Annotated in this window: 54 protein-coding genes (2 of these 54 only partly in view); 29 read left to right on the forward strand and 25 right to left on the reverse strand. The window is 56.8% G+C overall.

Going from position 1 to position 57228, the window contains the following annotated elements; all coding sequences use genetic code 11:
• Positions 1-706 carry the 3' portion of an alpha-hydroxy acid oxidase gene (locus tag AC2FIM_RS13790; protein WP_271949942.1) on the forward strand. Its footprint begins 386 nt before the window's first position, so only the last 706 of its 1092 coding nucleotides appear in the window; its start codon lies beyond the left edge, outside the window; it ends in the stop codon at positions 704-706.
• 228 nt (positions 707-934) lie between these two features.
• Here the strand turns inward: AC2FIM_RS13790 and AC2FIM_RS13795 are convergent, their stop codons facing one another.
• Positions 935-1813: a LysR substrate-binding domain-containing protein gene (locus AC2FIM_RS13795; RefSeq protein WP_271949944.1), complete on the reverse strand. Its 879-nt coding sequence runs from the start codon at positions 1811-1813 to the stop codon at positions 935-937.
• Between the two features lie 98 nt (positions 1814-1911).
• Here AC2FIM_RS13795 and AC2FIM_RS13800 point away from each other — a divergent pair, with 98 nt between their 5' ends.
• Complete coding sequence (locus tag AC2FIM_RS13800; RefSeq protein ID WP_142637939.1) at positions 1912-2616, forward strand: SDR family oxidoreductase; 705 nt, start codon at positions 1912-1914, stop codon at positions 2614-2616.
• Between the two features lie 24 nt (positions 2617-2640).
• Here the strand turns inward: AC2FIM_RS13800 and AC2FIM_RS13805 are convergent, their stop codons facing one another.
• From AC2FIM_RS13805 to AC2FIM_RS13820, 4 genes are read right to left on the reverse strand one after another with little or no spacing between them, the layout of a single operon-like run.
• Positions 2641-3429: a heme ABC transporter ATP-binding protein gene (locus AC2FIM_RS13805; RefSeq protein ID WP_271949949.1), complete on the reverse strand. Its 789-nt coding sequence runs from the start codon at positions 3427-3429 to the stop codon at positions 2641-2643.
• 3 nt (positions 3430-3432) lie between these two features.
• Positions 3433-4509, reverse strand: a complete 1077-nt coding sequence (locus AC2FIM_RS13810; RefSeq protein ID WP_271949951.1) for a FecCD family ABC transporter permease — start codon at positions 4507-4509, stop codon at positions 3433-3435.
• Positions 4506-5372, reverse strand: a complete 867-nt coding sequence (locus tag AC2FIM_RS13815; protein ID WP_496678030.1) for a heme/hemin ABC transporter substrate-binding protein — start codon at positions 5370-5372, stop codon at positions 4506-4508. The genes AC2FIM_RS13810 and AC2FIM_RS13815 overlap by 4 nt, the downstream gene beginning before the upstream one ends.
• On the reverse strand, positions 5369-6424 hold the full coding sequence (locus tag AC2FIM_RS13820; RefSeq protein ID WP_496678028.1) for a hemin-degrading factor: 1056 nt from the start codon (positions 6422-6424) through the stop codon (positions 5369-5371). Before AC2FIM_RS13820 ends, AC2FIM_RS13815 begins: the two co-directional genes overlap by 4 nt.
• Positions 6425-6662: 238 nt before the next feature.
• On the opposite strand from AC2FIM_RS13820, the gene AC2FIM_RS13825 reads away from it, so the two are divergent.
• From AC2FIM_RS13825 to AC2FIM_RS13850, 6 genes are read left to right on the forward strand one after another with little or no spacing between them, the layout of a single operon-like run.
• A complete protein-coding gene (locus AC2FIM_RS13825; RefSeq protein ID WP_496678024.1) occupies positions 6663-8693 on the forward strand; it encodes a TonB-dependent receptor domain-containing protein in 2031 nt (676 codons plus the stop codon).
• Between the two features lie 20 nt (positions 8694-8713).
• On the forward strand, positions 8714-9160 hold the full coding sequence (locus AC2FIM_RS13830; protein WP_142637733.1) for a hypothetical protein: 447 nt from the start codon (positions 8714-8716) through the stop codon (positions 9158-9160).
• A 4-nt stretch (positions 9161-9164) separates the two neighbouring features.
• Complete coding sequence (locus AC2FIM_RS13835; protein ID WP_271949958.1) at positions 9165-9833, forward strand: MotA/TolQ/ExbB proton channel family protein; 669 nt, start codon at positions 9165-9167, stop codon at positions 9831-9833.
• A gap of 31 nt (positions 9834-9864) precedes the next feature.
• Complete coding sequence (locus AC2FIM_RS13840) at positions 9865-10194, forward strand: biopolymer transporter ExbD (RefSeq protein WP_416383927.1); 330 nt, start codon at positions 9865-9867, stop codon at positions 10192-10194.
• Positions 10194-10586 (forward strand): ExbD/TolR family protein, encoded by a 393-nt coding sequence (locus AC2FIM_RS13845; protein ID WP_271949962.1) that lies wholly within the window; start codon positions 10194-10196, stop codon positions 10584-10586. The genes AC2FIM_RS13840 and AC2FIM_RS13845 overlap by 1 nt, the downstream gene beginning before the upstream one ends.
• Complete coding sequence (locus tag AC2FIM_RS13850) at positions 10583-11404, forward strand: energy transducer TonB (RefSeq protein WP_271949964.1); 822 nt, start codon at positions 10583-10585, stop codon at positions 11402-11404. The genes AC2FIM_RS13845 and AC2FIM_RS13850 overlap by 4 nt, the downstream gene beginning before the upstream one ends.
• 66 nt (positions 11405-11470) lie before the next feature.
• On the opposite strand, the gene AC2FIM_RS13855 is transcribed toward AC2FIM_RS13850, so the two are convergent.
• The 11 genes from AC2FIM_RS13855 to AC2FIM_RS13905 all read right to left on the reverse strand — a co-directional run bounded on the left by AC2FIM_RS13855 (position 11471) and on the right by AC2FIM_RS13905 (position 23971).
• The gene (locus tag AC2FIM_RS13855) at positions 11471-12205 is read right to left on the reverse strand and encodes an ATP-binding cassette domain-containing protein (protein ID WP_271949965.1); all 735 of its coding nucleotides are present in this window, start codon (positions 12203-12205) and stop codon (positions 11471-11473) included.
• A complete protein-coding gene (locus AC2FIM_RS13860) occupies positions 12202-13413 on the reverse strand; it encodes an alanine racemase (protein WP_496708171.1) in 1212 nt (403 codons plus the stop codon). Before AC2FIM_RS13860 ends, AC2FIM_RS13855 begins: the two co-directional genes overlap by 4 nt.
• A gap of 16 nt (positions 13414-13429) precedes the next feature.
• A complete protein-coding gene (locus tag AC2FIM_RS13865; protein ID WP_271949969.1) occupies positions 13430-14437 on the reverse strand; it encodes an ABC transporter permease in 1008 nt (335 codons plus the stop codon).
• Positions 14438-14444: 7 nt separating this feature from the next.
• Complete coding sequence (locus AC2FIM_RS13870; RefSeq protein ID WP_271949970.1) at positions 14445-15494, reverse strand: substrate-binding domain-containing protein; 1050 nt, start codon at positions 15492-15494, stop codon at positions 14445-14447.
• Between the two features lie 11 nt (positions 15495-15505).
• Complete coding sequence (locus tag AC2FIM_RS13875) at positions 15506-16771, reverse strand: M20 family metallopeptidase (protein WP_271949972.1); 1266 nt, start codon at positions 16769-16771, stop codon at positions 15506-15508.
• Complete coding sequence (locus AC2FIM_RS13880) at positions 16768-17952, reverse strand: ROK family transcriptional regulator (protein ID WP_271949974.1); 1185 nt, start codon at positions 17950-17952, stop codon at positions 16768-16770. The genes AC2FIM_RS13875 and AC2FIM_RS13880 overlap by 4 nt, the downstream gene beginning before the upstream one ends.
• A gap of 257 nt (positions 17953-18209) precedes the next feature.
• Complete coding sequence (locus AC2FIM_RS13885; protein WP_271949976.1) at positions 18210-19223, reverse strand: Ldh family oxidoreductase; 1014 nt, start codon at positions 19221-19223, stop codon at positions 18210-18212.
• 12 nt (positions 19224-19235) lie between these two features.
• Complete coding sequence (locus tag AC2FIM_RS13890) at positions 19236-19865, reverse strand: DUF3726 domain-containing protein (RefSeq protein WP_496678016.1); 630 nt, start codon at positions 19863-19865, stop codon at positions 19236-19238.
• Positions 19862-21550 carry a hypothetical protein gene (locus AC2FIM_RS13895; protein WP_496678014.1) on the reverse strand — a complete coding sequence of 563 codons (1689 nt, stop codon included), beginning with the start codon at positions 21548-21550 and terminating at the stop codon, positions 19862-19864. The genes AC2FIM_RS13890 and AC2FIM_RS13895 overlap by 4 nt, the downstream gene beginning before the upstream one ends.
• Positions 21551-21554: 4 nt before the next feature.
• A complete protein-coding gene (locus AC2FIM_RS13900) occupies positions 21555-22529 on the reverse strand; it encodes a membrane dipeptidase (RefSeq protein ID WP_281973181.1) in 975 nt (324 codons plus the stop codon).
• Positions 22529-23971 (reverse strand): aldehyde dehydrogenase family protein, encoded by a 1443-nt coding sequence (locus AC2FIM_RS13905; RefSeq protein WP_271949981.1) that lies wholly within the window; start codon positions 23969-23971, stop codon positions 22529-22531. The genes AC2FIM_RS13900 and AC2FIM_RS13905 overlap by 1 nt, the downstream gene beginning before the upstream one ends.
• A 98-nt stretch (positions 23972-24069) precedes the next feature.
• Here AC2FIM_RS13905 and AC2FIM_RS13910 point away from each other — a divergent pair, with 98 nt between their 5' ends.
• From AC2FIM_RS13910 to AC2FIM_RS13930, 5 genes are all read left to right on the forward strand, one after another.
• Positions 24070-24957, forward strand: a complete 888-nt coding sequence (locus tag AC2FIM_RS13910) for a LysR family transcriptional regulator (RefSeq protein ID WP_271949983.1) — start codon at positions 24070-24072, stop codon at positions 24955-24957.
• Positions 24958-25298: 341 nt separating this feature from the next.
• A complete protein-coding gene (locus AC2FIM_RS13915) occupies positions 25299-26249 on the forward strand; it encodes an ABC transporter substrate-binding protein (RefSeq protein WP_271949984.1) in 951 nt (316 codons plus the stop codon).
• A 77-nt stretch (positions 26250-26326) separates the two neighbouring features.
• Positions 26327-27364: a quaternary amine ABC transporter ATP-binding protein gene (locus AC2FIM_RS13920; protein WP_496678013.1), complete on the forward strand. Its 1038-nt coding sequence runs from the start codon at positions 26327-26329 to the stop codon at positions 27362-27364.
• Positions 27357-28946, forward strand: coding sequence for an ABC transporter permease (locus AC2FIM_RS13925; protein ID WP_271949986.1), 1590 nt, complete (start codon positions 27357-27359; stop codon positions 28944-28946). Before AC2FIM_RS13920 ends, AC2FIM_RS13925 begins: the two co-directional genes overlap by 8 nt.
• A gap of 51 nt (positions 28947-28997) precedes the next feature.
• Entirely contained in the window at positions 28998-29972 is a 975-nt protein-coding gene (locus AC2FIM_RS13930; RefSeq protein ID WP_282022029.1) for an arginase family protein, read from the forward strand.
• Here the strand turns inward: AC2FIM_RS13930 and speB are convergent.
• Together speB and AC2FIM_RS13940 are read right to left on the reverse strand one after the other, a co-directional pair.
• Positions 29969-30937 carry an agmatinase gene (gene speB / locus AC2FIM_RS13935; RefSeq protein ID WP_281973179.1) on the reverse strand — a complete coding sequence of 323 codons (969 nt, stop codon included), beginning with the start codon at positions 30935-30937 and terminating at the stop codon, positions 29969-29971. The genes AC2FIM_RS13930 and speB overlap by 4 nt on opposite strands.
• A 60-nt stretch (positions 30938-30997) precedes the next feature.
• Positions 30998-32515, reverse strand: coding sequence for a trimethylamine methyltransferase family protein (locus AC2FIM_RS13940; RefSeq protein ID WP_142637775.1), 1518 nt, complete (start codon positions 32513-32515; stop codon positions 30998-31000).
• A gap of 184 nt (positions 32516-32699) precedes the next feature.
• Here AC2FIM_RS13940 and AC2FIM_RS13945 point away from each other — a divergent pair, with 184 nt between their 5' ends.
• Together AC2FIM_RS13945 and AC2FIM_RS13950 are read left to right on the forward strand one after the other, a co-directional pair.
• A complete protein-coding gene (locus AC2FIM_RS13945) occupies positions 32700-35135 on the forward strand; it encodes a GcvT family protein (RefSeq protein ID WP_496708170.1) in 2436 nt (811 codons plus the stop codon).
• An 88-nt stretch (positions 35136-35223) separates the two neighbouring features.
• Positions 35224-36195 (forward strand): LysR family transcriptional regulator, encoded by a 972-nt coding sequence (locus AC2FIM_RS13950; RefSeq protein ID WP_271949993.1) that lies wholly within the window; start codon positions 35224-35226, stop codon positions 36193-36195.
• Between the two features lie 2 nt (positions 36196-36197).
• Here the strand turns inward: AC2FIM_RS13950 and AC2FIM_RS13955 are convergent, their stop codons facing one another.
• Positions 36198-37217 carry a LacI family DNA-binding transcriptional regulator gene (locus AC2FIM_RS13955; RefSeq protein ID WP_142637781.1) on the reverse strand — a complete coding sequence of 340 codons (1020 nt, stop codon included), beginning with the start codon at positions 37215-37217 and terminating at the stop codon, positions 36198-36200.
• Positions 37218-37479: 262 nt separating this feature from the next.
• On the opposite strand from AC2FIM_RS13955, the gene AC2FIM_RS13960 reads away from it, so the two are divergent.
• The 14 genes from AC2FIM_RS13960 to AC2FIM_RS14025 all read left to right on the forward strand — a co-directional run bounded on the left by AC2FIM_RS13960 (position 37480) and on the right by AC2FIM_RS14025 (position 50775).
• Entirely contained in the window at positions 37480-39774 is a 2295-nt protein-coding gene (locus AC2FIM_RS13960; RefSeq protein ID WP_282022032.1) for a bifunctional salicylyl-CoA 5-hydroxylase/oxidoreductase, read from the forward strand.
• The gene (locus tag AC2FIM_RS13965) at positions 39771-40502 is read left to right on the forward strand and encodes an SDR family NAD(P)-dependent oxidoreductase (RefSeq protein ID WP_142637785.1); all 732 of its coding nucleotides are present in this window, start codon (positions 39771-39773) and stop codon (positions 40500-40502) included. Before AC2FIM_RS13960 ends, AC2FIM_RS13965 begins: the two co-directional genes overlap by 4 nt.
• Positions 40499-40966, forward strand: a complete 468-nt coding sequence (locus tag AC2FIM_RS13970; RefSeq protein WP_142637787.1) for a MarR family winged helix-turn-helix transcriptional regulator — start codon at positions 40499-40501, stop codon at positions 40964-40966. The genes AC2FIM_RS13965 and AC2FIM_RS13970 overlap by 4 nt, the downstream gene beginning before the upstream one ends.
• A complete protein-coding gene (locus AC2FIM_RS13975; RefSeq protein ID WP_271949998.1) occupies positions 40956-41756 on the forward strand; it encodes an enoyl-CoA hydratase family protein in 801 nt (266 codons plus the stop codon). The genes AC2FIM_RS13970 and AC2FIM_RS13975 overlap by 11 nt, the downstream gene beginning before the upstream one ends.
• The gene (locus tag AC2FIM_RS13980) at positions 41756-42907 is read left to right on the forward strand and encodes an acyl-CoA dehydrogenase family protein (protein WP_271950000.1); all 1152 of its coding nucleotides are present in this window, start codon (positions 41756-41758) and stop codon (positions 42905-42907) included. The genes AC2FIM_RS13975 and AC2FIM_RS13980 overlap by 1 nt, the downstream gene beginning before the upstream one ends.
• Positions 42907-44517, forward strand: a complete 1611-nt coding sequence (locus AC2FIM_RS13985) for an AMP-binding protein (RefSeq protein WP_282022035.1) — start codon at positions 42907-42909, stop codon at positions 44515-44517. The genes AC2FIM_RS13980 and AC2FIM_RS13985 overlap by 1 nt, the downstream gene beginning before the upstream one ends.
• Positions 44518-44643: 126 nt before the next feature.
• Entirely contained in the window at positions 44644-45774 is a 1131-nt protein-coding gene (locus tag AC2FIM_RS13990; RefSeq protein WP_281973168.1) for an ABC transporter substrate-binding protein, read from the forward strand.
• Positions 45775-45825: 51 nt separating this feature from the next.
• Positions 45826-46746 (forward strand): branched-chain amino acid ABC transporter permease, encoded by a 921-nt coding sequence (locus AC2FIM_RS13995; RefSeq protein WP_281973167.1) that lies wholly within the window; start codon positions 45826-45828, stop codon positions 46744-46746.
• 2 nt (positions 46747-46748) lie between these two features.
• On the forward strand, positions 46749-47729 hold the full coding sequence (locus AC2FIM_RS14000) for a branched-chain amino acid ABC transporter permease (protein ID WP_271950103.1): 981 nt from the start codon (positions 46749-46751) through the stop codon (positions 47727-47729).
• On the forward strand, positions 47722-48471 hold the full coding sequence (locus AC2FIM_RS14005) for an ABC transporter ATP-binding protein (RefSeq protein ID WP_496678003.1): 750 nt from the start codon (positions 47722-47724) through the stop codon (positions 48469-48471). Before AC2FIM_RS14000 ends, AC2FIM_RS14005 begins: the two co-directional genes overlap by 8 nt.
• Positions 48468-49154 (forward strand): ABC transporter ATP-binding protein, encoded by a 687-nt coding sequence (locus AC2FIM_RS14010; RefSeq protein WP_271950007.1) that lies wholly within the window; start codon positions 48468-48470, stop codon positions 49152-49154. The genes AC2FIM_RS14005 and AC2FIM_RS14010 overlap by 4 nt, the downstream gene beginning before the upstream one ends.
• Positions 49154-49561, forward strand: coding sequence for an acyl-CoA thioesterase (locus AC2FIM_RS14015; protein WP_142637803.1), 408 nt, complete (start codon positions 49154-49156; stop codon positions 49559-49561). Before AC2FIM_RS14010 ends, AC2FIM_RS14015 begins: the two co-directional genes overlap by 1 nt.
• The gene (locus AC2FIM_RS14020) at positions 49558-49953 is read left to right on the forward strand and encodes a RidA family protein (RefSeq protein ID WP_142637805.1); all 396 of its coding nucleotides are present in this window, start codon (positions 49558-49560) and stop codon (positions 49951-49953) included. The genes AC2FIM_RS14015 and AC2FIM_RS14020 overlap by 4 nt, the downstream gene beginning before the upstream one ends.
• A 309-nt stretch (positions 49954-50262) precedes the next feature.
• Positions 50263-50775 (forward strand): hypothetical protein, encoded by a 513-nt coding sequence (locus AC2FIM_RS14025; RefSeq protein ID WP_142637807.1) that lies wholly within the window; start codon positions 50263-50265, stop codon positions 50773-50775.
• A gap of 15 nt (positions 50776-50790) precedes the next feature.
• Here AC2FIM_RS14025 and AC2FIM_RS14030 read toward each other — a convergent pair whose 3' ends face one another.
• The 6 genes in view from AC2FIM_RS14030 to AC2FIM_RS14055 are tightly spaced (at most 57 nt apart) and all read right to left on the reverse strand, a layout consistent with a single transcriptional unit that may run on beyond the window.
• Complete coding sequence (locus tag AC2FIM_RS14030) at positions 50791-52590, reverse strand: aminopeptidase P family protein (RefSeq protein WP_496678002.1); 1800 nt, start codon at positions 52588-52590, stop codon at positions 50791-50793.
• Positions 52583-53578, reverse strand: coding sequence for an ABC transporter ATP-binding protein (locus tag AC2FIM_RS14035; RefSeq protein WP_142637811.1), 996 nt, complete (start codon positions 53576-53578; stop codon positions 52583-52585). Before AC2FIM_RS14035 ends, AC2FIM_RS14030 begins: the two co-directional genes overlap by 8 nt.
• Positions 53575-54567, reverse strand: a complete 993-nt coding sequence (locus tag AC2FIM_RS14040) for an ABC transporter ATP-binding protein (protein ID WP_142637814.1) — start codon at positions 54565-54567, stop codon at positions 53575-53577. The genes AC2FIM_RS14035 and AC2FIM_RS14040 overlap by 4 nt, the downstream gene beginning before the upstream one ends.
• Before the next feature lie 2 nt (positions 54568-54569).
• Positions 54570-55427: an ABC transporter permease gene (locus tag AC2FIM_RS14045; protein WP_496732073.1), complete on the reverse strand. Its 858-nt coding sequence runs from the start codon at positions 55425-55427 to the stop codon at positions 54570-54572.
• A complete protein-coding gene (locus AC2FIM_RS14050; protein WP_142637818.1) occupies positions 55424-56365 on the reverse strand; it encodes an ABC transporter permease in 942 nt (313 codons plus the stop codon). Before AC2FIM_RS14050 ends, AC2FIM_RS14045 begins: the two co-directional genes overlap by 4 nt.
• A 57-nt stretch (positions 56366-56422) precedes the next feature.
• Positions 56423-57228, reverse strand: the 3' portion of a protein-coding gene (locus AC2FIM_RS14055) for an ABC transporter substrate-binding protein (protein WP_271950020.1). Its footprint extends 778 nt past the window's final position; only the last 806 of its 1584 coding nucleotides appear in the window; its start codon lies beyond the right edge, outside the window; it ends in the stop codon at positions 56423-56425.

Raw genomic sequence — 57228 nt, forward strand, 5'->3', positions numbered from 1 at the left:
GTTCCAGCTTTATTTCAGCGGGGACGGAACGGGGTCGTTCAAGCTGGCAAAGCGGGCGCAAGATGCCGGATACGAAACCCTGATCGTAACCGTCGACGTGCCCGAGGTTGGTCGCCGACCGCGTGAGTTGCGCCATGGTTTTACCATGCCATTCCGTATCGGACCCCGCCAATTTCTGGACTTTGCCCTGCACCCGCAATGGTCGCTTATGTCACTTGCCGCAGGTCGTCCGCAGGTGGCAAATTTCGAGATGCCGGGCTTTGAATTCGACCGCACCGAAAGCCGCGCGAGGGCGACTTGGACAACATTGAAGGCTCTGCGCGATTTGTGGCAGGGCAACCTGGTAGTAAAAGGCGTGACCAACGCCGAGGATGCGCTGCAGCTGAAATCCGAAGGCGTTGACGCCATTCAAGTGTCAAATCATGGCGCACGGCAACTTGAAAGCGCACCCGCTGCCGTTCACGCGCTGGGCCGGATACGAGACAGCGTTGGTGCGGATTTTCCGCTATTCTACGACAGTGGCTTACGATCTGGCGAAGACGTTCTGAAAGCCCTCGATCAGAGTGCAAATTACGTGTTTTTTGGCCGCGTATTGCAATTTGCCATCGCCGCGGCCGGCGAAGAAGGTTTGCATAGACTGTGGAATATCCTCAGCGAAGAGTTGTCCAGTGCACTTGCTCAGGTTGGTCGGACGAAACTGACCTGAAGCAACTGAACAAATGTGAATGCCGTCGGTAACGCCTCTAACGCAAACAATCCGGATGCCGCTACGAATTATTTTGCCCTGGACGCTGTGTTCGACTACGCCAGCGGCCCGAGGTGTTTGCCCGCAGGTTCGAGAGTGCAAAGACCCTGAATTGGGAAGCGTTGGGAAACCTAAGCAACCATCCATTTCAGACGCGCATGCGTGCGCTTTGCAGGAATCGAAAGCCGATCACGTTTCTTTTGCCGACCGCGATTTTAGCCAGTTTACGACTTGCATCACCGCGTGTTGGTTTGCGGCCGAACGCTCTATGAGGAGGTAAAAATCGCTACCACCGATGTCTCTTGCCGCACCAACCTCTACCAGGCGTCCTGCCTCAAGATCTCGGGAAACCATGAAACGGCTGACAAGGGCCACACCCTGTCGCGCGATGGCAGCGTCAACCGCAAGCGCTGTCTGGCTTAATCGAAGGCCGCGTTGCGATTTGTCACGAACCCCTAGGTCTGCAAGGTATCGCGGCCAAAGGTCATGCGTGTCATGAATTTTGGGCAGGTGTGCAAGGTCATCTGGTGTTAACGAATCGAATGCGTCGCTGATAAACTCGGGTGCGGCTACGGCAATCACCTCTTGTCTGAAAATAAGCGCCGCCCGAAGCGCGGCGCCAAACGGCGGCGATCCCTGCCGGACGGCAAGGTCGATCCCGTCGCTGTGAAAGCTGGAGACTTTTTCAGTGGCCATGATCCGCAAGTCGATTTCCGGATGGCTCTCTGCAAAGTCCGGCAGATTCGGGATCAACCATCTGGCAGCAAAAGTCGGGGTGACGCTTATTATAACCTTGTCCGGTTCCGGCTTTAGCTCGGCGGTTGCAGATCTAAGGCTCGCAAAGGCAACCGATATACGTGCGTGATAGCTACGGCCAACCGAGGTGAACTCCAATCCTTTGGGCACCCTTTCGAACAATGTGACTTCTAGGTGAGCTTCCAGCAGTCGCACCTGCTGCGCCACCGCCCCTTGTGTTACGCCCAACTCATCGGCAGCGGCGCGGAAACTGAGGCGGCGCCCAGAGACTTCGAATGCCCGTAAACCGTTGAGGGGAGGAAGATCAGCCATGAGACAATAGTATTTCTACTGTAATGAAACATCAAATCTCAATCGAATGACCCATCGAAACAGGATATTTTCGCAGAATACATAAGGGGAATCGTCAGATGGCAGTAGAAAAAGTAGCTTTGATTACCGCGGGCGGGAGTGGCATGGGGGCTGACGCGGCGCGCCGGCTTGCCAAAGATGGCTTCAAAGTCGGCATCCTCTCTTCTTCGGGTAAAGGCGAAGCACTCGGCGCCGAGCTGGGTGGTTTTGGCGTCACTGGTTCTAACCTCAGTGGTGACGATCTGACTGCTTTGGTCACGGGCGCGACGGAGCGTTGGGGCCGCGTCGATGTCTTGGTCAATTCCGCCGGTCATGGCCCGAAAGGGCCCGTATTAGAGATCGGTGACGATGACTGGCATCAAGGGATGGAGGTCTATTTGATGAATGTGATCCGCCCAACACGGCTGGTGACACCCTTGATGCAGCAACAGGGCAGGGGGGTGATTATCAACATCTCTACTTTCGCGGCGTTCGAGCCCGATCCGCTGTTTCCAACATCAGGCGTCTTCCGGGCAGGATTGGCCGCCTTTGCCAAACTCTATTCTGATAAATATGCCGCAGAGAATATTCGCATGAATAACATCCTGCCGGGTTTCATCGACAGCCTGCCCGAAACAGAAGACCGCAAAGCCCGGATTCCGATGGGGCGTTACGGTCATGCTGCGGAGGTCTCTTCGCTTGTCTCATGGCTGGCGTCTGAAGGCGGTGGCTATATGACGGGTCAAAACTTGCGCGTTGACGGGGGATTGACCCGCGCTGTCTGAGGCAACGTATCTGTTTGCACTACATCAAGCCTCAATGCATTTGTGCATTGCCTGAGGCAGTACAAAAGGAAGCGGGCCGGTCGGCACCATGCCGATCGGTAGGTTGATGCCGTAAACTTGCTGCATCAGGTCATCGGTGAGGGTATTTGAAGGTGTGCCAGAGCCCCAGACAGTGCCCTGTGACATCACGTAAACACAGTCCGCAAATAGCGCGGTGAGGTTCAGATCGTGCATCACCACCACCACACCTCCACCTTGGGCGGCAAAATCGCTTGCGATACCAAGGACCGTAAATTGATGCGCGATATCCAGGCTGGCAACCGGTTCGTCCAGTAAAAGCCAACTGGGATGATCGGCCCGTTGTGCCTGCCAGACCTGCGTCAAAACACGGGCTAACTGTATACGCTGCTGCTCACCCCCGGACAGGGTCTGGTAAGACCTCTGCTCGAACCCGGCTAAGTCGACATGTGCCAGGGCGGTAGTGACCGAACTGTCATCTTGTGCGGCCAACCCGTTTGCCAGCCCCAGTCTGACAATCTCGTGCACTTTGAAAGGAAAGGCCACGCTGGTCGATTGTGGCAGCACGCCCCGTTTTGCGGCCAGTTGCCAGGGCTTTAACTCTGAGATGTCGTGGCCATTCAGGGTGATGGTTCCGGTCGAGGCAATCTCTCCGGCCAATGCCTTTAGTAAGGTCGACTTGCCCGATCCGTTGGGCCCGATGATTGCGGTGACCTGACCGGGATCGGCCTTGAAATTCACGTCGTGCAAGATGTCCTTTCGGCCCAGGCTGACGCAGATGTTCTTACCTTGCATGATTTACATTCCCATAATGCCGTGGCGGCGCAGGAGGATCCAAAGAAAGACCGGTGCGCCGAGAATTGCCGTGACGATCCCGATTGGCAGTTCCGCCGGGGCCACCACGACCCGGCTGATCATGTCGGCGCAAAGCAGCAGACTGGCACCCAGCAGGGCGGAATTCATCAAAAGCCTGTGGTGGTCCGGCCCCGTTGCCAGACGTAGCAAATGGGGGACCACAATTCCGATGAATCCGATGCCGCCGGACACGGCAACAGCGGCCCCTGTTGCACCGGAAACTGCAAGAATGGCGATGTTCTTGCTGCGCTGAACCGGGATGCCCATGTGATGGGCCACCGCCTCTCCCATCGCCAGGCCGTTAAGCGCGCGAGCCAGAAATTGTGTGCTTGCAAGGGCAACCAAAATGATTGGCGCAGCCGAGGCGATTTTGGTCCAGGTTGCCCCAGCTAACGACCCCATTCCCCAGAACGTCAGGTCGCGTAATTGCTGATCATCGGCCATGTAGACCAGAACACCCGATGCGGCGCCGGATAAGGCACCTAATGCAATGCCGGCCAGTAGCATGGTTGCGACCGATGTCTGCCCCCCGCTGGTCGAGACACGGTATAGGATCAGAACAGACGCCCAGCCACCAAGAAAAGCAGCAATGGCCACTAACCCGTTTCCTGTCCAGACCAAAACCGACACTGGCAAGTGGCTGCCAAGGATGATGGCTGAAATTGCGCCCAGACCTGCACCCGCGCTGACGCCGACAATTCCGGGGTCCGCCAACGGGTTTCGGAAAAGCCCTTGCATGACCACCCCTGAAACAGCCAGTGCGGCACCGACCAGTATCCCCATTGCAAGCCGGGGCAAGCGAATGTCCCAAAGGACAATCCGATTCAGGTCAGACAGGGACCGCCCATTGATTATGTCAATCACCGCCATGTTTAACGACGCATCCGAAGCACCGACTGAAATGCTTGCGGCGCTGGTCAGGCCAAGCAATACCAGTAAGGCCAAGGTAACCCGCCGTGCGGTTGCTCGCCGATTGTACCCAAGTGCCTCGGCGCTCATATGATCCAACGCCAGCGTCATGAGCCACCTTCAGCCTGCAGGGCTGCTGACAGATCAGAAATGGCACTGGCGGTTCGAGGGCCAAACCCAAGCAGATATGCACCCTGCATGCGGATCAGCATCTTGTTCTGGCCCGCCGGGGTCAGCTTGACTGCGGGCAGTGAAAAGAGCGCGGCATCCTCGGTATTATTGTCACCCCGCCGATCCATCATAAGGATGACATCAGGCGCAGCCGACACCAGCGCTTCGGGCGTCATTGGCTTGTAACCTGACACTTTGGCGGCGGCATTTACACCGCCAGCCAATCGAATGATGCTGTCTGCTTGGGTATCCACACCTCCCACTGTGATCCGGTTATCCTGCACCGACAGAACAAACAGAACCCGTTTCGGGTTGGATCCTGCGGCACTACTAGCCGCCAATTCCGCCTGATTGATCTGGCGTATGGTTTGCGCTGCCAATCCCTCGGCAGCAACGTCAGTGCCCAGCACGGCCCCAACGGTTTGGATTTTTTCGACCACGCCTTCCAGAGAGAACTCATCCTTGATCGTGACGTATTGCACGCCCGCTTCCTGCAGAACCGCAATCGCCTCTGGTGGTCCTGAACCTTCAAGCGCCAGGACCAAGTCTGGTTCTACCGACAAAACGCCTTCGGGCGACAGCGCGCGTCGGTATCCGATATCGGGCAGGTTCATCGCTTCTGTCGGGTAGGTTGATGTTCGGTCGCGACCAACTAGCCTGTCTTGCTGACCCAGAGCGTAGACGATTTCAGTGATGGAACTGCCGATCGCGATGATCCGCTTTGGTTCGTCGTCCGCAGCCTGCGCGACCTGTGTACTTAGCAGCATAGCCAAGGCAGGCCAGATCACTCGCATCCTGTTCATGTCAGCGCGGCCTCGGGTTGTGGTTCAAGTTCGGCAACCAGCGCGTCCCAGACCGGGCGATGGTCGGTTTCGCCAGTGCGCAGACCGAATATCTGGAAGATCAGCCCACCTTCGGCATCGAACGCCTCGACAGAGACGGCGGGGCCGCGCTGCGTCGGTTTGGTGACAGCCCAGACCTCTGCAATATGGTCCGTCCTCAGATGCAAATTGAAACGCGGGTCTAGCACATTGAACCAGGGTCCCATCTGCTTGATCGTTCCGATACGGCCACCGTGAATTTCGATACATCCACGATTGCCAACAAAGATCATCACCTCAATCTCCTTGTCGCACACCTGTTCGAACATTGGTGATATTACCGACGGCGTCAGTTCCCTGACGAGCGGTTGGCCGGCGATGCGATAGGCCCCCAATCGGTTCATCTTGAGCTTTGAGGTCAAGCGCATGAACTGGTGGGTGTCCGTCATCTTGGCCCATTCCGCACGTAGGATTTCCGTCTTTTCGGGGTTGGACTTGGGCGCTTCGGTCGGTCGGCGCGGTTCTAAATCAAGAGTTTGCGATTGGTCCTCAGACGCAAGGGCGCTGACAAGCTTATCCCAATGGTCCAGATCCGATCCTTCGCGCAGGAATATCTTGTGCACCGCATCGCCTGCGGCATCAAAGACCTGAAGCGAGCGTTTCACACCGCTGTCGGTTTTGCGTTCGATCGCAAAGGCATGGACCCAGTGGCTGGGAAACATGCGCAAATCAATCTCATCCGTCAGAACCATCGAGGCATGCGCGCCCGAATGGTAATTGTCGTATTGTCCGACCTTTTCGATCACGCATGAGGAATTGCGCGTCAAAGCCATAACCTCTCCCAGACCGTTAAGCCTTGGAAAAAGGTCATCAAGTTTTGTCGTCAGCCGTGTAACGTCGTTCCCGGCGAAGGCAGCGACCAACTGCCCTTCGGTCAATCCAAGCGATTCTGCCAGATCGCGGTCACGTTTGCCGGTGTTTTGCGCATAGGCTGCACGAATTTGAGCCGGGGTGTTAGGCACCTGTTCCGTCATGGGTTTTCCCATCTTCGAGTTGATTTTCAGAGGTGCTGGCCCGGCAGCCGAATTGTTCGGGTGCCCGCTGGCGAGAGTCGGCGATGCGACGACGATTTATTGTTGACTGTTTTAGTAACCTTTATTAACGAGCACAAGTCGCCAAAAAAAGGCGGCTCCAAAAAACAATAAAACAGACTGACCAAAGCCAGCATGGCGCAAGCATTTCAGGTCCTCCTACTGTTTCGAAGGGACAGAGATGCGTGTGCAAATACGGAAGATAGCTTTGCTGGGAACGGCTTCGTGCCTCAGCATGATTGCGGCTGGCGCTATGGCGCAAGAACAAGACGATGGTTTCCTGGGCACCCTGATACTTGGGGAAAGCAAACGAGAGATTCAGACAGACACTGCCGTGCCGGTCACAAATATTGATCAGGAAGAGATCAACGACCGGCAGGCCAATACGGTTGCAGAGCTGATCGACTCGGTTCCGGGGGTAAGCCTGGTGAACGGCTCGACCCCTCAGGGATCGGGCATCAATATTCGCGGCTATGGTGCAAACGGCACGTTCGGAACCGACCAGAAGGTTCTGATCCTGGTCGATGGTGCCACAACGGGCGCGGAAGAGCTGTATCGGATCGGCAACCAGCTTTTTACTGACCCCCAGCTTTACAAAAGCGTCTCGGTCATTCGGGGCACTGTCGGGTCATTCGAATATGGGTCCGGGGTTGTTGGTGGTGTCGTTCAGCTGGAAACCAAGGACGCGTCAGATTTCACCGGTGGAGAGCCGGGTTTCCGTTTCCGTCAAACCTTTGAAGGGTATTCGAACGGCAACGGTTTTGCCTCGTCCTCGATCCTTGCGTGGCAGCCGAATACGCAAACGGAATTCCTGTTCAACTATACCTATCGGGATCAGGACGATCAGGAAGACGGCAATGGTGACGAGATCGGCAACAGCGCGTTCACGCTGCCGTCGCTTCTGGCTAAGGGCAAATACAGTTTCGGCAACGATCTCGAACATTCGTTCACCGCATCCTACAACCAGTCCACATCTGAAGAGCGCGACGTCCCTTATGACTCGTTTGGCACCACGTCGGATGCCTTTGGTAATGTAGACCGTGATATCGAAACAAAGATCGGTATCCTGCGGTATCAATATCAACCCACTGGAAATGATCTGGTCGATCTGGATGTGAACCTCAGCTATTCTGAGCAGGCGATCGAAAGCAGCTATGTTTCCGGGTCTTCCAGCCTTGAAGGCACGCCATTCTTCCCCGGCATTCAGGCCCTGGCAGATGCCACACATAACTATGAAACGACAAAGCTGACGATCAAGAACACGTCGTATTTCCAGACCGGCATCGCCTCGCATGATCTGCGGGCTGGGATTGAATTCATCAACCGCGAACGGTTGGACGCGGCATCGGCCCCGGGTGGAACCGACCGTCGATTTGCCCTGTTTGCTGTGGACGATGTGCAGATCGGTGACAATCTGACGATTACCCCCGCGGTGCGATATGAGACGCAGGACATCGACGGTGATGACGCCGCCGCGGCCCCGTTCAACGAAAGCTATGACAACAACGCGCTTATGGGCGGGTTGTCGGCGCGGTACGCGTTCAACAGCGGTTTCGCGATCTTTGGTGGTGCGGCCTACACGGAAAGCCTGCCGATCATCGATGATCTGGGCACGCCGCTTTACATGACGCAACCCGAGAGATCCCGCACGTGGGAAGCTGGTTTTTCCTATGATCGCGGTGACGTGTTTGCCGAGGGCGACGTGATCCGCGCCAAGGTCAATTTCTATCAAACGACCCTGTGGGATATCACCTCCTACGTCTCTGGCACCCCGTCTCAACCCCTGTCCGAAGTGGAAACAAAAGGCGCCGAAATCGAAGCCTCTTACGCCAATGCTGGTGGGTTCTACGTCGATTTCAACTCGAACATCGTGACGGGTACGGAAACCAGCGCCACCGGCGATGACTCGCGTTGGCGGAATGAGCCGTCGGATTCCGCGCGCCTGACATTGGGCAAGCGGTTCGGTCAGACGTTGGACGTCAGCTGGGAAATCTTCGGTGCCCGGGCCGGAACGGACTCGAGCGGGGACGCGACCGCGGGATACGGAGTAAACTCTCTGCGTGCGACCTACATGCCGCAAGAGGGTGTGTTTGAAGGCTTTGAGCTGCGCGCCGGTATCGAGAACATCCTTGATAAGGACTACCGCCCGAACCTATCGACCCGCAATTCGACGGGCCGGACCTTCAAGCTCGGCCTGGCCAAAACCTTCTGATCCCAAGGAAAGGACCCGTTATGCGAAGTGCGGCAGCAAACAAAGCCAGCGCTGTCCTGTCGACCCTGCTCTCAGTCTTGGGGGCAGGGATCGCCAGCGCAGAAGACGTGCCCAAGACTGGCGGCGTATCAATCGAACTCAGCTCTGCCGAAGCAAGGGGGCAAAACTGTCTGCTCAGCTTTGTCGCCGAAAATATGCATGAGGTTGACATCAACGGTGCGGTCTATGAAACCGTCCTGTTTGGCAAAAACGGTGCGGTCGCGTTAATTACCCTGCTGGATTTCGAAGAACTGCCCGCAGGCCGCCCACGGGTCAGGCAGTTTCAATTCACCGACATGGCCTGTGACCAGATCAGCCGGATTCTGTTCAACGGCGTGCAGGAATGCGTGACCCAGAGCGGTAACAAAGATGCCTGCATGAATGGCCTCAGTCTAAAAAGCCGCCTTGAAACTGAGATGATAGGATAAAGCCATGTCCGAAATGCTGCAAAAACTGATGGAAATCCTGCAATTAGGGGGCCCGGTGGTGGCGATCCTGATAGCAGCCTCAATCGCGACCCTCGCCTTGGTCTTTTACAAAATCTGGCAATACAAAGCGGCGGGGGTCGGCCGTCACGTCGAATTGTCCAGGGCGATCGACGCATGGGACCGAGAAGACCCCACGGCCGCCAGAACATACCTGAACAAAAGCCGTAGTTACCTGGCGCCGGTGATCGCAATGGCATTGTCCGGGAATGATCGCACCTTGTCCGAGCGGGTCGATGCCGAGGCTGAGACGCAATTTGCTCAGCTGGAACAGGGCCTCAATGTACTGGACATCGTATCTCAACTTGCGCCCCTGCTCGGATTGTTCGGCACGGTGCTGGGCATGATCGAAGCTTTCCAGACTCTGCAGGGGGCGGGCAACGCCGTTGACCCGTCGCTGCTGGCTGGGGGCATCTGGGTGGCGCTGATGACAACAGCAGCGGGGCTGGCCGTAGCCATGCCGACGTCACTGATCCTGACCTGGTTTGAGGCCCGCGTGAACCGAGAACGCGTCTTTACCAACCGTGCGCTCAGAACAATATTTGCCCCCGGCCATGCCGAGGAGGCCGAGCAAACGGCAGGGGCCGCGATTACGGCACTGGCACATGGCGCTTGAGGTTCAAAGAAAGCGGCGCAAACGCCTGTCGATGACATCGCTCATAGATGTCATCTTTTTGCTGCTGTTGTTTTTCATGCTGACATCCACATTCTCGAAATTCGCCGAGATTCAGTTTTCGACGGCCTCTGTCGGCGGCGCGGAGCCAGACCAAGCCATCCGGTTTATTAAACTGGATGCAGACCGAATTCTGGTCGATGGTGCGCCTGTACCATTGGCGCAGGTGGCTCCAATGCTGCTCGACGCCAAATCCCAAATCGCGCTCATCAGCCTGGGTCCGAGGGCAACCTCTCAGCAGCTGATTGATCTGTTCATCGTGCTGGCACCTGTCGAAAACCTGCGCACTCAGGTTTTGGGCTGATGCAGTTGAAATCGAAGCCCAGACAAAGCCGAGAGCCAACCATCGCGCTGATCAATGTCGTGTTCCTGATGCTTATATTCTTCATGATCGCGGGCACCCTTACGCCGCCGCTCAACGGATCAGTTCAGCTTGTCGAAACGATGGATCTGGAGGGGCGCGAGCCACCTGATGCATTGGTTATCCGTGCGGATGGCACACTTGAATATCGCGGGGCAGAGCTGACCAATGCTGCGGCCTATGTAGAGCGGGCGGCTGTTGATCTGCCCCTTGATGCGGTTCGGATCGTGCCGGATCGATCCTTGCCTGCGGTTGCGCTCAAACAGATCAGCGCTGACTTGCGCGGGTTGGGTGCAAGTCAGGTTTATGTCGTGACCGAAAGGGGATTACGGTGATAACCAAATCCCGCGCGGTGGTTGTGATTTCTGTCGCATTGGCCGTAGCGACACATGGCCTTGCGCTTTTGGATTATTCGACCGCCGAACAGGTGCAGGTCGAAGGTGGCGGAGAGGAGAGCGCCGCCGCGCTGGGATCTGTATTCAAGGACTTCGTCGCCGGAACAAATGCACCAGCACCGGCCAGCACGCGCAAGAAACCGGCAGCACCTCATCGGTTGCAACCCAAGGCCCGCCCTGTCAAGCAGCAGCGCACAACGTCGCCGCAAACTCTCAGCCCGGTTGTGAGCAGCGCTACGGCCGCGACCGCTGTTGCGCCAAGCCCTCTCAGGCCTCAGGACGCTGAAACACCGAACAGACAGGGTGATGCTGCTTCGGTGTCGCCGACCGAGGATGCCAAGCCGCCGGAACCGAAGAAACAGGCAAGCAATCAAACTGCCACCGCGCATGGCAACGCGAAACAATCGGGGAAAAAAGGCGACGCCACCGGGAAAACCACGAAAGGCGCGGCAAAGGTTGTTACATCCACGTCAGCGCTGACCGCATCCGGCAATGCCGACGCCAGCAACTACGCCGGACAGATTAAACGCAAGATTATCCGCGCCCGGAGAAAGAGCGCCAATATTCGAGGTGCCGCGTTGGTGGCCTTTCGAATAGCTGAGAACGGGACATTGCAGGCGGTAGGAATAGTACGCAGTTCAGGATCAAAGCGGTTGGATCAGATCGCCCTTGCCCAGGTGAAAGCGGCTGCACCCTTCCCGCCACCTCCGGCAGGGGTGAGACGAGATTATACTTTCGAAATCATCGGGCAGCGATAGGTGCCATATCCGATCGAGCCAAAGGGCCCCTTCGTAAAGATGGGGACACGGCTGCGCTTTGCGCCATCAACTATGAACACCGGTGATCATGGCGACAATTTCGTTCTTGTCGGTCTCGGCAGTTGTCCTGACGCCTATCTGTTCACCCCGGCGTAAAATACAGATGCGGTCGGCAAGACGAAAAACCTGATCCAGGGAATGGCTGATGATCAAGATTGCCAGATTGCGATCCTTAAGTGACGCGACAAGGTCCTCAACCTTCGCAGTCTCTGCAACGCCAAGTGCTGCAGTGGGTTCATCCAGAAGGATCAATTTGCTGGCCCAATGGGTTGCTCGCGCGATAGCAATGCCCTGTCTTTGGCCTCCGCTCAAATCACGTATGGCTGCGCGCTCAGAGGGGATGCGCACGTCAAGCTGATCAACAAGGCTTTGGGTTTCGGCACGCATGCGTGCTTTATCCAGCAGTCCAAAGGGTTTGCGCGTCAGTTCGCGGCCCAGAAACATGTTCATATAAACCGGCTGTTCGTCAGCCAATGCGAGGTCCTGATAGACCACCTCAATACCATGTGATCGAGCCGCGCTTGCATCCGAAAAACCGACTTCTTCGCCGTCAAGCGCGATCTCACCGCTGGTTGGTCGATGCACGCCAGAGATGATCTTGACGAGCGTGGATTTACCCGCGCCATTATCACCGACCAGAGCCACGATTTCACCGGGGTAGAGGTCCAGTGAAAAATTCTGGATCGCGACCACTCCGCCAAAAGATTTGTGGATTTGCTTGAGGGAAAGAACCGGAGTCATTGCGCAAAGGCTCCCGGCCAGCTGACGTGGTCGCCAAAGCCGTTTTCGATTGAGGTAAGCTCTGGCATTCCGCTGTCTACGCCTTTTATCCCGGCAACCAAAGCGCGGGTCACAAAGGCCTGCCCACGGAAACCGAAGACAACCGTGTCGCCTGGTGCGGGGTTTTGATCGCTGTCGCTGTCGATCATGGCGTAGTAATCTATTGCGGAATAATCAGGAATTTCGACATTTCGCAGGGCTGACCGGCTGATTGTCGGGCTGCTGCTGACCAGCGCCCGAACCTGGTATTTCGGGAAAACCGGATCGATATAGAGCCCGCCGCCAAAGCAATAGGCTTTCCCGCCGTGATGGTGCGAGACCTCGGAAAGGTAAAGTACGGCGGGATCCTCAGGAAGGTCTTCTACCGCATGGAGAGGCGTCGTGCCATGTAGGCCATTGCCCGGTTCAACCTGCGTGGCCCCGGCTTCGGCTAATGCTGGAAGAACAGCTGAAGATGTCGTTCCGGGGGCATTGATTTCGATCTCCGTACGCCCAGCACGCGCCAGAGCTTCTGCAGCCATGTTGAGCGTGTGGAGGTTTGGGGTCGGCACAACCTTGCGGGCATCCTGGTCGAAAAGCAGGGCGGGAAAGGTTGTAATGCCTGCAAAGCGCCCGCCCTGCAGCGCATCCAAACGGTCGGCCACCGCCAGGATATCATTCGCGTCAAATCCTCCCTCGTGGCCACGATAGAACGTATCCCCTTCGGTCTGGATGCGCGCCATCAGTGCCTGTTCTCTCTCGGCCCGAGCCGAGGTGTCTGCCGCCTCTTTTGCCTTGTTGTCCGAGAATACCGTCCAATAGTCCGGGCGTAGTTTGGCTGCGGCGAAGAAAGCTTCTTGGCGGGGTACCTGTACAAGGTGACCCAAATGACCTGTCCTTAAGCCAGCGCGGTCACATGCCAAGGCGCAGGCCATATCCACGGCGACGGACCGGCTGATGCCACCGCGCATGACCGCCTGACAAAAGCCGGAATGGCGGCCCACCTGTTTGGTCATGGCAAAAGTTGTAAGGCCATGCCCACGGGCCACATCAGAGAAAAGGCGCGCGTTGCGTTCGACGACATCCAGGTCAAGCACATAGGCGTTTGCGGGGATCTTCCCTTGTTGATGCAAGGCCATGGCGGCCTCGATGAACTTGGGGTTGCGACGTATGAGAAGATCAAGAAACATTGGGTTGCTCCGGTGTCTATCGGCGGATTTCGCGGAGTGAAATTGCTACGGCGATCAGTATGATCAGCCCGCGTACGATCATCTGGTCCGAGACCTGAAGCCCCATCAGGATCAGCCCGTTATTCAGCATTCCCATCATGAGCGAGCCCAAAAGCGCACCTATTATGGATCCCTTGCCGCCATTAAGCGCAGTGCCACCTACGATGACAGCGGCAATGACCGTCATCAGGTCGCTTTCGCCCATTGTATATTTGGCGGCTTGAATACGCCCGGCATAGAGCAAACCAGCCAGCCCAGCGGTTGCACCGCACAAGGTTAGAACCATCAGCCGGATACGGGGAACCCTGATGCCAGAGACTTGGGCTGCGCGGGCATTGTCTCCAACGGCCAGAACGTGTGCGCCAAAACGTGTGTGTCGGTAGATGACATGGCCAATCAGCACTGCAATCACGGTCCAGATAACAAGTGAAGGTACACCAAACAGCTTGCCCGAGCCGAAGACCCCGGTGAAAGTCCCGTTAACGACAGGAATGGATCGCAGATCGGTCATCGAACGCGCAATTCCGGCAAATAAACCCATGGTGGCCAAGGTCACCAGAAATGATGGCAACCGCAGATAGGCCACCAATGCACCATTGAACGCGCCGATCAGAATGCCTGCGCCAAGCCCCGCTGCGACACCCAGGATCATTGGGCCGTTCTGCATCGCAACAGCTGCCGAGAGGGCTGCAACAGCTACGACAGAGCCAAAACTCAGGTCGATCTCTCCGGCTGACAGGGCAAAGACCAATCCGATGGCCATGATCGTGGCCGGGGCTGTCTGAAGGACGATATTTGTCAGATTCCGACTGGTCAGAAACCCGTCATCGTAGAGAGTGATCCCAAAAAACAGAAAGATCGCAAGAAAGCCGAAATAAATGACGCAGCGCTGTAGATCCAAGTCGCGCATACGTTGAAAAGCCTGTTCCATGGATGCCTCTGGGAATATCCGGTTGCGGCAGGTCGCCAGAGGCGACCTGCCCATCAGGTCTCTACTTCGATGTCAGACTGGCTGGTGCATCAATATTCAGCGAGTTTTGCCATCCATCGGCAACGTTGTCCGCTGTCACTGTCAATGCAGGGGCTACAACAAAGGATGGTACGTCCTCGCCCAGCAGGTCGAGCACGGCACTGGCGGCCATTGCACGCCCCAGTTCATAGGCTTCATCGGCAACAATCGCCGCGACATTACCACCCTTAACCATATCAAGGGCAATCGGCTCTGACAGATCCAATGTCACGATCTTGGTCGAGGTGTTTCCGTTCGTCCGCAGCGCTGCAAGAATACCCTCTGCCGGACCAGCCCAGGTTACGTAGATTCCACCCAGGTCTGGGTTTTTCAGCAGCATCGCATTGGCAATCTCTTCGGCGCGCGCAGGATCAGATATGCCTTGTTCTGCAACGATTGTGATGTTCGGATAGTCGTTCTCAATCGTGGTCTTGAAAGCGTTGTCGCGCTGATTGGTCACATAATAATCTGCGTCGTGATAAATCCATCCAACCGTTCCTTCATTGCCCATGGCAGCCGCAAGCGCATCCGCCGCTTGTTTGCCCATCTGAAACAGGTCATCCGTCACGATTGCCGCATAGTCGTCCGGGTGCTTGTAGCCGGCCGGCAGGTTCGAGAGGAAACTTAGGGCAACTCCGGCCTCTTTTGCCTCTGCAAATGCTGCGGCAGAGGTCACCGGGTCCAGAGGAAGCGACAGAATGATATTGGGCGATTTGGCCATGACCGTCTCGATATCGCTACGTTGTTTTGCAGCATCAAATCCTGCGCTTGTCACGGCAACGACCTCGATCCCCAGACGCGCAAATTCATCGCTGGCACCTGCTGTTACCGCATTCACAAAGTCGGATTGGTCATGCCACAGCAAAGCAGCGGAATATCCAGCCTCTTTCACCTTTTCGACATCATCATCAGCGACAACAACCATTGATGAAGGGGTGGCACTTTCCCCCGCTGGACCGATGGTTTCGGCGTATAAGCTGCCCGCCAGCGCGAACATCGCGGTAGCGGCAAATGTGCTTCTAACAAGTGACATGTTTGTCCTCCTCAGGTTGGATGCATTGCGAGCGTGTCCGACGCACCGAACTGCGCTATGAAAAGCGCAAAGGCCCGGACGGCGGCGAGGTATTCTTCGACCTCAATTCGTTCTTCAAAAGTATGCGCCACGGCGATATCACCCGGTGCGCAGTAAACGGTTGGACAGCCGATCTGTTCAGTTAAAAATGGCATCTCAGACCAGTAGGGCGCGCCGCCGATTTCTACTTTTCGGGACAGAGTTTGCTGTACACAGTTCTGCAACAGGCGAACCGCCTCAGTATCGGGGTCGTTTTCAACTGGAGAGCCGCCCTTGGGATGATCACGACCGGCTGGGTAGTCGATGCACACCTCTATGCCCGTGGGTAGGCGATCCAGGCCAAGCGCTGTTTCCAATGCTGCCACTGCATCATCAAGCATTTCGCCAGGTCTAAGTTTCCGGATCAGTGAGAGCCTGCATTCTCCGGGCACTGCGATAAACCCGCCGCCATCGATATGCGTCACCAGAACAGAAGAGGCACCGACAAGGTCATGACGCGGGCCCGCGTTCAGTTCTTTTTCATGATCCCAGATTTTCGACAGAAGCGTATGCGTTGCTTTCAATGCATCGACCCCCAATTCGGGTCGGCCGAAATACGCTGTTTTTCCAGTTATCGTGATCTCGGCGATAAAGAACCCGATCTGGGCGGAATAAATGTCCAAACTCGTTGGCTCGACATAGATCGCGAAATCAGGACGGGGGATTTCGGCGGACTTGATGCGTCCAACCAGATCTTTCGCCCCGGCGCTGACGCCGCTGCCAGGTTCACCGCTTTCTTCGTCACCGATGAAGGCAAAGGTCAGACTGGCTGAAGGCATAACGCCAAGTTTTTGCAGCAGGCGATACCCGGCAATCGCAGCGCAAATCCCACCCTTGAGGTCGCTTGCCCCACGTGACCAGATGTGCCCGTCCTTTTCGGTCGCGCCGAATGGATTTTTGCGTGCATCGTCTTCCCAATATTCCTCCCAGCCCCGGATATGCACCGTATCCGTATGGCCCAAAATCATGAGGTTGGGTCCCTCCACAGAAGCAATTCCCCAGACATTTTCGCGTTCACCCGCGAAACAGCTCCGTCCGGTATTCAGCCCCAGGGCCATTAGTTGCTGGTCCAGAAAACGCGCAAAACGTGATTCATTGCCCGTCACGCTTTCGATGGACAGGGCATCGCGCAACAGAGTCAGGTCTGCATCAGCATCCTGTTCTTGACGCAAGCGTTCTGAAAGAGCCTTAGCGGTCATGACATACTTGCCTTGAAGGTATCGAGCGCTGGAGGTGGTACGTTGATCTCGGCACCTTTCTGACCCTCGGCGAAAAGAGAGATATGTAAATGCGACAGGGCTATAGACACACCTCCGGCAAGGGCAGCATGCGGACCCAGCTTTGAGGGCTGGATCTCTATTTCACGGGGGTAGCACTGGGCGGCAAAGCGTCTGATCCGGTGCATCAACTCGTCACGCGCGCCGATAGAGCCCCCCATCACGATAAGGGACGGATTAAGAACCGCTACAATCGACGCCGAAGCCCGCGCGATCTGATAAGCGACATTGTCCAGCGTTCGCTCGGCTGCTTTGTCGCCGTTATTGGCAGCCTCAAAGATCGCAGGAACTGAGCAAGTTTTGCCCGTAAGCATCCTGTATTCGCCGATGATTGCATCGGTGGCGGTTACGCGTTCCAGCGCGCCTATTTTATGGCTTTCCTTTGCAATGGGATCGGCACCAAAGGGAAGAAAACCTATTTCGCCAGCTGCACCAGATGCGCCACGCAGCAAAATACCTCCGACGACGATTCCTGCACCAATTCCGGTTCCGACGGAAACGAAGACCAGATCATCCTGGTCGCTTCGATGATCCATCCAATGCTCGCCCAGAGCGGCAAGGTTGACATCATTTTCGACAAGGATTTCTATCCCAAGCCGTTCGTTCAAAGTGCCAGCAAGATCAATCTGATCCAGCCCGGTTATGTTAGGCGCCATCAGGACCGCGCCGGTCCTGCTGTCCGGCACGCCTGGGACACCGACGACAGCTATTTTCAATTCGCCTGACGGGCATTGGGGGTCGTCTGCGGTTGCGCGAACCATACGGGCAACCTGATCGACCACTTGTCTGCCGCCGCTTTGTTCTGTCGGCTCTACGCGTTCGGCCAGAACGCGACCGGTCAGATCGCATAGTGCGACCCTGATCTTTGTTCCACCCAGATCGACGCTGGCGACCGTTGCCGCATCCGGAGCGATTTCATATACCACGGCGCGGCGTCCGACATGCCCCTCGGTCTGACCGACTGTCCGCACCCAGCCATCGCTTTCTAGGTTTCCGACAATTTCCGAGATTGTCTGTTTCGAAAGACCGGTCAGCTTCGACACGCTGGCGCGCGAAATGGGCCCATAGGTCGCAATCGCCTGAACGACCGCACTTTGAGACATTCGTCGAGAGATTTTCGTCTGCGTTGCCACGTCGATTCCATTTATTCGTTCTGTTACCGAACTAAATATGGAGTGCGATTTGAGTCAACCCCGTTTTTCTGCGCTAAAGCATGAAATACGAAAAATGAGCCTGCTGCGTCCGGGTCGAATTTTGGCTAAAGGCTTGGAAGCCGTTCTGAAAATTGGTGCTGGGTCAGAAGGTTTGGGTAAGGGTGCCCGAACCAGAAAGAATCTGATTGCGGGCTAAGAAAACCGGCTTATCCCAAGATGGTCTCGATCTTTTCAAGGGTCGCAATATTTACAGCCACGCCTTGTGTGGCCGATGCGACGCGTTTTGCGCGTCGGCCATCGCCAGGCAAATGTGCATCGTCTTGCGATCGAATGGCGCCGACGAGTTCCTCGATGCCCTGAGCAAAGCCACCCGACGACGATGTCGCCACAGGGTCGATTGCAATGAAAAACTGTCCGGTCTTGGGCGGACCGCCAGCGGTTCCGGAAAAGGGCGAGGCGTTGATGCCCAGAGTGGCCCCTGTAAGAGCGGCCGCCATAACTTCGGTCAGAAGGGCCACACCGACGCCCTTGTACCCACCAGAAGGTGCCATGGAGCCCTTGAGGCCCACATTGGGATCAGTGGTCGGGTTGCCCTCGGCGTCCAATGCCCACCCAACGGGGATCGGCCTTCCTTCTCTGGCATGTTTCATGACCTCGCTCTTGGCGATTGTGCTGGCGCTTTGATCGATCAGCAGGGCGGGTTGCCCATCTGTACCGGGTACGGCAACGGAAAAGGGGTTGGTCCCTACAACCGGCTTTGCGCCACCCGATGGCGCGATCGAGGCTGGCGCGTTGGTAAAACCAAGCCCGACAAGCCCGGCCTGTGCCAGACGATAGGTGTGATAGCCCAGCACGCCGCAGTTATAGCTGTTGCAGATGCTCAGCACGGCAACGCCCTGTTCGCGCGCAGCGGTGATCAGCGTCTCATACCCGAGATCGATGGCTGAATGGGCAAATCCGGTTGCGGCATCTACGGTAACTACACCTGGCTTGGGCCGTGTCATGACCGGTTTGGCAAGACCGTCGACCTTGCCACATTGGACATGCTCACAATAGATCGGGATATAGGCCAGTCCATGGCTTGCCACGCCGTCCGCCTCGGTTGCCGCGGTCGCAACCGCCAGCGGGCGGGCGTTTTCCGGTGAAGTCCCCGCAGCAACAAGCGCGCGAAACGACAGGTCTTCGATTTCGTTCAGAGTAAGGGTCCGGGTCTCGGTCAAATCAGTACCTCATCAGTCATTATCAGAAAGCCCGGCCCCTGCACCCAGCAGGCGGGATTCCTCGGTTGCGGGGGCATAGGTGCGGTGGGCAAAGCGATTCAGCGTTGCCCAAGCCTGATCAGTCGGGGCGGCGCGGGTCTGATGTGGGCGGGGGCCTGTGCGCTGTTCCCCCAGCGAAACCACCACCCTGCGCGCCTGGGCGGGTAAGGTATCTGGGGTCGACACGGAATACCCATCACATGCCGCCAGATGCCCATCACAATCAAGCACCACACAGCCCTTGAGTTCACGTGCCGCATAGGCAGCAAAGGGCAGTAACAGGGCAGGGATTGCAATGTTGGCCATCTCAACCGGTCCGGCGCGCAGTTGTTCGGCACAATCCGACAGCAAGGTGCCAGTGGCCAGAGGGCACAAAGCGCCCTTGCCCTGCCATGGGCCCTGCATCGCATCTGGTCTGTGATCTGCCGGCGCCGCAGCCAAACCCAAGTCCAGCAGGTGGGCCAGCTCTGCCGTCCCGTCCAGCCCATGCCCGCACAACCAGCGTGTGGCTTTGGCGGCCTCTTCTGCCAGACCCCAGGCATACCCTGCCCCTCGGGCAGCGCGTTTAGAGGTGGCTTCGATCTCGTTCAGTGAATAGGTCATTGCGGCAACTCCGGATAAACCCACAGATCGGCATTTTCCGGCGTTAGCTCATCAGGATATGGTGCGCCGGAGTACATGCAGATCCGCACCCAGCGGTCCGACCGGGGGTCAAAATGGGTTGCCCCAAAAAACGACAGCTTGGCCCGCAGCATGTCGATAGGCAGGACAGTGGCGCTAATCGTGTTGTCGTGGATTTCACCATAGGGGGCTACTCGGCTCATTTGAGCGCGGCGCAGGGTGTGGCGATGTTCAGGATGGCGCAGCAGAAACTCTGCAACGGAGGAGCGAGTATCCCATTCGGCAAGCGCCTTATACGCCATCGCGGCGTCACGGGCCGGGGCAAGGGGCTGTTCGTAACCGGCTATCGGTTCCTCAAAGCGCTCACCCAGTCGCGGCTCCAGCTTCTCCTCGGAGACATACCAGGCCCGCGCACAGTTTTCCGCTGCGTTCCAATCCAGATCCAAGGCCCAGCCAAAACTGTTACTGATCAGATCGCGCGCAGCGCCTACCGACATTGATCCATCAATCACATGGGCACTTGAATTGCTGTCGGCCATACAACAGCTCAGCCCATCGACCAATTCGCCATAGGGCTCAAGGATAAGCGAGGCGAGCAGTTCCTGGCCCTCCTCGCTCAGCGCGGATTGCGACCACAGGATCAACCGATCCCAGGGTTGGTTCTGCGTCAGATCATCCCTGTCCAGATACCCAGAGATTGCCTGCAGATCGTTGTTGAGCGCCGCCAGCTTATCGCGCTGGACCGGATGCTCAGACTGCCACCAGGACATCGAGAGTTTGCTACGATCATAGATGCCACGGAATTGACGGGCCTCATCTTCCGAGGCGGTCAAGAGCGACCGTACCCGGGCGATGGCCTCCTCTCGCGCCATGATCCAGTTATTGAACAAGATCGGATGGTTGACGATGAACGGGGCCATGCCCAGACCTGTGGAATTGCCAATGCCGAGCCAACTGGCGATCTGCGGATCCAACTGCGCGGTTTGATCGCCGCCCTTCACTTGGGCCATATGCTGCACCAGATCGCGCACAAAGGTCCGGGTCAGGTAGACCGACAACATCTCGGTCTGGAACGGGCCGTTGACCTCGGGGCGACTGGCTGTTTTCTCGCGATCTGCAGCCCCAAACTTGCCGGAACCATACACGGCGGTTGTCCGCATCAGGTAGCCAACCTGATAAATCTGTTCCAGATCGGGTTGTTGACCAGCGGCCAGACGGTCGACCACATGTGCCCACAGGCGGACTGACCGGTTGGCGCGCGACAATGACAGTTCTGTCTCGCTGACGCGCCCGGCCTCTTGCACTGGTACGTTTTGCGACAGGCGGTGAATATCATCCGCCGTCGGAATGCCGTCAAATAGCGCGAAGGTGGCATCCCAGGCCTCGGCGATGACCCGGTCCGAGCGTTTTTCGGGCGGCAGATCATGGGCAAACGCCACCAGAGAATATGCGTGATCAGGGCCTTGCGTGGTATAGACCGCATGGCCAACGCCGTGTTCGTCAATCTCGAACGCAGGGCGGGAAAAACTCCAGTTTTCCTGCGCCATACGGCGGGTCAGTTGCCGCATAAAGCTGAGACGGCATTGATGCAGCGAGCCCAGCCGCGACAGCCGCATGACCATCGCGGGATCACGTCTGACATTTTCAGTCTGCACGCGTGTATTCATAGTGTTACCCTTGTGGGACGAAGTTCTCGGCAAAGAACTGATACCAGTTCCTGCCCATGATCCCGGCCACTTCGTCATCGTTCAGGCCGGTCGCGCGTAACCCTTGTTCGATGTTCCCAAAATCTCGGTTGTCCTGAAACCAGCCCGGCATGGGCGGAAAGCCTGGTGCCGAAGCGGATCCCTCGCCATAGTCGATTTCCTTGGTCCAGCGGCCAACCCGCATCCATTCCACAATGCTGTCGGGTTGATCCTGACACAGGTCTGTGCCGATCCCCAGATGCTGCGCGCCGTATTTGTCGGCGGCGCGTGCGATCATCTCGCAAAAACTGTCCAGCGTGCAGTCGGATTTATCTTTCAGATGGTGGGGATAAACCGAAAAGCCAAGCATCCCGCCATTTTCCGTCACTGCACGAATGACATCGTCACGCTTGTTACGCAGCGCGGGCGACCAATCATACGGGTTCGCGTGAGTGATGGCTATGGGACGCTCGGACAATTCAGCGGCCTCGATGGTGGAACGGTCCGCCGAATGGCTCATGTCCACTACAAGACCTACGCGGTTCATCTCTTTGATCACCTGCTTGCCCATACGGGTTATGCCTGTGTCATCGGCCTCATAACAGCCGGTCGCCAGCAAGGACTGGTTGTTATAGGTCAGCTGCATGAAACGGGCGCCAAGATCGTGCAGGATTTCGACCAGCCCGATATCGTCTTCGATGGGCGAGGGGTTCTGAAAGCCAAAGAACACAGCCGTCCGGCCCGTTTTACGAGCCGTATCGATATCGCTGGCCCAGCGCCCTTTCATGATCAGGTCCGGGTTTTGTTCGAACCAGCGGTTCCATTTCTCGAAATTCAGAACCGTTTCGCGAAAGTTCTCGTGGTACGAGATGGTGACGTGGATCGCGTCCACGCCCCCGTCACGCAGTTGGCGGAAAATCTTTTCCGACCAGTTGGCATATTGTAGCCCGTCGATCCGCATCACACGGGGCCCGCGCTGATATAGGCGGTTTTGACCGTGGTATAGAACTCGGCCGCAGCCTTACCCTGTTCGCGCGGCCCGTAAGAGCTGTCGCCGCGGCCGCCAAAAGGCACGTGGTAATCGGTGCCTGCAGTGGGCAGGTTCACAGTCACAACACCAGTGCGCGCATTGCGACGGAAATGCGTGGCGCGGGCCAGCGATTTGGTCACGATGCCCGAGGTCAGGCCAAAGTTGGTGTCGTTGACGACGCTCAGCGCTTCGTCATAGCTGCCAACCTTGATGACACTGGTCAGGGGCGCGAACATTTCTTCGCGGTTGATGCGCATGTCGTTGTTGGTGTTCAGAAACACGCCCGGCGACATGTAGAACCCGTCATGAGGCATCTCCAGCCGGGTTCCGCCACAGGCCAGCTCGGCCCCTTCGGATTTGCCCAGATCAACATAGGCCAGGTTTTCGCTCAGCTGCTGTTGGCTGACGACGGGACCCATCTGCACGCCTTCCTCCAGCGCGTGGCCGACCTTCATCGCTTGCGCACCGGCCACCAGCTTTTCGACAAACGCGTCATGGATACCCGCATGCACGACAAGGCGCGAAGACGCCGTGCACTTCTGTCCGGTGCCGCCAAACGCTCCTCCCAATGCCAGAGTAACGGCCAGATCCAGATCGGCATCGTCCATCACTGCCAGCGCGTTTTTTGATCCCATTTCCATCTGAACTTTGGTCAGGTTCTGGATGGCGGCTGCTGCGATACCCTTGCCGACCGGGACTGACCCGGTAAAGGAAATTGCATTGACCTTGGGGCTTTCGACCAGGCGTTGCCCGATGCTGCGCCCCGAACCCATGACCAGACTGAACAGACCTTTGGGGATGTCCTGACGTTCGATGATTTCGGTCAGTGCGACAGCGGATGCCGGGGTGATGTTGGCGGGTTTCCACACAACCGCGTTGCCATAGCACAGTGCTGGAGCAATCTTCCAAGAGGCAGTCGCGGTAGGGAAGTTCCATGGGCTGATGATGGCGACAACACCGACAGCTTCGCGGCGAACGTCTACTTCGATATCGGGGCGCACAGAATCCGCGTTCTCACCGATTTGACGCAGGCATTCAGCTGCGTAATAGGTAAAGAACTGCCCGGCGCGGAACACTTCGCCTTTGCCTTCGGCCAGCGGCTTGCCTTCTTCGCGCGCCAAGAGCGTACCCAGTTCTTCGGCCCGGACCATCATTTCATTACCGATAGCGTTCAGAACAGCTTGCTTCCGTTCGATGCCATAGGCCGCCCATTCAGCCTGTGCAACACGGGCTTGATCCAGCGTCGCCTCAAGCTGGTCAGCGCTGGCCTGTGCAAACATGCCGACCAGATCGCTCAGGTCCGAAGGATTGCGGTTTTCGATTTCAGACTCACCTGCCAGCCATTCGCCAGCAATCAGATTCAGTTGTGTCACGTTACGCCCCAGTGCGATTTCATTTGACCTAGGATGGATTTTTTGGCGAACATCAGTCAAACTCAATTAAATGAAACAAATTGCAGAAAAACTGAAGTATGGCGATCAAGATTGAAACACTGCGCAGTTTTTGCACGGTTGTGCAGACTGGTAATCTGACCGAGGCCGCCGACCGTCTTGGGCGAACGCAATCGGCGGTGTCGATGACGCTGAAGCAGCTTGAGGAGCACCTGGGTAAGAAGCTGTTCGAGGGAGAGCGCAAAAACCGACTGTCGGAAGTGGGTCGGCAGGTTCATGATTTGGCTTTGAAGCAGGTCAGACAGTTCGATCAAACAGTTCAGGATATCGAGGCAATAGCCAGCGCAGAGTACGGGCTGTTGCGGATCGTGTCTGTGCCGTCGGTGGCGGCTCTTGCCTTTCCCAAGGTGCTGAGTCACATGAATAGCCATTTCCCCGATATCAGGATCGAGCTCCGCGATACCGATACACAGCAGGTACTGGACGCGGTTGTGCAAGGAAAAGCGGATATCGGCATTGCATCCGGGTATCTTGCGCTAAACGGGGTCACAGCCACGCCCTTGTTCGAAGACAGGTTTGGGGTGGTTTGCACGGCTGCACACCCGCTGGCACAGCAATCGGAGACGCCAACCATCGAACAGGTGGCTTCGGTTCCCTTCATACGCAATGCTCTGTGCGATCTGGTTCAGTCCCCGCGGTTTCACGCGGCGATTTCGAAGGCCGGTGTGACCATTCAGAACACCCATTCACTGATCGCATTGGTGCGCACTGAGGAATGGGTGACGGTTTTACCGCAAACCGTTGCACGGTCTCTCCCTGAGGCTATCGTCTTCCGTCCTATCGCTGATCTCGAAGATCAAAGGCAGGTGTATCTTTATGTCTCGCAACGCTCGCGCTTTCAAACGCTGACGGACGCGTTTGGGGACTTCATCCTGAAGCAGGATCTTGTACTGGGATCTGAGGACTGACTGGATAAAATCTGTACCCCTGTCTGAGATGGCGCCGCTTAGGGGATATTGATGGCAGACAAGCCCACTCAAGAATCGGCTGCACCTATTTCAGGCGTCATATCGACCAAGATCAGAATAAACCGAATCTAATATTCGAGAAAGACGCATATATTGATTTGTGGCATGTTGTTCTTGATGGGTCATGTGTCGGCATGTTTGAATTTTCCTGTCAAACCGGCGCGCCCGGTAACTGGCTAAGAAAGGGGGATGGAACGTCATCCCGATGTCGTTTGGCAGGCGTACCGCTGCCCATAGGGTAAGAAGAAAAGCGCCTCGAACGCCCAACACGGAGAAATAATATGAACAAACTCACTATGTTACTGGGAGGCGCGTCGATGATAGTCGCTGTGCCTGCTTTTGCTGCTGACATTGTGATCGGTGTGCCGAACTGGCCATCGGTAAATGCAACAGCGCACATTCTAAAGGTTGCGATCGAACAAAATCTGGGGCTAGAGGTCGAGCTTCAGAATGGCACCAACCCGATCGTGTTCGAGGCGATGGATTCCGGCGCCATGCACGTACACCCCGAAGTGTGGATGCCGAACCAGCAGAACCTGCATGACACCTATGTAACCGAAAAGGGTACAGTTACCTTCAATTCCAATGGCGTTGAGGCGTTTCAAGGAATGTGTGTCGACAAAGCGACCGCTGATGCCAATGATATTCGGTCCATTGACGACCTGACCAATCCCGACATCGCGGCACTGTTCGACAGCAATGGCGACGGGCAGGGCGAAGTATGGATCGGTGCCCCCGGCTGGGCGTCGACCAACGTCGAGAAAATCCGGGCCAAATCATATGGCTATGACCAGGTCATGGAACTGACCGAGATAGACGAAACCGTCGCCTATGCGAACCTTGATAACGCGATCAAAGCGGGTGAGCCTTGGGTGGGTTTCTGCTATACGCCGCATTACGTGTTTGAACTGCATGATCTTCAGATCCTGGAAGAGCCGGCCTATGACGCGGCAAAATGGAATGTCCTGCAGCCCACGGATGATCCGGATTGGCTGGAGAAATCCGAAGCAGGTGTCGCCTGGGATTTGGCCTATCTGCACCTTCACTATGCCAAATCTCTTGAGGATGAGTACCCCGAAGTTGCTCGGCTGTTGTCCAACATGAAACTGGATACTGCCGCTGTCTCGGCCATGACTTATGCGCTTGTCATAGATGGCAAAGAGCCGCTCGCATATGCCGAAGAATGGGTCGGTGCGAACGAAGATGCAGTTCTGAACTGGATGTCAGAGTGATCGGTAACGCTCGGAACTGAATTACAGATAGGCCGCCGGGAATGCCTGGCGGCCTGTTTTGCATTGAAGGGGCAAGTATGACCGAAACAGTCGTTAAGCTGACAGATGTCTGGAAGATTTTCGGTGCGCGGGCAGAAGAGGCCATGACCGCAGTACGGGATGAAGGGATTGGAAAGCCTGAAGTTCTTGAAAGGTATAATTGTGTGGTCGGCGTACAGGGTGCGTCTTTCGAAGTCCCGCGCGGCGAAATCTTCTGCATTATGGGTCTTTCGGGATCCGGGAAATCAACGCTGGTGCGCCACGTGAACCGCTTGATCGAGCCGACCTCAGGCAAGATCGAGATTCTGGGCCACGACGTATCCAAAATATCCGAGGCCGAACTGCGCCGTATCCGCGCGCAGCAGATCGGGATGGTTTTCCAGCATATGGCGCTGATGCCGCACCGATCTGTCAGAGACAATGTGGCCTATCCTTTGGAAATTCGAAAAGTGTCCAAATCCAAGCGCTGGGCCGTCTCGGACCATGCGCTGGGTTTGGTGGACCTGACCGGGTACGAAGATCGCCTGCCCAAAGAATTGTCGGGCGGGATGCAGCAGCGTGTTGGAATTGCCCGCGCGCTGGCCTCTGATCCGGAAATCCTGTTAATGGACGAGCCCTTTTCTGCGCTCGATCCGCTGATCAGGCTGCAGCTGCAGGACCAGTTCAAAGCGCTGGTCGCCCAGTTGCAGAAGACCACATTGTTCATCACCCATGATCTGGACGAAGCTATCCGCATTGGCCACCGAATTGCGATCATGAAAGATGGTGTCATCGTTCAGATTGGCACACCGGAAGACATCGTGATGAATCCGGCCGATGACTATGTGCGCGAGTTTGTTCAGGGCATATCCAAACTGAAACTGGTCAAGGCGCATTCAATCATGGAGCCACTGGACAGCTATTCCGGCCCGACCGACGGCGCGCCGCGCGCGGATGAGGGGGCCGATCTGGATCAGTTGATCGACCTGGCTGTCGACACGGACCTGCCGGTGATCATCACCGATGCAGGACAGGACGTGGGCGTCGTGACCAAACCGCGCCTGCTGCGCGGAATTCAGGGGGGCAAGAATGACTGATGTAACCACCGAAGTGAAAGTCACCGCCGCCTCGGATATCGAGGTCGACCATGAGGCACTGGATCGGTCCATTCACGAGTTTGCTGGTCCGAATGGGGACTATTACGTCAAGGCGTTTCACAAGATCCATGATGCAACCAGCGCGGTTCCGAATACGTTCAATCTCTGGGCCGGGGTTCTGGGGCCTTTGTGGTCAGCATCACGAGCCATCTGGGGGATGTTCTGGACCTTTCTGATCCTGGAAATCATCGCTTGGGTTCAGATCGGGCGTGGTGCCTGGGGCAATCCGGGCGCTGACATGGTGGAACGTGCCGAACGTCAGCAGGCACGCGCCGACGAGCTGCTGGCGCGGGCGGCCGATGCGACAGAGAAGGCCGATATTGACCGTTTCACCAAGCTGGCAGCGAATATACAGAAAGCCGCCGATGCCAGCTTTGGAAAAGCCGCGGCGGCGCAGTCTGAAGCGCTGAGCATCATGATCACCGGATTGCTGATGCTGCTGGTCTTCAAACTGGCACAGGGCTTCTATGCCGACCGCGTCTATGAAAAACAGTATTCAAAATGGCGGACAGATCCGGACAGTACCGAAAGTGGCCAGTCCAGGCGAAATATGGTGCTGGGGGCTGTGCTTGTTGCTGCGATTGGGCCGTTGATCGTCTACAAATTCACGGTCAATGCTTCGCTGGCCATGTTGGATGCATTCCCCGAAAAAGAAGTGTCCGCACTGATATTGGGTGAGGGCGGCGGGACCCTGTTTTCAAACCTTGCAAGCTGGATGGAGGCGCAGATAGATGCGGCCGCTCTTGCTGGCGGGGACGTATTCGATGGGATTGTCGCTGGGGTTCGGTCGGTTCTGGATGCCCTGACCATTGCGCTGATCGGGTCGCCTTGGCCGGTTGTGATGCTGGTGATATGTGTGACGGCTTGGCGGGCTGCAGGCCCCCGAGTGGCGATCTTCACGGCGTCTTCATTGGCCTATATCGCCTTGCTGGGATATTGGGATGTGGCGATGGAAACCGTGGCGCTGGTCGGTGCGGCGGTGCTGTTATGCGTTGTTTTTGGCATTCCACTGGGCATTTGGTTTGGCAAGTCCAGGCGTGCCTACCGCGCGGCAGAGCCCGTGCTGGACTTGATGCAGACTTTGCCGGCCTTCGTCTATCTGATCCCGATTATCGCCTTCTTTGGCACCGGCAACCCGCCCGGCATTCTGGCCACGATCATCTTTGGCATGCCGCCGGTCATCCGACTGACCGCGCTGGGCATGCGCGGAGTGCCCGACAGTATCAAAGAGGCTGCTGTGGCTTTTGGGGCCTCGAAATGGCAATTGCTGAAGGATGTCGAGATACCTCTGGCCTTGCCGTCGATCATGACCGGGGTGAACCAGACTATCCTGATGTGCCTATCGATGGTGGTGATCATTTCGCTGATCGGTGGCGGAGGGCTGGGCAAGGAAATCCTTGAGGCGTTGCAATATGCAGCCAAGGGGCCCGGCCTGTTGGGCGGCTTTGCCATTTTGTTCCTTGCTATGGTCATGGACCGTATTGTTCAGGGCGCATTCCGGCGAGAAGACGAAAGAATCTGAACTTCTATGCCCTCTGCTCAGGCCGGGGGCATTTTTTTACCGGAGGATGAAATGGTCGACCGCTATGAGCAGTCCATGATGGACAATTTGTACTGGTGGGGCATACCGACGATGTTCCGCTGCCCCAATATCGGACCCGAGGGGCAGGATATTGCACTTGTCGGTGTGCCGCATTCGACCGGAAACGGGACAACCGAAAGGGATCAGCATCTGGGCCCGCGCGCCTTGCGGAATGTCTCGGCGGTACAGCGCAGGGTCCATTCGGTTTTTGAGATCGACCCCTGGAGCCGCGCGAAGATTGCCGATGTCGGCGATGTACCCTTTCCGCGCGCCAACGATAACGAAGACTGCATCGAACGCATTACCGCCTTTTACAAGGACATAGATACAGCAGGTGCTCGCCCGGTGTCAGTTGGCGGTGACCATTCCATTACCGGCGGGATCGTACAGGCGCTGGGCTGCGGGAAGCTGGCCGGAGGAGAGCCGATCAGCTTTCTGCATCTGGATGCGCATACGGATGTGTTCACCAAGGTCGACCACTTTCTGGGGGCAAAGAAATCCGCCGCCCATTGGGGGGCCTATCTGGCGGATCAGGGGCAGGTTGACCCAACCCGGTCGATGCAGATCGGCCTGCGAGGCCATCCGCGCAGCCTGGACTGGTTGCAGCCTTCTTACGACTATGGGTACAACATCGTCACCATGCGCGAATTTCGTCAGCGCGGGCTTGCAGATGTAGTGGCGCAGACCAAAGAGGTTCTAGGTGACCGCCCGGTCTATATCACCTTCGATCTGGATTGCCTTGACCCGACAATCGCTCCGGCGGTGTCCAATCTGGAGCCGGGCGAAAAGGGGTTCGACATTGACGAAGCCATTGGTATCCTGCGTGCCGCGCGCGGCTTGAACATTGTCGGCGGTGACGTTGTTTGCATGATGCCCACTAAGGACAGCCCCAACAATATCACCGCCCTGACCGCGGCGGCGGTGATGTTCGAGATGATCTCGATGATTGCCGAAAACACCGACTAGCGGCGGGCGTCTACGGCCTGTGCCAGAACACACAGTAGCTCGAACATCAGTGAGATGCCCAGCCAGGCCGTGCCCCCAGCGGCATCGAAGGGGGGTGCGACCTCGACCAGATCAGCACCAACCAGATTGACACCGCTTAACTGGCGGATCACCTGCTGCGCCTGAAAGCTGTTTGGCCCGCCAATTTCCGGCGTGCCAGTGCCGGGGGCATAGGTGGGGTCCACAAAGTCGATGTCATAGGTGCAATAGGTCTGACCTGTTCCGACGATCTCCCGCACCTCGGCCATGACATCGTCAATGCCGCGGTCGAACAGTTCTTCGATGCGGATGATGCGGATGCCCTGTGCCTCGGCCCAATCGATATCGTCTGTGTTATAGGCCGTACCGCGTATGCCGACCTGAACAAAGCGCTTGGGGTCTACAAGGCCCTCTTCAACGGCACGACGAAACGGTGTGCCATGGGTGTATTTGTAGCCGCCGAAATAGCTGTCGAACAGGTCGGTGTGGCTGTCGAATTGAATAAGGCCTAATGGCTCCGACTTGGCCAGAGCGCGCAAGACGGGCAGGGTGGTCAGGTGGTCGCCGCCCGCGGTTAGCGGCGTTATGCCCCGTTCGGTCAGATCGTCATAGAAAGACGTGACTCGGTTCATGGTGTCTTCGATGTCCACCGGGTTCGGCGCGACATCACCCAGATCGGCGCAATTCACCATGGCAAAAGGGGCTACACCGGTGACCGGGTTCATTGCGCGGATCATGGTCGAATAGTCGCGCAACTGCCGAGGCCCATGCCGCGCGCCTGGGCGGTTTGTGGTGCCGCCATCCCACGGGATCCCGATGATCCCAATATCAACTTCGTTGATCCGGTCGTCCTTGGGGGTCAGTTCGGGAAGGCGCATGAACGTGGGGACACCAGCGAAACGCGCAAGCTCCATTGCCGAGACCGGCTGAAAGAAGGGGTTTGTCATGAGGGCCTCATCTGAGTGTATGTGCTGCAAGCCTACTGGCTAGAGTCGGTCGACGTAAGTCTAATAGAGAATGCGAAACCGTCTGCGGATTTCAGCGTCCTGTTCTTCGGTCAGGTATTGCGGATGATGTCGTGCCAGGATGTCCTTTGCGTGCCGGCGGGCAACCGTCCACGCATCTGCGGCCCCTTCGGTCTGCCATGTCCGGGGTTCGTTCCGGTCAGCCAGCGCTGGATAGAAGTAGTCCCGTTCCATCGCAGCATAGGTGTGGGCGCTTCCCAGAAAATGACCGTCGCCCAGTACCGCATGACAAATGGCGTCGAATCCCAGGTTTTCGTCGGTCACTTCGATGCCGCGCAAAGCGCGATAGGTGTGAGAGTGCATTTCGTCGTCAAGGACGAACCCTTCGAAACTGACGCCCAGCAACGAAGCGGTCATGCCCGAGCTTTCGTAGATCAGATTGCCGCCAGCCAGCGCCGCAGCGAGCGAGGTCATTCCTTTCTCGGCCCCGTACTGTGCGTCGATAGCTTTGGCATCAGTCATCGAGGCGGCCACTCCCGAAGGCAGCCCCAGTGCGTTAGTGATCTGTGCCGACGCCGCGTTCAGGATGGCGGTCTCACCGCTGCCACCTGCGAAGGATCCTGTGCGTAAATCAACAATGAAAGGCCAGTTCGAAAACACCATCGGAAACCCAGGCTTGATCGCGTTGACCATAACAAGGCTGGCCAGTGTCTCGGCCAAAGACTGCGCCAGAAACCCGGCGAGTGTCGCGGGTGCTGTGGCGCCCGCCTGTGCGGCGGTAATGCAGGACATCGGGATATTATGTGCGATACATTCATAGACAACATCCACCGCATCCTCGCCATAGCGCAGCGGTGAAATCACCGGGCTGATATGGGCCTTCAGAAACGGCCGCTTAGCGAACTCACCCGGCCCGCCTGCAACGATGTCGAGCATTTCGACGATCGGGGCCACATGTTCGGCAAGGGTAAACGACGTGGCAATCGGTTTGGTGGTATTGCGAACCAGAGCGTAAACCGTGTTCACGTCCAGATCGAAAACATCTGGCAGATCAGTCGCGACACAGCAGCGCGTAAACCAGCTGACATTGGCCAGCGTATCCTGAAGCCGCGTGAAATCATGCAGATCGGCCAGCGTGGATGGGCGATAGTGGCCGCTCTCCAGATCCAGCGTCTGCACCGCCGCACCGCCGGTGCCAAAGAACACACGATTTCCGCCCACTTCGATCGAGCGCGCTTCGTCCCGGCCATGAAAGGAGAAAGTCTTGGCAGCGGACCCAATAGCGTCTTCAACCAAGTTTCGAGGAAATAGCAGCCGCCCTTGCTGTCCGGTTTGTGCACCGGCTGACCGCAGGTCGTTGGCCAGCCTGTCCGGGACCTCGCCCATGCCCAGAGTTTCCAGAAGCCTTAAGGCGGTATTGTATATTTGTTTGACTTCGGACTGTGTCAAAGGTTGAAAGCGACCACCGGCTTGCCCGGGGGGGCACGGATCTATGGCGGGCTCTGCTGCGCGTTGCGCAAGACGCGCATTTCGACCGCTTCTTTTACTGCCCTTTGACAACGCCCAATCCTTTTCATGTCAGAATTCCCGGAATCGTAAAGGGCGATGCGGGGTCTCTGCAAAAGGGAAATGCGCCTTTCAGAATCCTCAATCGTAGTTTCGATTTTTCAGCACAAGCCATTCGTAAGCTGTTGCGAAGACCCGTTTTCAGCAAAACCTATTGGGGTTCAGAGGAGCAAAGCCAATGAAGTCGCGGACAAAAGTAGTGGTAATTGGTGGCGGGATCGCAGGGTGCTCAACTCTGTATCACCTGACGCAAGAAGGATGGGCAGATGTCGTCCTGGTCGAACGAAACGAGTTGACCTCTGGTACCACCTGGCATTCAGCCGCGCAGGTGACGAATTTTGGAACAAACCAGACCATGGTTGGACTGAAATCCCATTCGATCAAACTGTACCAAGACCTGTCTGCGAATCCCGACTATCCCATCAATTACCACCATGGTGACGGCGGAATCAGGTTGGCGAACACCCAAGCACAAATGCAGGGATACCGTCATTTCGCTTCGATGGCCCGGGGGATGGATGTCCATTTCGAGGTTATTGATGCCGAAGAATGCGCTCGGCGGCACCCTCTGATCTCGACCGAAAACCTAATTGGCGGGCTGTGGGATCCTTTGGACGGGGATATTGATCCGGCTCAGCTGTGTCAGGCGTTGGCCCGGGCTGCACGTTTGGCCGGGGCCGAAGTGTACCGGAATACCCCGGTTGTCGGGTTGATCCAGCACAAGGATGACACCTGGACGGTACAGACCGAACACGGTGATATCGACTGTGACATCGTGGTGAATGCCTGCGGATATCGTGTGAACGAAGTGGGCGCCTTGATGGGAGTGCACCACCCCGTGGCCTCAATGGAGCATCAGTATTTTCTGACGGAAGAAATTCCTGCAATCCGCGATGCCGGCCACCGAATGCCTTTGCTGCGATGTCCGATCAGCGATTTCTACTGTCGACAAGAAAAGAACGGCCTCTTGCTGGGGTTCTATGAACAGGACTGCAAGACCTGGGGCATGGACGGGATCGATCCAAATTTTGTAAATGCGCTTTGCCCGGACGATCTGGACCGCGTGTCGGACGTACTGGAAGGCGCTTTTGCTCGGATGCCTGCGCTGTTAGAGGCCGGGATTCACACGGTCGTCAACGGGCCGATAACCTATACGATTGATGGTGCACCACTTGTCGGGCCGATCCCGGGCAAGCGCAACGCCTTCTGTATTATCGGCCTGCGGGCTGGATTGGGTGAGGGCGGTGGCCATGGTTGGCTGTTGGCCCAGCAGATTGTGCTTGGAGAGGCCTGTTATGACACCTGGTGCCTGGACCCGCGCAGGTTCACCGACCATGCGAATGTCGAACTGACGGCATTGAAGGCGGTTGAGGATTATCAAAACGAATTTCGCTTTCACCTCCCGCATGAACACCGCCCTGCAGGAAGGCCCGCCAAGACCACTGCTTTGACCCCGGTTCTAGCGGCCGAGGGCGCCGAATTCACTGTCGTCAATGGATGGGAAAGGGTGGATTACATCAAGCCTGACCCCAGCTTTGAACCGACCCTCAGTTTCGATTTTGACGAAACCTATGATCTGGTCGGGGCCGAGGTGGCAAATGTTCAGTCCAATGTCGGGTTGTCCGAGGTGAATGGTTTCAACCGTATCGAGATTACCGGCGCGGATCGGCATGCCTTTCTGGATCGTCTGTTTTGCGGTGCTGTCACGCGCCGCGACGGCAGGATTGGGCTGGGCTATCTTTTGAACCATCACGGGATGGTCAAAGCCGAAGCGACTGTGGCGAACCTGCCCGCCAGCGATCGCGGCCCTGCCCGGGTCTGGTATGGCTCGGCGGCGGCAAGTGAATTCCACGATATGGATTGGCTAAAGCAGAACCGCCACCCCGATGAAGACGTGCATTTACGCAGTCTGACCAACGACTACACCATTCTGATCCTTGCCGGCCCGAAATCACGTGATGTGCTGGCGTCCTGCGCGCGCGGTGATTGGTCCCCGGCAGCTTTTCCATGGCTGAGCGTCAGGGAGTGCTTTGTTGGCTTCGCTCCGGCAACGGTAATGGCGGTGAGTTTTTCTGGCGAACTTGCATATGAAATCCACGTTCCCAACCCTTCGCTTTATAGCGCATATCTGGCGCTGCGGCGGGCTGGAGAGCGCTTCGGCCTCAAGTTGTTTGGCGCTCGGGCGATCGACTCCATGCGGATGGAAAAGACGTTTCTGCACTGGAAGGCTGATTTGATCACCGAGTTTGATCCTTTTGAAACAGGTCTGAATCGGTTTGTGAGGTTGGAAAAGGGCGACTTCATCGGGCGCGATGCCCTGCTGAACCGTGATGCTGATGGGCCGCGGAGAAAACTCGTGCCGCTCCGGTTGGAAACCGGACAGGGACCTGCCCATGCCGGGGCTTCGCTTATGATGGGTGACACGGTTGTCGGGACAATCACCTCGGGCGAGTGGGGGCACCGCACCGGCCTCAATCTTGCCCATGGATTTGTCGATCCGTCACTTGCAGAAATCGGGTGCAAGATAGAGTTGGATCACTGTGGAAAACGGGTCAACGCAACGGTGATCGCACCTTCGCCCTATGACCCGGACCATAGCAGGCTCCGGGCTTGACGCAGAACGGGTTGCAAGTTCATCATTGCAATGAGGGGCGTTCTTTGTTTCGCTAGTTTTGATGTAATCGAAACAACGGACTGTAAATGTGCCAAAGTCGCTAAGCCTCCGCTGGCTGGAAGTTTTTCAGTTGGTCGCAAAGTCAGGATCGATCCAACAGGTCGCATCGGAAACCGGTTTGTCCATCAGCACAGTTTCCAATCACCTACGAAGCCTTGAGACCGCGTTGGGCATTGATTTGGTGGATCACGGGCGTCGTCCAATGGGTCTGACACCTGCCGGTGAAGTCTATGCGCGCCATGTCCGCGATGGGCTGATCGTTTTGAAAAAGGCCGAGGCGGAGATCCGGTCGGGTAACTGGCGCCATGCGACGGATTTGAGGCTGGCACTGATTGATGATTTCGACAATCAAATCTCGCCAGACCTGTTTCGGTTTCTTGCGCATGCTTTGCCGCGCTGCAGTTTTCGGCATTTCACACGCCCCAGCCATGAGATCATTGCCAAGTTGCAGGAACATAAGCTGGATGCAGGGGTGGCGACCCGACCGTTCGAACGGACCGAGGGCCTGATCGAATACCCGTTGATGCGCGACCCTTTTATCGTTGTTTTGCCCGGAGCGTTCAGTGGCATGCCCGAGGAGATGTTTTCATCAAACGCAGAATTGCCGTTGCTGCGCTATTCGCGTGATTACGTGATCGGCAAGCAAATTGAGATACAGCTCAGGCGAGGTAAATTTGATCTGCCCAACAGGTTCGAACTGGAATGCAATCAGTCGATCATAGGATTGGTCGCTGAAGGCACCGGTTGGACCATTACCACGGCCGCAAGTTTTCATAGGGCCCACAGATTTCACGACCAAGTTCGGGTGGTGCCATTTCCCGGCCGAAACTTTGTAAGAACAGTGTCTTTATTCACGACCGACGTATACCCCGAGACCACTTCGAAGCTAATCCAAAGAGCGATGGGAAAGCTCATCCGTCAACATTTTACCGACCCGATGTGCGCAAGTCACGCCTGGTTGAAAGGTGAGTTTCGCACCATGGAAAACGAGGCCGCCTGAAGTCAGCCGGGGCGCCCCAGCGATTGGCGTTCGACCAAATTGGTTCGCAACTGTACATTGCAACTTTCGGTGGGCTTTTCGATCAACCCAACCAGTTCCAGCGCAGCCCGTCGACCCATCTCGCGATGTGGGACATGCACGGTCGTCAATCCTGGATCGGTGATCTGCGCCAGTTCGATATCGTCAAACCCTGTGACGGATACGTCTTGAGGAACTCTTAGCCCCATCTCCTTGGCCCGGCGCGACGCACCGATAGCCAGAACATCGTTCCCGCACAGCACCGCTGTTGGTCGATCTTGCCGAGACATCAGACGGGAAAACGCCTCTGCCCCGTTTTCGATTTCATATGGCGTTTCTACGATCGTCAGCCGGTCATTTGGGATGTTGTTGCGGCGCATTGCTTCTTGCACCCCTTCGATCCTCAGGCGGGCACGGTCGTTTCCGGTGCTGACACCAGAAATCATACCCAGGGTCCGGTGACCCAGCTTGATCACTTGATTTGCCAGTTCGGCCATGGCCGCACGGTTGTCAAATCCGACCGAAGGGACTGGTGCGTCTGCCTGAAACGACCACGCTATCAGAACCGGAATCCTGCGTTTTGCGAGATAGTCATAGATCCGCGAGTCTCGATCATGCCCGATCAGCAGCAACCCATCCGCCCCCCGAGCGACCAGGTTGCGTATCTGCTCTTCTTCGATCTCAGGCTGATAGGCCGAACTAGAGACAAGCAGGGTATAGCCATGCTGGCGCAGCTCTTCCTGAAAGGCCTGAAGTCCACGCGCAAAGATCGCGTTTTCCATGGTGGGAATGATGGCGCCGATGGTGTGCGACCGTCTGGCAGCCATAACGCGTGCGGCAAAATTCGGCGTGTATCCCAAAGCGTCAACGGCAGACTGAACCCGATCACGCGTAGCCTGCACCACCAGGCTCGGAGAATTGAGGCAACGTGAAACCGTGGCGGTCGATACGCCCGCGAGTTTCGCAACATCCTCTAGGGTCGGTGCAGTTTTTGCCTTTGGCATTGTCAAACCTGAAATTTGATTTTGCAAATATGTGTAAGCTCTGCGCCGTTCAGGTGAAAGCGAAATGTAACCGCTTACAGAGATTGATTGCTTTGTCGCAGGCAAACCAGTGCTGGCTTGGCTCAGGAAATTACCAACCCGTCGCGATTTTGTGGTTGGTTATTCAGAATATATAAACTTCAAGTATAAAATATTTTTACTTGAAGGGATGGGCCGCCTGGTCTAGCGTTTCAGGTAAAGCTGCGAATGGGGGAAAGTAACGATGCGTGTTGCATGTCTCGGCGGCGGGCCGGCTGGCCTCTATTTCGGGATTTCAATGAAGCTCCGCGATCCGGATGCCGAAGTGGTTGTTATCGAGCGAAACCGCCCGGATGACACCTTTGGCTGGGGCGTCGTGTTGTCTGATGAGACGCTGGATAATCTTGCCGCCAATGACGCAGCCAGCGCGGCGGTGATACGTAAACACTTTGCCTATTGGGATGACGTAGCACTTGTGCATAAAGGTCAGCGCACCGTGTCCAGCGGCCACGGATTTTGCGGGATCGGACGCAAGCAACTGCTGCTCATTTTGCAAGACCGAGCGCGCGAGCTTGGTGTCGAGATGCGCTTTGAGACCGAGGCGGCATCAGCCTCGGACTATATGATGAGCTACGACGTCGTTGTGGCTTCGGACGGGCTGAACTCCAAGTCACGGGCCGAGTTCGCAGATGTTTTTCGACCCGATATAGACCAACGACGGTGTCAGTTCGTCTGGCTGGGTACGCATCAGAAGTTTGACGACGCCTTCACCTTTATTTTTGAGGAAACGCCAAAGGGCTGGGTCTGGGCACATGCCTATCAGTTCGACCGGGATACGGCGACTTTCATCGTGGAATGCTCACAACAGACCTTCGATGCTTTTGGGTTCGGTGAGATGACCAAGCAAGAGTCCATCGCTTTGTGCGAAGACATTTTCAAAGATCATTTGGGCGACCATCCCTTGATGAGCAATGCCAGTCATATCCGCGGCTCGGCCTGGCTGCGGTTTCCTAGGGTCTTGTGCGAAAAATGGAGTTACAAAAACCTGGTATTGCTGGGAGATGCCGCAGCGACCGCACATTTTTCCATTGGCTCGGGAACAAAGCTGGCACTGGAAAGCGCTATAGCGCTGGCTGACTTCGTCCATAAAGAAGATACGCCTGAAGCGGCTTTCGCGCGGTATGAGGACGAGCGTCGTCTTGAAGTGTTGCGCCTGCAATCGGCAGCGCGGAACTCGGTCGAATGGTTCGAGAATGTCGAACGTTACCTCGATCAGGATTCGGTTCAGTTGAATTACGCGATGCTGACACGGTCTCAGCGGATCAGCCACGAGAACCTGCGCCAACGCGATGCCAACTGGCTGGGGCATGCCGAGGCCTGGTTCATGCAGCAGTCTGGGGGCGCGGTTGATGGTCCGGCCCGGCCCCCGATGTTTGCGCCATTTCGCCTGCGGGGGATGCAGTTGAAGAACCGGATCGTGGTGTCACCCATGGCACAGTACAAGGCGGTTGATGGGTGCCCGGTTGACTGGCACCTGATCCATTACGGTGAAAGGGCCAAAGGTGGCGCCGGGCTGGTATACACCGAAATGACCTGTGTCAGCGCCGAAGGCCGGATCACCCCAGGATGCCCGGGGCTTTATGAGCCCGAACACGAGGCCGCATGGGCTCGACTCACCGAATTTGTCCATGCGGAAACCGACGCCAAAATATGCTGTCAAATCGGCCATTCGGGCCGCAAAGGTTCAACCTGCATCGGGTGGGAAGGAATGGACCAGCCGCTGAAGGAAGGAAACTGGCCTTTGATATCAGCTTCGGCGATCCCTTGGTCCGACGGTAACGCTGTGCCCAGCGCGATGGATCGTGCAGATATGGATAGGGTCACGTCCCAATTTGTGACCGCAACCCGGATGGCAGATCGTGCTGGGTTTGACATGATCGAACTGCATGCGGCGCATGGCTACCTCATCTCGTCCTTTATCTCTCCTTTGTCGAACACGCGCGACGACATGTATGGGGGCAGTCTTGAAAACCGTATGCGTTATCCGCTTGAAGTTTTTTCAGCTATGCGGACGACCTGGCCCAAAGATAAGCCGATGGCGGTGCGCATTTCTGCCAATGACTGGGTCGGACCGACTGGCGTGACGCCGCAACAAGCTGTGGATATAGCGGCGATGTTCGATGCGGCGGGTGCAGATATCGTGGATGTTTCCGCCGGGCAGACTTCGACCGATGCCAACCCAGTTTACGGCCGTATGTTCCAGACCCCTTTCGCGGACCGCATTAGAAACGAATGCGGCATCAGTACAATGGCGGTGGGGAACATCTATGAAGCCGATCACGTAAATTCGATTCTCATGGCCGGTCGTGCGGATCTGGTGTGCCTTGCCCGGCCTCATCTGGACGATCCGTACTGGACCTTGCACGCGGCTACGGCGTTGGGGGACCGGCAGGAAACTTGGCCCCGCCCCTATGAGGCCGGACGGGATCAGGCCTGGCGCCTGGCAGATCGCATGGCGGAAACGGCGGGTGAAGTATGAAACATGTCGTCATAACCGGCGGCGGCACCGGTGTTGGTGCGGCTATAGCCCAAGATTTCGCGAATGGCGGAGCAGCCGTTACCATTTTGGGCCGTACAGAGGCCAAGCTGCAGCAGCAAGCCTTGCCGTATGTCCTTTGTGATGTGACCGATGACAAGCAGGTCCGAGCTGCTATTGAAACAGCACGGGCAGAACGCGGCCCGATTTCGATAGCGATTGCGAATGCCGGCGCGGCCCATTCGCTTCCGTTTCATCGGATGACCGCCGATGATCTGCGGACCCTGACGGATGTGAATCTGGTGGGTGTTTTCAATCTATGGCAGGCGGCTTTGCCTGACATGCAAGCCGCAGGAGCGGGCCGTCTGATTGCCATCGCGTCCACCGCCGGTTTGAAGGGCTATCCATATGTTTCCGGCTATTGTGCGACAAAACATGCGGTGGTCGGGCTGACGCGGTCTCTGGCGGTCGAACTTGCGGCGACGGGCATCACCGTCAATGCGGTTTGCCCGGGGTTTGTGGAAACGCCGATGCTGGATCGCTCGATTGCGAACATCGTCGAGAAGACGGGAATGAGCGCGGAAAATGCGGTGAAAAGCCTGAAAAAGATAAACCCACAGGGCCGTTTCATCCAGGTCGAAGACGTAGCAGGTGCCGTGAGGTGGTTGTGCTCGGATGCGGCAAACTCAGTCAACGGCCACGCGCTTAGCCTGTCCGGAGGCGAGATATGAACCCAAACCCGCTTCAAGCACCATTGGAAGACCCTTCCAAAGAGAGATTGCGGTTATGGCTGCGGCTGCTCAAGACCACGCGTGGCATCGAGGCGGCGCTAAGAGAGAACCTCAGGGTAGAGTTCGACACGACACTGCCGCGTTTCGACGTGATGGCAGCCCTGTCGCGGTTCGAAGATGGGTTGAAGATGAGCGAAATCTCGGGTGCGCTGCGCGTTTCGAACGGGAATGTGACCGGAATCGTGGATCGGCTGGCTGATGACGGCCTGCTCGTGCGTGTACCTGTGCCTGGGGATCGCCGCGCCCATCGCGTACGCATGACACAAAAAGGATGCGAGGAATTCGCACGTCAGGCCGCGGCGCATGAGGCGTGGATATCCGATATGCTTGGCCAGTTTTCCGCCGAGGACGCCCGCACTCTGACAACCGAACTCACTATTTCGGAGGAAATCGATGGCCAGTGACGTCAAACATTTTCGCTGCGAAATCCGGAACCGGGTTGCAACGATTGCACTGAACCGACCAGAGCGTAAGAACCCTTTGACCTTCGACAGCTATGCCGAACTGCGCGATTGGTTCAGGGATTTGGTCTATTCAGAAGAGGTAGATGCAGTGGTGTTCGCCTCAAATGGTGGCAATTTCAGCTCGGGCGGCGATGTGCACGATATCATCGGTCCGCTAACGCGCATGAAGATGAAGGACCTGTTGCTCTTCACGCGAATGACCGGAGATCTCGTCAAGGCGATTGTGAATTGTGGCAAGCCGGTGATTGCTGCGGTGGACGGTATTTGCGTGGGGGCCGGGGCCATCATCGCTATGGCTGCGGATTTGCGTATCGCCACCCCGCAGGCCAAATGTGCATTCCTGTTCACGCGGGTGGGGCTGGCAGGGTGCGATATGGGGGCCTGCGCCATCCTGCCCCGTATCATCGGGCAGGGGCGTACGGCCGAACTGCTCTATACCGGACGCAGCATGACCGCTGATGAGGGGCTTTCCTGGGGGTTCTACAATGCGGTGGTTGATCCATCCGAGCTTGACGCTACCGCGCAATCTCTGGCTGACCGTATCGTGGCAGGCCCCAATTTTGCGCATATGATGACCAAGACCATGCTGGCGCAGGAGTGGTCTATGTCGATCGAACAGGCAATCGAAGCAGAGGCGCAGGCCCAGGCGATCTGTATGCAAACCGGAGATTTTGAACGCGCCTACAAGGCCTTTGTTGCAAAAGACAAACCAGTATTCGAGGGCGATTGATGGCAGATCAGAGCTTTCTTTCGTGGCCATTCTTTGACCCTCATCACCGGGGCTGGGCGGATCGGGTGCAAGACGTCGCTCGGGGACTAGCTATTGACCATGGCGACCCGGACCAGGCTTGTCGCGATCTGGTCCGCCAGCTGGGCGACGCCGGGCTGCTGCAGCCTACTTCGGACGAAAGCGGCCATTTGGATGTCAGGACGCTGTGCCTCAGCCGTGAAACACTTGCCCGCCATGATGGGTTGGCCGATTTCGCCTTTGCAATGCAGGGGCTTGGAACCGGAGCGATCTCGTTGTTCGGCTCAAAAGGCCAAAAGGCGCATTGGCTGCCGCAAACGCGCTCTGGTCAGGCTATCGCGGCCTTTGCATTGACTGAACCTCAATCGGGGTCGGATGTGGCAAATTCGACAATGACGGCTATCCGTGATGGCAACGACTTTGTCCTGAATGGTGAAAAGACATGGATATCGAACGGGGGTATCGCAGATGTCTACACCCTGTTCGCCCGTACTGGCGAGGCACCCGGGGCCAAAGGGTTATCAGCTTTTATCATCACTCCTGATCTGAAGGGTTTCGAAGTAGTCGGGCGCCTGGACACAATCGCGCCACACCCATTGGCGACTTTGCGTTTCAATGATGTGCGTGTGCCGGCTAGCGCGATGATCGGTCAAGCTGGCGCAGGATTTCGTATTGCAATGTCTGTGCTGGACCTGTTCCGCCCGACGGTGGCCGCCGCTGCGCTGGGATTTGCACGACGCGCGCTGGATGAGGCGCTGACACGGGTATCAGAACGGCAGGTGCAAGGCGCCCCGTTGTTTGATTTGCAGATGGTGCAGGGGCACATCGCCGAGATGGCATTAGATGTCGATGCTTCGGCGCTTTTGATCTATCGGGCAGCGTGGGCCAAGGACAGCGGAGCGGCGCGCATTACACGTGAGGCGGCGATGGCCAAGCTGTTTGCTACCGATCAGGCGCAGTTGATTATCGACAAGGCGGTTCAGTTGTTTGGTGGCGATGGGGTGCGTTCTGGGATGGCGGTTGAATCTCTGTACCGAGAAATCCGTGCCTTGCGCATCTACGAGGGCGCCTCGGACGTTCAAAAAGTAATCATTGCACGTCAGACGATGGCCGCGCACATGGAGGGAAGGTGATGCTTGGACCGTCTGCACATACCGACACGTTCAGCCGCGATAACCTGCCCCCCCAGGATCAGTGGCCTGACTTCCTGTTGGCGGGTTTTGCATATTCCGATCATGTGAATGCAGCATATGAGCTGACCGATGCCATGGTTGCCAAGGGCTTTGGTGATCATACCGCTTTGATCGGCAATGGTCGGCAACGAACATATAAAGAGCTCAGCGACTGGACCAACAGGCTGGCACATGTATTGGTCGATGACTTGGGGGTCGAGCCGGGAAACCGGGTGCTGATCCGATCGGCTAACAATCCGGCAATGGTTGCGTGCTGGCTTGCCGCAACCAAGGTGGGTGCGGTCGTCGTCAATACTATGCCGATGTTGCGCGCTGCAGAACTGACGAAAACTGTCGATAAGGCGGAAATCCAGTTTGCATTATGTGATACCCGGCTGATCGACGAAATGCAGTCCTGCGCCAGTGATAGCCGGTTCCTGCAGCGGGTCGTCGGGTTCGACGGAACTTCAAACCACGATGCCGAGCTTGATCGTCTTGCACTTGAAAAGCCGGTACAGTTCGATTGCGTTAAAACCGGGCGCGACGACGTGGCCTTGTTGGGTTTCACCTCCGGCTCGACAGGTGAACCCAAGGCCACCATGCATTTTCACAGAGATATTCTGATCATTGCCGACAGCTATGCGCGTGAGGTGTTGCAGGTCGTTCCAGAGGACGTTTTTGTTGGTTCTCCACCTTTGGCCTTCACATTCGGGTTGGGTGGTTTGGCGGTGTTTCCGTTGCGGTTCGGCGCGACTGCAACCCTGTTAGAACAAGCCTCGCCTGCGGGCATGATCGAGATAATCGAAAAATACAAAGCGACTGTCTGTTTCACTGCGCCAACCGCCTATCGGGTCATGCTGCAGGCGATGGATGACGGTGTTGATCTGTCTAGTCTGCGTGCGGCCGTGTCGGCGGGCGAGACCTTACCGCAGCCAATCTATGACGAGTGGATTTCCAAGACAGGCAAACCAATGCTCGACGGGATCGGCGCGACCGAGATGTTGCACATCTTTATTTCAAACCGGTTTGACGATCACCGCCCGGCCAGTACCGGCAGGCCGGTTACCGGATATGAGGCCAAAGTGTTTAACCCAGACGGTACCGAAGCTGCAGTTGGGGATATCGGACGCCTGGCTGTACGTGGTCCGACAGGGTGCCGGTATCTGAATGATAAGCGGCAGTCGGGTTATGTAACAGATGGATGGAATATCACTGGTGACAGCTTTTATCGGGACGCGGAGGGGTATTTTCATTTTTCTGCGCGCAATGACGACATGATTATCTCGGCCGGATACAACATCGCCGGACCCGAAGTCGAAGCCGCACTTCTGGCGCATGAGGCCGTTGCGGAATGCGCGGTGATCGGCGTCCCAGATACTGAGAGGGGTCAAATTGTCCAAGCACATGTTGTTCTGGCTTCAGGCACGGCTGATGACGCTATGCGCGAAGCCCTTCAGGCTCATGTGAAATCTATGATTGCCCCGTATAAATACCCGCGCTCGATCCGGTTCTGCGATGATTTGCCCAAAACCGCGACCGGAAAAATCCAGCGTTTCCGCCTGAAATCATGATCAATGTATGTAGAATATAGCGGGCAGAAAGAATGTAAGAAAAAGACCGAATTGCCAAAGGCATAGACCGAACGTTGAGAATAATGACATAAATCGCGTTCATAGGGCCAACGAAGGGAGAAGACGATGAAGAGACTATTGGCGGCTGCAGCGATCACCGCGCTGTGCGCGACGGGTGTTACAGCGGAAGTTAAGGTGGGGATGATCACAACGCTTTCAGGCGGCGGGGCCGGTTTGGGCATCGACGTACGGGATGGGTTCATGCTTGCGATTGCTCAATCGGGGCGGGATGATATCGAGGTGGTGATCGAAGACGACCAGCGCAAACCGGATATCGCGGTACAGCTGTCAGACAAGATGATCCAATCCGAACGTGTAGATGTGATGACCGGTATCATCTGGTCAAACCTGGCGATGGCGGTTGTGCCAGCCGCCGTGAACCAGGACGTTTTCTATCTGTCACCCAATGCGGGCCCGTCACCTCTGGCGGGGAAGGGCTGTCACCAGAACTATTTCAACGTCGCCTGGCAGAACGACAACCTGCACGAGGCCGCGGGCGCATACGCCAATGGTGCGGGTTACAAGAGCAGCTTCATACTTGCTCCGAATTACCCGGCGGGCGTCGACGCGCTGACTGGCTATAAACGCTTTTTCGAAGGTGATCTGGCCGGTGAGATCTATACCGAGCTTGGCCAGACTGATTATGCAGCTGAAATCGCGCAAATCCGCGCAAGCGATGCGGATAGCGTATTTTTCTTCCTGCCCGGCGGGATGGGGATTTCGTTTCTGAAGCAATATGCCGACAGCGGGATCGATCTTCCAGTTGTTGGCCCAGCCTTCAGCTTTGATCAGGGCATTCTGCAGGCGGTAGGCGATGCGGCGCTGGGCGTGGTGAACACTTCGCAGTGGAACAAGGATATCGACAACCCGACCAACGCTGCCTTTGTTGAAAGCTTTCAGGCAAAATACGGACGTCTTCCCTCGCTTTACGCCAGTCAGGGATTCGATACCGCCAACCTGTTGCTTGCCGCGCTTAACAAGGCTGACCCGTCAGATGTGGATGCCTTCCGCGAAGCGCTGAGGGCGGCGGATTTCAACAGCACACGAGGGGATTTCAGCTTTGGCCCGAACCATCATCCGGTTCAGACCATCTATGCGCGCGAAGTGATCAAAGAAGGTGATGTATTTACCAATAAGATCCTTGGCGTAGCTCTTGAAAACCACTCTGATGCCTACGCGGCCGAGTGCAAAATGTAACTGAATTTCTGCCTGCCCCTAAAAGTGGGCGGGCAGATCACCGGAGTTTCCATGTCCTCGATCCTGATTATCGAGCAGATCCTGAACGGGCTGCAGTTCGGCGTCATGTTGTTTTTGATGGCTGCTGGCCTGACGCTGATCTTCGGGGTGATGGGCCTGATCAACCTGGCCCATGGCTCTTTGTACATGGTGGGTGCATTTGCCGCTGCAGCAGTTGCAGGGGCGACCGGGTCATTTCTGCTTGCTTTGATTGCTGCTCTGGCTGCGGCCGCACTGGCAGGGGTGATCGTAGAAATGCTCGTTATCCGGCGGCTTTATCAGGCACCACATTTGGATCAGGTTCTGGCCACCTTTGCACTGATCCTGATCTTTTCCGAAGGGACAAGGTGGGTCTTTGGGTCTTTCCCATTGTTCCTGGATATTCCAGCTGCACTTTCGGGTCCGATCACGCTGCAGGGCGGGATTGAATATCCCCTCTATCGCCTAACCCTGATCGGGATTGGTCTTGCTGTTGCAGTAGGTTTGTGGGCCCTGATCGAACGCACGCGTTTGGGTGTGCAGATACGGGCCGGTAAGAACGACCGGGAAATGATTGCCGCACTGGGCATCGACATCTCGAAACTTTACACGTTGGTCTTTGCACTAGGGGCGGGGCTGGCGGGGCTTGCCGGTGCTTTGGTTGGGGCAATTCAGTCGGTACAGGTGGGCATGGGTGAACCTGTTCTGATCCTGGCCTTCGTGGTTATCGTAATCGGTGGCATAGGCTCAGTTCGGGGGGCGTTCATCGGGGCGCTGTTGGTTGGGCTAACCGACACGCTGGGCGGGGTTTTCCTGCCCGAGCTGTTCAAACTGTTCATGGAACCGGGAGCCGCTCAGAAAAGCGGCTCGGCTCTGGCGTCAATGGGAATCTATGTTCTGATGGGATTGGTCCTGATCTGGCGCCCAACAGGTCTGTTCGGAGCCCGCGCATGAGAATGAATGAAAGATACATCAATGGCCTGATGATCGCCGGCCTGCTGGCGCTGCCCCTTTGGGCGCTGGCCGCGGACCAGCCCTTCACAATCACGCTTGTGACGCGGGCGGTGATCTTGGCGCTTGCAGCGGTTGGTCTGAATGTCATCCTGGGAATCGGGGGGTTGGTCAGCTTTGGCCATGCTGTTTTCTTCGGGATCGGCGGCTATGCGATGGGCATTCTGACCTATCACGCGCAGACCTACACGGCACTGGATCTGGGCTTGATTTCTATCGAAGGCAGTAAATCCATGCCCGTGATCTGGATAGTTGCGATGCTTACTTCGGGCATTGCTGCCTTTTTCGTCGGTCTTCTGTCCCTAAGAACGTCAGGCGTTTATTTCATCATGATTACGCTGGCCTTCGGACAGATGTTTTACTACTTCGCGATTTCTTGGGCGCAATACGGGGGCGAAGACGGATTATCCATCTATGTTCGCAACGGTTTTCCCGGCCTCAACACATTGGATCCGATCCAGTTTTACGGCATCTGTTTCGCGCTGCTATGTCTCGTCCTGTTCCTGTTTGCGCGGATGCAAGCCGCGCCATTCGGGCTGGCTCTTAATGCGACACGGCAATCTACGGCGCGAGTCGAGACTGTGGGATTGAACCCCATGCGGCTGAAACTTCTGGCCTTTGTTCTGTCCGGCGCTGTCACTGGTCTGGCCGGGGCGCTGTTTGCCGATCTCAACCGGTTCGTTTCGCCGTCTATGTTCAGTTGGCAGCTTTCGGGCGAATTGATTGTGCTGATAATCATCGGAGGTGTCGGACGCCTGATGGGTCCGGTAATTGGGGCTTGCGTGTTTGTCGCGCTCGAGCATTTTCTGGGTGAACTAACCGATTTCTGGCATGTATATTTGGGTATTGTTCTGCTGTGCATCGTTCTGTTTGGTCGCGGTGGCCTGATTGGGCTGCTAACCGGGAAAGAGGGGGCACATGTCTGATCCCGTCCTTGCCACCGAGAGTCTGAACAAAAGCTTTGGTGCGTTAAAGGCTACGGATAACGTCTCGATTGATCTCAGGCGAGGAGAGATCCACGCCATCATTGGTCCGAATGGAGCGGGAAAATCCACGTTGATCCAGCAGATTTGCGGAGGTTTGCAACCGGATTCGGGGCGTGTTTTGCTGTGCGGACAGGATGTGTCGGACCTGGGCACGCAAAAGCGGGCAAGGGCAGGGATGGGGCGGACGTTCCAAATATCTGAACTGTGCATGGAAGATACGGTTCTGGAAAATGTCGTGTTGAGCGCCATGGGGGCGGAAAACCTCGTATGGCGGTTCTGGAAACCTGCCTTGAAACGGTCAGAGCTGCTCGAAAGGGCCGAGGCTGCGCTGGAAAGGGTGGGCCTGGGCGATGAACGCGAAACGCGTTGCGCAAATCTCAGCCATGGTCAACGCCGCCAGCTTGAAGTCGCCGTGGCTTTGACTTTGTCACCTCGGGTCTTTGTCATGGATGAACCGATGGCCGGGCTTGGCGCTGGAGGGTCCAAGCGGTTGACCGGGTTTCTTGACGGTCTGCGGGAAGAGGCGCCCATCCTGCTTGTCGAACATGATATGGACGCCGTTTTTGCGCTGGCTGATCGGATCAGCGTATTGGTCTATGGCAAGGTGATTGCAACCGGGACGGCAGATGAAATCCGCGCAAGCCGTGAGGTGCGCGATGCCTATCTGGGGGATGAGGCATGACTTTGTTGCGGGTAGAAAACCTGACCGCGACATATGGCGTCAGTCAGGCTTTATTTGGTGTCGATCTTTCTCTGGCGCAGGGCGAGGTTACAGCCCTTATGGGGCGCAATGGGATGGGCAAGACCACGACTGTCAAAGCCATTTGCCGGATGATCCGGTCCGAGGGCACCCTGTCGCTGAACAATCAGAATCTGCACGCTTTGCCCAGCTATAAGGTCGCGCGTCTTGGTGTCGGGCTGGTACCCGAGGGGCGCCGGTGCTTTGCCGACCTGACGGTGCGCGAGAATCTGATCGCCGCTGCCAGACCCGGTGCCTGGACATTGCAGAAGGTGGCTGAACTGTTCCCACGGTTAGAGGAACGTCAGGGCCAAAGGGCAGCCTCACTATCCGGCGGAGAACAACAGATGCTGGCTATCGGGCGCGCCCTGATGACAAATCCGCAGCTCTTGATCCTCGATGAAGCAACCGAAGGGCTGGCTCCGATCGTGCGACAGGAAATCTGGTCGGTCTTGCATCGCCTGAAACAGGAAACCAATGTTTCGATCCTGTTGATCGACAAGTCTCTGAAAGAGTTGGCGCTGGTGTCTGACCGCGCGGTCATTCTTGAGCGCGGTAAAACAGTCTGGTCTGGCGCGATGGTGGATCTCGGTCATGACATCACAGAAAAATATGTGGGGGTCTGATGACTTTTGAATTCCACCAAAAGGTTCTGTTCAAACATTGCGACCCGGCGGGGATTGTCTTTTTCCCGCGCTATTTCGAGATGATCAATGATTGCGTTGAGACCTATTTCGATCAGGTGCTGTGCAAACCGTTTGAAGAGATTCATCCTGTTGGCGCAGTGCCTACCGCACAGATACAAACCCGATTTTCAGCGCCCAGCCGTCACGGTGACCATTTGATATTCCGGATGAAGATCACAAAGATCGGACGCAGTTCAGCCGAATACTCGGTCGTGGCCAGTTGTGCGCAAGAGGAGCGACTGACAAGCGTAGCAACGCTTGTTCATGTAGATTCAAAGGGCGGTCCAACGGCCTGGCCCGCAGACATCCGTAAAAAACTCGAGGCATTCAGGGACGACGCGCTATGAGCCACAAGACAATTCACCCCGACGGCTGGTTGCCTGCCAAAGGATATGCCAATGGCGTTTTGACCAAAGATGGAACGTTACATATCGGCGGGCAAATAGGATGGGACGCGAACAAGAAATTTGTCAGCGGCGGGTTCATCGGACAGATGAAACAGGCGCTGCAGAATATCGTTGATATTGTCGAGGCCGCTGGTGGCTCGGCCCGCGATGTGACCCGCCTGACCTGGTTCGTAACAGACAAACGCGAATATCTGTCTCTGCAAGCCGAAGTTGGGGCCGCCTATCGTGAGGTTTTCGGCAGGCATTTTCCTGCGATGTCAATGATCATCGTGGCAGGTTTGGTCGAAGACGAGGCCTTGTTGGAAATTGAAGCGACAGCACATTTATCCTGAAGGCAAGCGACATTGAAACGGGCCCAGCGGAATGAATTTGAGCGATTTTCACCATAGGAGGTGAGAATTCTGCCAAACCTCTTTTCTGAAATCACAGGGCCGCCGAAGCGGGTTGCAGCGGCCTAAACCGGGCTGGATTTTGCGCTCGTACCAGAGTGAAAAGGCCAACGTGCAGGGCGTAACCAAGTCATTTGGGCGACCGATTGAATGGTGAGGGGAGACAAAGACAAACTTCCGCCGCTATTTCGTCAGATCAATCACAAATTCATATCTCAAACAGATCCTCAACAAAACATGAGGGTCGACGCAGTGAAAAGAGTCACAAGGCATCTAAGTCTCGAAAGACGGCGGTTGTCGCTGATTGCGGCTCTGGCTTTTGCCTCAGGTTTCACTCTTTACTCACATATAGAGGCAACGCGTTTCGGATTACCCGTCCCGGTTGTTATCGGCCTGATCTATATGGCTGTCATTGTATGCGCGACGGCTCTATCCACCTATTTCCTTCCTGGCTTGCGCCGCGTCACGGATACGGTGGCGATGACGCGTCTGGCATTTGCTCTTTGGGTGGCCGGAACCCAAAGCCATGAGATCGCAGCCTCGCCCACAATCAGCGCCGCCGTTGTGGTAGGGGGCGCGATCTTCGTGTTGCAAACGGGTTCTTTGGTTCAAAAGCTGGCCGGTAATCGACCGGATTTCGGCTTTGTCCCTCACATTGTTGGAAACACGCGTCTGTTTCTGGCCTGGTTGGATAACGCCTGCGAATATCAGGGTGCCCGGGTCCAGCCGGTATTTGCAGGAAAGACGCCTCGAACGGTGGTCTGATGGCAAAACTCTGGTTTATTTGGTCAGCGGTGCACAGGCCGTCTGGGCCCATCTAAGGGCCAGAGGCGAAAGATGCGGCCCGACCTGTCTGAGAACCTTGGCATGATAGTCATTGATCCAGTCAATTTCTGACTGATTCAGCATATCTGGCATCAACATATCCGTCTGGATCGGGATCCAGGTCATGTTCGAGAACTCCAGAAATCCGTCATCTGCCTCGACAATTTCGAACAGGTTTTCGATGCGAATGCCGAACCTGCCGGCCTCGTAATATCCCGGCTCGATCGACATAACCATGCCAGGCATCAGGTCGACCGGGTTGTAAGGTTTGCCAATGCGCTGCGGATGTTCATGGACAGACAACCGGTGGCCAATTCCATGACCCGTTCCGTGGTCATAATCCAATCCCAGATCCCACAGCGGGCGGCGACAGATTGCATCAATGTGATGGCCCTGTGTGCCTGCAGGAAAGCGCAGCGTGGCCAGAGCGTGAAAGGCCTTGAACACTGCGGTATAGGCCCGGTCATATCCATCAGGCCGCTGAGGCCCGAACGAAAAGCTGCGCGTGGCATCCGTTGTACCGGTGTCGTACTGCCCCCCGGAATCCAGCAGGTATGTGCCCCGCGGTTGGATCGGAACGGTATTGTCGGCCTCGGTAGCGTAATGACACATCGCGGCATTGCCATCGGCGGCCGAGATTGTGTTGAAGCTTTCGTGGATGAACCCATCCTGAGCGCGGCGGAAGGCCAATACCCGCTGTTCTGCTTCACGCTCGGTCACCGGCTCAGCCTGTTTCTGTACCTGAGCCGCCAGCCAGGCGCAGAATTCGGTCCAGGCGATCCCGTCCCGCATATGGCAAGCGCGCAACCCTTCCAGTTCCGTTGTATTCTTGCGGGCTTTGGTTTTGCTTAACAATCCGTTGACCGGCACGCCCTTCGCTCCGGTACGCTCCAGCACTTGTTTGACCGCCGTCGGCGAAAAATCGGGGTCGAAAATCACAGCCTGGCCGGGCGCTGTGAGATCACTGAGTGTAGACAGAAAACCATCCGGCGCCTGAACCGAAACATTTTCCGGCATGTGGTCAGTGACATCGGCATCCAGTTTTTGGTCAGACACGAACCAGTGCACTTGGCCCGAGCTTTGCAACAGAAGGAAAGAGTTGGGAACAGGGTTGAAAGCCACGTCTGAGCCACGCACATTAAGCAGCCAGGCGATGTTGTCGGGCTGAGTTTCCACCAGCAAGCCGGCCTCTCGGCGTGTTAGCTCAGTGGCCAGATCCGAGATCTTATCACCCGCCGCCCGGCCCGAAAACTGAAGTGGAAATGGCTCGATCTGTCCTTGGGGGGCAGCGGGTTGGTCGGTCCAGACTGCATCGACCGGATTTGAAGCCGTCGCTACCATCGCGGCACCGCTGCCTTCCAGCCCGTGCTCAAATCGGTCAAACCAGACCGGCGGTAGGTGCATCGAGTCAAAGCCGATTTTCCATCCTTTCTGTGCAACGGCGGCCAGCCAGTATTCGGGCGGCTCGTTAAACAGATGATGGTGCGAGAAAACAGCCTCGGCACACTGGTTTGCAGCCTGCACCACATAGCGGCCATCGACAAATAAAGCGACAGTTTCGGGTGTGACGATGGCCATGCCTGCCGAGCCGCTGAAGCCAGTTACAAAGGCGAGGCGTTCATCATGAGGGGCAACATATTCGCCCTGATGTGCGTCGTAGCGGGGCACGATAAAGGCATCCAGACCTTGTGCTTTAAGCTCTGCGCGCAAGGCCGAAACAATCGCGGATCGGTCGGTTCCGGGGGCATCAAGCATCGGCATTTATCTCTTCAACATGGTGACAGGCGACCTCGCCACGATTTTCAAAAGGCATCAGGGCAGGCACTTTGGTTTCGCATATGTTGCTGGCGTGAGGGCACCGGACATGGAACGGACACCCTGAGGGCATGTTCAGTGGTGAAGGCAGCTCTCCCTCAAGCCGCTTGACGGCACCGCGGTTGTCGGGGTCCAGCGAAGGGGCGGCTGAAAGCAGAGCTTGGCTGTAAGGGTGGGAGGGGGCGGAAAACAAGGTTTCGCTGTCGCCGATTTCAACGATCCGCCCAAGGTAGATTACCGCGACCCGGTTTGAAACATGACGGACAAGCCGCAGGTCATGGGCCACAAACAGGATTGTCAGATCAAGTTCCCGCTGCAGGTCCAGCAACAGGTTTACCACCTGCGCCTGAACCGAAACATCTAGTGCCGAGACCAGTTCGTCCGCAATCAGAACTTCGGGTTCGACCGCCAATGCGCGCGCAATGGCGATCCGCTGACGCTGACCTCCGGAGAATTCGTGCGGCAGCTTGTCTTGCGCGTCCTTCGGAAGGCGGACCAGATCAAGCAACTCGGCCACACGGTCGGGAATTTCTGCTTCTGGGCGCATGTTGTGAACGCTCAGGGCTTCGGCCAGAATTTGCTCTGTCGTCATCCGGGGATTGAGCGATGAATAGGGGTCCTGGAACATCATCTGAACCCGGCGGTTATAGGTGCGGTCAGCTTTGATTTCGCCGTCGAATATGTCCTGACCTTCAAAGTAGATTGAACCGTCGCTGGGCTTATGAAGGCGCACGATACACCGGGCTAGTGTGGACTTTCCACACCCGGACTCTCCGACGACGCCCAGAGTTTCGCCGCGGGTCAGATCTAGGCTGACACCATTCAGCGCCCGTACTTCGCGACCAGGACGCCGCGAAATGACATCGCCGATGCTGCGGCCCATTGGGAACCGCAGATGCAGGTCGCGGATTTGCATCAGGGCAGTCATGCGGCGTTCCCTTGGGTTTTGGTTATCGGGTTGAAACAGGCGACCTGTCTTTGATCGGTGATCAGGGTCATCGCTGGGCGCTCTTGCGTGCAGGCGTCTATGCAGGCGGCACAGCGCGGTGCAAACGCGCATCCAGCAGGCAGGGCATCCAGTGCGGGCGGCACTCCGGGAACAGAATATAGCGGCGTGCGAGGAGCGATGTTTTCGGGCACAGACCGCATCAGACCCACAGTATAGGGGTGATGCGGTGCCCGCAGCACATCGCGGACCGGCCCTTGTTCGACGATCCGCCCCGCATACATAACGGCCACGTTGTCGCAAGTCTGGGCAACCACGCCAAGATCATGGGTGACCAGCACAACCCCCATATCCATATCCTGCGCCAGTCGCAGGATCAGATCGAGGATCTGCGCCTGTATGGTCACGTCCAGTGCTGTGGTGGGTTCATCCGCCAGCAACAGTTTGGGTTCTGCGGCAAGCGCTATTGCGATCATGACCCGCTGGCGCATTCCGCCGGAAAATTGGTGAGGATAATCCTTCAAGCGTTGCGCTGCCGAGGGGATGCCGACAAGGTCCAGCATTTCGATTGCCCGATCCAAGCGCGCGGCGCGGGGCAGGTCGGTATGGGCACGCAGGGTCTCTTCCAGTTGCAGTCCGACAGTCAGCAGAGGGTTCAGCGAAGTCATCGGTTCCTGAAAAATCATCGCGATTTCGCGACCCTGAAACCGACGAAGAGCCCTGTCTGACATGGATATCAGATCACGCCCATTCCAGCGCACCTGGCCGGTCACGTCGCCATAGCGGCGCGCCAGCCCCATGATCGAGCGCAACGTGACGCTCTTGCCCGACCCGCTTTCGCCGACTAGCCCCAAAACCTCACCCCGGTTCACGCCGAAACTGACATTGCGCAGCGCAGGCAACGCGCGACCGTTCTTGTGAAAGGTTGTGCATAGCCCGGTTACTTCTAGAAGTTTCGTTTGGTCCTGCATCGCTATCCCCGCGGTCTCAGCAGATCGGCAAGCCCATCGCCCAAAAGCGAAAAGCCAAGGCCGGTCAGAACGATGGCGATGCCGGGCATCAGGCTCAGCCACCAGGCGGTCGAGATAAAGTTGCGCCCTTCGGCAATCAGCACGCCCCATTCGGCCTGCGGTGGTTGCGCCCCCAACCCCAGATAGCCAAGGGATGACCCCAGCAAGATCACCAGCGCCATGTCAGTCATCCAATAGACAATAACCGGTGTTATCGCGTTTGGCAGCAGGTGGCGGAAGATGATGCGGCTGTCGGAATATCCCATCACCACCCCGGCCGAGGCATAGTCATTCCCCATTTGAGCGATTACCTCGGCCCGCATCAGGCGCGCATAATAGACCCAGTAAACAACTGAAATCGCGATATACATGTTGATCAGGCCCGGCCCTAGAACCGCAACCACGGCAATGACAAGAACCAGGAAAGGAAAGGTGATTACAGCGTCAACGATGCGGCCAAAGATCATGTCCGCGATGCCGCGATAATACCCGACCAGCGCGCCAATCGTTATACCGGTGACCAATGCGAATACAGTCCCGAAAATTGCCATCTGCATGTTGACCTGATAGGCCCAGATGACGCGGGATAGGCTGTCGCGCCCTAACAGATCTGTACCGAACGGATGTGCCCAGGATGGTGGTTGGCGCAGGGCCTGATAGTCGATTGCGCTTGGGTCATAGGGCGCGAATACGCCGGGAAACAGGGCAAGCAGCACCGAAAACCAGATGATGATGCACCCGGCCACGAACCCAGGTTTGCGCAAGGCCCGCTGCATGAAGGTGGGGCGCTGCGAGGTGCTGTTGAAGGTCGCGTCACTCATTGCAGGCGCATCCTTGGGTCAAGGCGACTCTGAAACAGGTCGGTCATCAGGAAAACCACGGAAACCAGAACAGCAAATGTCAGGGTCAGCCCCTGAATCAGGGGGTAGTCGCGGGCAAAGATAGCCTCGAGCATCAGTCGCCCCATTCCGGGCACGGCGAATACGGTTTCGGTGACCAATGTCCCGCTCATCAGATTGCCGATAGACAGGCCCAGCAGGGTTACCGTGGAAATCAGCGCATTGCGCAGGACGTGGCGACCCAGAACCAAACGAGGAGGCAGGCCTTTGGCACGCGCGAACTGGACATATTCGGCGTCCAGAACCTCGATAATCGCGCTGCGCAGGTTCCGCATGATGATGGCCGAGGTGTAAAGCGCTACGGTCACTGAAGGCAGGAACAGGTGATAGAGCCGCTCGGTAAAGGTGTCGCCATATCCTCCGACCGGAAACAAGCGCAGCTGTGCTGCCAGAAAGGTCAACAGAACGAGGCCAATATAGAACACCGGCATCGACAGCCCGATCTGAAAGACAGTGCGGATCACAGCATCAGGCCAGCGCCCCCGGTTGAGCGCGGCAACAAAGGCCAGCGGACCGGCAATCAGCAGCGACAAAACCACCGAATACACGGTCAGGAAGACTGTGATAGGAAGCCGGTCAGAAATCACATTGATCACATCCGAGCGCATCAGGATGGACCGACCCAGATCGCCCTGCACGGTGTTGGTCAGGAACAGCCAGAATTGCACCAGCATAGGTTCGGTCAACCCAAGCCGTTCACGGATGGCCTGGATGTCGGCGTCCGAGGCACGATCACCGGCCATCGCAATGGCAGGGTCCCCCGGTAGCAATCGAACAAGAAGAAAAATAATGATCATGACCAGAAAAAAGGTCGGGATCATCATCAGGAGTCGTTTGAAGATATAGGACAGGCTGGACAAAGCGAGCTCCGCAAATTTGTCCCGCCGCCTGAAAGCGGCGGGACCAGGGGTCTTACCTTAGCGGCTGACGGTTGCTTGATCGAAGATATTGTTGCCCAGAGGGGTCTGGACATAGCCTTCGACAGCTGAGCCAACTGCAACGGCAAAGGGGGTCTCATACATGAACAGCAGGGGGGCTGCTTCGGCATAGAGCTCTTGCATTCGGGCGAATTTCGCTTTGCGCGCCTCGGCGTCCATTTCACCGGCGGCTTCGTCGAACAGGGTGTTAAACTCGGCGTTTTCCCAGCCGGTTCCTACTGCCTTGGCCGTGGGTGTGTGGCCCAGCCAGCCCACCACCTGACTGGGATCATTTACATCGTTGACCCAGCCATAGGTGTGAATGTCAAACTCACCTGATCGGTTCTTTGCGCCGCGTGTTGCGCCGTCCACTTGCTCGACCACAAGATCGACGCCCAGAGGAGCCCACATCTGCTGAAGCGCCGCAAAGATGGTTGCATCGTCCGCAGAACCTGCCAGCGTGGTAAAGGTGATTTCGGTTCCATCGGCAAACCCGGCCTCGGCCAACAATGCCTTGGCCTTGTCCACGTCATAGCCATAGAGCGGGGTCATGTCGGCGGCATATTGGGTAGCCTTGGCCATCAACGGCGAGCTCATCGGTTGACCCGCGCCATGCAGTACCAGCCCGATCAACGCTTCTTTGTTGGTGCCATAGTTCAGCGCCTGCCGGACGCGGGCGTCGGCCAGTGGGTTGGCAGAACCATCGGCTCGGTTATCGCGCGTATTGATTGGCGAATAGATGATCCGCGTGGACGGATAGAGGTTCATGTTGATGTTAGAATCCTGCTCCAGCTCGGCCACACGGC

This window comes from Ruegeria sp. CDSC052 (assembly GCF_059610685.1).

What these genes read in the sequence shown, in the direction of transcription:
- AC2FIM_RS13830 (WP_142637733.1), top strand. Translation starts at nt 8,714, where the DNA reads ATGCGAAGTGCGGCAGCAAACAAAGCCAGCGCTGTCCTGTCGACCCTG.
- AC2FIM_RS14000 (WP_271950103.1), top strand. Translation starts at nt 46,749, where the DNA reads ATGAATGAAAGATACATCAATGGCCTGATGATCGCCGGCCTGCTGGCG.
- AC2FIM_RS13845 (WP_271949962.1), top strand. Translation starts at nt 10,194, where the DNA reads ATGCAGTTGAAATCGAAGCCCAGACAAAGCCGAGAGCCAACCATCGCG.
- AC2FIM_RS13875 (WP_271949972.1), bottom strand. Translation starts at nt 16,771, where the DNA reads ATGACCGCTAAGGCTCTTTCAGAACGCTTGCGTCAAGAACAGGATGCT.
- AC2FIM_RS13915 (WP_271949984.1), top strand. Translation starts at nt 25,299, where the DNA reads ATGAACAAACTCACTATGTTACTGGGAGGCGCGTCGATGATAGTCGCT.
- AC2FIM_RS13970 (WP_142637787.1), top strand. Translation starts at nt 40,499, where the DNA reads ATGAACCCAAACCCGCTTCAAGCACCATTGGAAGACCCTTCCAAAGAG.
- AC2FIM_RS13840 (WP_416383927.1), top strand. Translation starts at nt 9,865, where the DNA reads ATGACATCGCTCATAGATGTCATCTTTTTGCTGCTGTTGTTTTTCATG.
- AC2FIM_RS14005 (WP_496678003.1), top strand. Translation starts at nt 47,722, where the DNA reads ATGTCTGATCCCGTCCTTGCCACCGAGAGTCTGAACAAAAGCTTTGGT.
- AC2FIM_RS14010 (WP_271950007.1), top strand. Translation starts at nt 48,468, where the DNA reads ATGACTTTGTTGCGGGTAGAAAACCTGACCGCGACATATGGCGTCAGT.
- AC2FIM_RS14045 (WP_496732073.1), bottom strand. Translation starts at nt 55,427, where the DNA reads ATGAGTGACGCGACCTTCAACAGCACCTCGCAGCGCCCCACCTTCATG.
- AC2FIM_RS13995 (WP_281973167.1), top strand. Translation starts at nt 45,826, where the DNA reads ATGTCCTCGATCCTGATTATCGAGCAGATCCTGAACGGGCTGCAGTTC.
- AC2FIM_RS13800 (WP_142637939.1), top strand. Translation starts at nt 1,912, where the DNA reads ATGGCAGTAGAAAAAGTAGCTTTGATTACCGCGGGCGGGAGTGGCATG.
- AC2FIM_RS14040 (WP_142637814.1), bottom strand. Translation starts at nt 54,567, where the DNA reads ATGCAGGACCAAACGAAACTTCTAGAAGTAACCGGGCTATGCACAACC.
- AC2FIM_RS13925 (WP_271949986.1), top strand. Translation starts at nt 27,357, where the DNA reads ATGACTGATGTAACCACCGAAGTGAAAGTCACCGCCGCCTCGGATATC.
- AC2FIM_RS13945 (WP_496708170.1), top strand. Translation starts at nt 32,700, where the DNA reads ATGAAGTCGCGGACAAAAGTAGTGGTAATTGGTGGCGGGATCGCAGGG.
- AC2FIM_RS14015 (WP_142637803.1), top strand. Translation starts at nt 49,154, where the DNA reads ATGACTTTTGAATTCCACCAAAAGGTTCTGTTCAAACATTGCGACCCG.
- AC2FIM_RS14030 (WP_496678002.1), bottom strand. Translation starts at nt 52,590, where the DNA reads ATGCTTGATGCCCCCGGAACCGACCGATCCGCGATTGTTTCGGCCTTG.
- AC2FIM_RS13825 (WP_496678024.1), top strand. Translation starts at nt 6,663, where the DNA reads ATGCGTGTGCAAATACGGAAGATAGCTTTGCTGGGAACGGCTTCGTGC.
- AC2FIM_RS13810 (WP_271949951.1), bottom strand. Translation starts at nt 4,509, where the DNA reads ATGACGCTGGCGTTGGATCATATGAGCGCCGAGGCACTTGGGTACAAT.
- AC2FIM_RS13860 (WP_496708171.1), bottom strand. Translation starts at nt 13,413, where the DNA reads ATGTTTCTTGATCTTCTCATACGTCGCAACCCCAAGTTCATCGAGGCC.
- AC2FIM_RS14035 (WP_142637811.1), bottom strand. Translation starts at nt 53,578, where the DNA reads ATGACTGCCCTGATGCAAATCCGCGACCTGCATCTGCGGTTCCCAATG.
- AC2FIM_RS13985 (WP_282022035.1), top strand. Translation starts at nt 42,907, where the DNA reads ATGCTTGGACCGTCTGCACATACCGACACGTTCAGCCGCGATAACCTG.
- AC2FIM_RS13815 (WP_496678030.1), bottom strand. Translation starts at nt 5,372, where the DNA reads ATGAACAGGATGCGAGTGATCTGGCCTGCCTTGGCTATGCTGCTAAGT.
- AC2FIM_RS13910 (WP_271949983.1), top strand. Translation starts at nt 24,070, where the DNA reads ATGGCGATCAAGATTGAAACACTGCGCAGTTTTTGCACGGTTGTGCAG.
- AC2FIM_RS13920 (WP_496678013.1), top strand. Translation starts at nt 26,327, where the DNA reads ATGACCGAAACAGTCGTTAAGCTGACAGATGTCTGGAAGATTTTCGGT.
- AC2FIM_RS13980 (WP_271950000.1), top strand. Translation starts at nt 41,756, where the DNA reads ATGGCAGATCAGAGCTTTCTTTCGTGGCCATTCTTTGACCCTCATCAC.
- AC2FIM_RS14020 (WP_142637805.1), top strand. Translation starts at nt 49,558, where the DNA reads ATGAGCCACAAGACAATTCACCCCGACGGCTGGTTGCCTGCCAAAGGA.
- AC2FIM_RS13795 (WP_271949944.1), bottom strand. Translation starts at nt 1,813, where the DNA reads ATGGCTGATCTTCCTCCCCTCAACGGTTTACGGGCATTCGAAGTCTCT.
- AC2FIM_RS13955 (WP_142637781.1), bottom strand. Translation starts at nt 37,217, where the DNA reads ATGCCAAAGGCAAAAACTGCACCGACCCTAGAGGATGTTGCGAAACTC.
- AC2FIM_RS13960 (WP_282022032.1), top strand. Translation starts at nt 37,480, where the DNA reads ATGCGTGTTGCATGTCTCGGCGGCGGGCCGGCTGGCCTCTATTTCGGG.
- AC2FIM_RS13880 (WP_271949974.1), bottom strand. Translation starts at nt 17,952, where the DNA reads ATGTCTCAAAGTGCGGTCGTTCAGGCGATTGCGACCTATGGGCCCATT.
- AC2FIM_RS13865 (WP_271949969.1), bottom strand. Translation starts at nt 14,437, where the DNA reads ATGGGCAGGTCGCCTCTGGCGACCTGCCGCAACCGGATATTCCCAGAG.
- AC2FIM_RS13965 (WP_142637785.1), top strand. Translation starts at nt 39,771, where the DNA reads ATGAAACATGTCGTCATAACCGGCGGCGGCACCGGTGTTGGTGCGGCT.
- AC2FIM_RS13975 (WP_271949998.1), top strand. Translation starts at nt 40,956, where the DNA reads ATGGCCAGTGACGTCAAACATTTTCGCTGCGAAATCCGGAACCGGGTT.
- AC2FIM_RS13870 (WP_271949970.1), bottom strand. Translation starts at nt 15,494, where the DNA reads ATGTCACTTGTTAGAAGCACATTTGCCGCTACCGCGATGTTCGCGCTG.
- AC2FIM_RS13890 (WP_496678016.1), bottom strand. Translation starts at nt 19,865, where the DNA reads ATGACCTATTCACTGAACGAGATCGAAGCCACCTCTAAACGCGCTGCC.
- speB (WP_281973179.1), bottom strand. Translation starts at nt 30,937, where the DNA reads ATGACAAACCCCTTCTTTCAGCCGGTCTCGGCAATGGAGCTTGCGCGT.
- AC2FIM_RS13855 (WP_271949965.1), bottom strand. Translation starts at nt 12,205, where the DNA reads ATGACTCCGGTTCTTTCCCTCAAGCAAATCCACAAATCTTTTGGCGGA.
- AC2FIM_RS13990 (WP_281973168.1), top strand. Translation starts at nt 44,644, where the DNA reads ATGAAGAGACTATTGGCGGCTGCAGCGATCACCGCGCTGTGCGCGACG.
- AC2FIM_RS13805 (WP_271949949.1), bottom strand. Translation starts at nt 3,429, where the DNA reads ATGCAAGGTAAGAACATCTGCGTCAGCCTGGGCCGAAAGGACATCTTG.
- AC2FIM_RS13835 (WP_271949958.1), top strand. Translation starts at nt 9,165, where the DNA reads ATGTCCGAAATGCTGCAAAAACTGATGGAAATCCTGCAATTAGGGGGC.
- AC2FIM_RS13895 (WP_496678014.1), bottom strand. Translation starts at nt 21,550, where the DNA reads ATGAATACACGCGTGCAGACTGAAAATGTCAGACGTGATCCCGCGATG.
- AC2FIM_RS13930 (WP_282022029.1), top strand. Translation starts at nt 28,998, where the DNA reads ATGGTCGACCGCTATGAGCAGTCCATGATGGACAATTTGTACTGGTGG.
- AC2FIM_RS13820 (WP_496678028.1), bottom strand. Translation starts at nt 6,424, where the DNA reads ATGACGGAACAGGTGCCTAACACCCCGGCTCAAATTCGTGCAGCCTAT.
- AC2FIM_RS13900 (WP_281973181.1), bottom strand. Translation starts at nt 22,529, where the DNA reads ATGCGGATCGACGGGCTACAATATGCCAACTGGTCGGAAAAGATTTTC.